This is a genomic window from Kitasatospora sp. NPDC017646, assembly GCF_044329365.1.
Lineage (GTDB): Bacteria > Actinomycetota > Actinomycetes > Streptomycetales > Streptomycetaceae > Kitasatospora.
The window spans coordinates 1-48351 of record NZ_JBIRJC010000041.1; the positions used below are offsets into that span (position 1 = coordinate 1).

47 protein-coding genes, 1 tRNA gene and 5 pseudogenes are annotated in these 48351 nt (G+C 71.2%); 21 read left to right on the forward strand and 32 right to left on the reverse strand.

The window, feature by feature from the left end; translation table 11 throughout:
* A pseudogene (locus tag ACH4J0_RS35550) lies at positions 1-119 on the reverse strand (acyl-CoA dehydrogenase); the annotation flags it as partial.
* A 207-nt stretch (positions 120-326) separates the two neighbouring features.
* Between ACH4J0_RS35550 and ACH4J0_RS35555 the strand changes: the two are divergent.
* Positions 327-1664 carry a UDP-glucose dehydrogenase family protein gene (locus tag ACH4J0_RS35555; protein ID WP_396245280.1) on the forward strand — a complete coding sequence of 446 codons (1338 nt, stop codon included), beginning with the start codon at positions 327-329 and terminating at the stop codon, positions 1662-1664.
* A gap of 311 nt (positions 1665-1975) precedes the next feature.
* Here ACH4J0_RS35555 and ACH4J0_RS35560 read toward each other — a convergent pair whose 3' ends face one another.
* Positions 1976-2401, reverse strand: coding sequence for a CoA-binding protein (locus ACH4J0_RS35560; RefSeq protein WP_396245282.1), 426 nt, complete (start codon positions 2399-2401; stop codon positions 1976-1978).
* Positions 2402-2530: 129 nt separating this feature from the next.
* Here ACH4J0_RS35560 and ACH4J0_RS35565 point away from each other — a divergent pair.
* Positions 2531-2737: pseudogene (locus tag ACH4J0_RS35565) on the forward strand (CoA-binding protein); the annotation flags it as partial.
* A 4-nt stretch (positions 2738-2741) separates the two neighbouring features.
* On the opposite strand, the gene ACH4J0_RS35570 reads toward ACH4J0_RS35565, so the two are convergent.
* Genes ACH4J0_RS35570 through ACH4J0_RS35580 form a run of 3 tightly spaced genes read right to left on the reverse strand, consistent with a single transcriptional unit; the run spans position 2742 to position 5650 of the window.
* The gene (locus tag ACH4J0_RS35570; RefSeq protein ID WP_396245284.1) at positions 2742-3953 is read right to left on the reverse strand and encodes a dipeptidase; all 1212 of its coding nucleotides are present in this window, start codon (positions 3951-3953) and stop codon (positions 2742-2744) included.
* A 33-nt stretch (positions 3954-3986) separates the two neighbouring features.
* On the reverse strand, positions 3987-4514 hold the full coding sequence (gene purE / locus ACH4J0_RS35575; RefSeq protein WP_396245285.1) for a 5-(carboxyamino)imidazole ribonucleotide mutase: 528 nt from the start codon (positions 4512-4514) through the stop codon (positions 3987-3989).
* Positions 4511-5650, reverse strand: a complete 1140-nt coding sequence (locus ACH4J0_RS35580; RefSeq protein ID WP_396245362.1) for a 5-(carboxyamino)imidazole ribonucleotide synthase — start codon at positions 5648-5650, stop codon at positions 4511-4513. The genes purE and ACH4J0_RS35580 overlap by 4 nt, the downstream gene beginning before the upstream one ends.
* 290 nt (positions 5651-5940) lie before the next feature.
* Here ACH4J0_RS35580 and ACH4J0_RS35585 point away from each other — a divergent pair, with 290 nt between their 5' ends.
* Positions 5941-6459 carry a GtrA family protein gene (locus ACH4J0_RS35585; RefSeq protein ID WP_396245288.1) on the forward strand — a complete coding sequence of 173 codons (519 nt, stop codon included), beginning with the start codon at positions 5941-5943 and terminating at the stop codon, positions 6457-6459.
* A gap of 123 nt (positions 6460-6582) precedes the next feature.
* A pseudogene (locus ACH4J0_RS35590) lies at positions 6583-6885 on the forward strand (ester cyclase); the annotation flags it as partial.
* Positions 6886-6933: 48 nt separating this feature from the next.
* On the opposite strand, the gene ACH4J0_RS35595 reads toward ACH4J0_RS35590, so the two are convergent.
* Both ACH4J0_RS35595 and ACH4J0_RS35600 read right to left on the reverse strand, forming a co-directional pair.
* Positions 6934-8181 carry an ATP-binding protein gene (locus ACH4J0_RS35595; RefSeq protein WP_396245363.1) on the reverse strand — a complete coding sequence of 416 codons (1248 nt, stop codon included), beginning with the start codon at positions 8179-8181 and terminating at the stop codon, positions 6934-6936.
* 63 nt (positions 8182-8244) lie between these two features.
* Positions 8245-8919, reverse strand: coding sequence for a response regulator transcription factor (locus tag ACH4J0_RS35600; RefSeq protein ID WP_030290974.1), 675 nt, complete (start codon positions 8917-8919; stop codon positions 8245-8247).
* Positions 8920-9247: 328 nt separating this feature from the next.
* On the opposite strand from ACH4J0_RS35600, the gene ACH4J0_RS35605 reads away from it, so the two are divergent.
* Together ACH4J0_RS35605 and ACH4J0_RS35610 are read left to right on the forward strand one after the other, a co-directional pair.
* A complete protein-coding gene (locus tag ACH4J0_RS35605; protein ID WP_396245289.1) occupies positions 9248-10756 on the forward strand; it encodes a peptide MFS transporter in 1509 nt (502 codons plus the stop codon).
* Between the two features lie 83 nt (positions 10757-10839).
* Positions 10840-12855 carry a prolyl oligopeptidase family serine peptidase gene (locus ACH4J0_RS35610; RefSeq protein ID WP_396245291.1) on the forward strand — a complete coding sequence of 672 codons (2016 nt, stop codon included), beginning with the start codon at positions 10840-10842 and terminating at the stop codon, positions 12853-12855.
* 140 nt (positions 12856-12995) lie between these two features.
* Here ACH4J0_RS35610 and ACH4J0_RS35615 read toward each other — a convergent pair.
* From ACH4J0_RS35615 to ACH4J0_RS35640, 6 genes and pseudogenes are all read right to left on the reverse strand, one after another.
* Positions 12996-13067, reverse strand: a pseudogene (locus tag ACH4J0_RS35615) (hypothetical protein); the annotation flags it as partial.
* Between the two features lie 240 nt (positions 13068-13307).
* A complete protein-coding gene (locus tag ACH4J0_RS35620; RefSeq protein WP_396245292.1) occupies positions 13308-13619 on the reverse strand; it encodes a hypothetical protein in 312 nt (103 codons plus the stop codon).
* The gene (locus ACH4J0_RS35625) at positions 13603-13920 is read right to left on the reverse strand and encodes a hypothetical protein (RefSeq protein WP_396245293.1); all 318 of its coding nucleotides are present in this window, start codon (positions 13918-13920) and stop codon (positions 13603-13605) included. Before ACH4J0_RS35625 ends, ACH4J0_RS35620 begins: the two co-directional genes overlap by 17 nt.
* A gap of 275 nt (positions 13921-14195) precedes the next feature.
* Positions 14196-14318, reverse strand: coding sequence for a hypothetical protein (locus tag ACH4J0_RS35630; RefSeq protein WP_396245295.1), 123 nt, complete (start codon positions 14316-14318; stop codon positions 14196-14198).
* Positions 14315-14566 carry a hypothetical protein gene (locus tag ACH4J0_RS35635; RefSeq protein ID WP_396245297.1) on the reverse strand — a complete coding sequence of 84 codons (252 nt, stop codon included), beginning with the start codon at positions 14564-14566 and terminating at the stop codon, positions 14315-14317. Before ACH4J0_RS35635 ends, ACH4J0_RS35630 begins: the two co-directional genes overlap by 4 nt.
* Positions 14563-14928, reverse strand: a complete 366-nt coding sequence (locus ACH4J0_RS35640) for an ATP-binding protein (protein ID WP_396245298.1) — start codon at positions 14926-14928, stop codon at positions 14563-14565. Before ACH4J0_RS35640 ends, ACH4J0_RS35635 begins: the two co-directional genes overlap by 4 nt.
* A 281-nt stretch (positions 14929-15209) precedes the next feature.
* Between ACH4J0_RS35640 and ACH4J0_RS35645 the strand changes: the two genes are divergently transcribed.
* Complete coding sequence (locus ACH4J0_RS35645; RefSeq protein ID WP_396245300.1) at positions 15210-16073, forward strand: helix-turn-helix domain-containing protein; 864 nt, start codon at positions 15210-15212, stop codon at positions 16071-16073.
* Positions 16066-16266, forward strand: coding sequence for a DUF397 domain-containing protein (locus ACH4J0_RS35650; RefSeq protein WP_396245302.1), 201 nt, complete (start codon positions 16066-16068; stop codon positions 16264-16266). The genes ACH4J0_RS35645 and ACH4J0_RS35650 overlap by 8 nt, the downstream gene beginning before the upstream one ends.
* A gap of 58 nt (positions 16267-16324) precedes the next feature.
* Here the strand turns inward: ACH4J0_RS35650 and hutI are convergent, their stop codons facing one another.
* Genes hutI through hutU form a run of 4 tightly spaced genes read right to left on the reverse strand, consistent with a single transcriptional unit; the run spans position 16325 to position 21752 of the window.
* On the reverse strand, positions 16325-17500 hold the full coding sequence (hutI, locus tag ACH4J0_RS35655; protein WP_396245304.1) for an imidazolonepropionase: 1176 nt from the start codon (positions 17498-17500) through the stop codon (positions 16325-16327).
* Positions 17501-17536: 36 nt separating this feature from the next.
* Entirely contained in the window at positions 17537-18880 is a 1344-nt protein-coding gene (locus ACH4J0_RS35660) for a formimidoylglutamate deiminase (RefSeq protein WP_396245364.1), read from the reverse strand.
* Positions 18881-18888: 8 nt separating this feature from the next.
* A complete protein-coding gene (locus tag ACH4J0_RS35665; RefSeq protein WP_396245365.1) occupies positions 18889-20070 on the reverse strand; it encodes an allantoate amidohydrolase in 1182 nt (393 codons plus the stop codon).
* Between the two features lie 11 nt (positions 20071-20081).
* Positions 20082-21752: a urocanate hydratase gene (hutU, locus tag ACH4J0_RS35670; RefSeq protein ID WP_396245306.1), complete on the reverse strand. Its 1671-nt coding sequence runs from the start codon at positions 21750-21752 to the stop codon at positions 20082-20084.
* A 248-nt stretch (positions 21753-22000) separates the two neighbouring features.
* Here hutU and ACH4J0_RS35675 point away from each other — a divergent pair, with 248 nt between their 5' ends.
* Positions 22001-22498, forward strand: coding sequence for a Uma2 family endonuclease (locus ACH4J0_RS35675; protein WP_396245366.1), 498 nt, complete (start codon positions 22001-22003; stop codon positions 22496-22498).
* A gap of 1 nt (position 22499) precedes the next feature.
* Here ACH4J0_RS35675 and ACH4J0_RS35680 read toward each other — a convergent pair whose 3' ends face one another.
* Both ACH4J0_RS35680 and ACH4J0_RS35685 read right to left on the reverse strand, forming a co-directional pair.
* Positions 22500-22823, reverse strand: coding sequence for a hypothetical protein (locus ACH4J0_RS35680; protein ID WP_033350007.1), 324 nt, complete (start codon positions 22821-22823; stop codon positions 22500-22502).
* A gap of 75 nt (positions 22824-22898) precedes the next feature.
* Complete coding sequence (locus tag ACH4J0_RS35685; RefSeq protein ID WP_396245308.1) at positions 22899-23768, reverse strand: MurR/RpiR family transcriptional regulator; 870 nt, start codon at positions 23766-23768, stop codon at positions 22899-22901.
* A 236-nt stretch (positions 23769-24004) separates the two neighbouring features.
* On the opposite strand from ACH4J0_RS35685, the gene ACH4J0_RS35690 reads away from it, so the two are divergent.
* Complete coding sequence (locus ACH4J0_RS35690; RefSeq protein WP_396245310.1) at positions 24005-24427, forward strand: hypothetical protein; 423 nt, start codon at positions 24005-24007, stop codon at positions 24425-24427.
* A gap of 28 nt (positions 24428-24455) precedes the next feature.
* Here ACH4J0_RS35690 and hutH read toward each other — a convergent pair whose 3' ends face one another.
* Positions 24456-26039: a histidine ammonia-lyase gene (gene hutH, locus ACH4J0_RS35695; RefSeq protein WP_396245311.1), complete on the reverse strand. Its 1584-nt coding sequence runs from the start codon at positions 26037-26039 to the stop codon at positions 24456-24458.
* 129 nt (positions 26040-26168) lie between these two features.
* Positions 26169-27335 carry a macrolide family glycosyltransferase gene (locus ACH4J0_RS35700; protein WP_396245367.1) on the reverse strand — a complete coding sequence of 389 codons (1167 nt, stop codon included), beginning with the start codon at positions 27333-27335 and terminating at the stop codon, positions 26169-26171.
* Positions 27336-27458: 123 nt separating this feature from the next.
* Between ACH4J0_RS35700 and ACH4J0_RS35705 the strand changes: the two genes are divergently transcribed.
* A complete protein-coding gene (locus tag ACH4J0_RS35705; RefSeq protein ID WP_396245313.1) occupies positions 27459-28061 on the forward strand; it encodes a TetR/AcrR family transcriptional regulator in 603 nt (200 codons plus the stop codon).
* Here ACH4J0_RS35705 and ACH4J0_RS35710 read toward each other — a convergent pair.
* From ACH4J0_RS35710 to ACH4J0_RS35730, 5 genes are all read right to left on the reverse strand, one after another.
* Complete coding sequence (locus tag ACH4J0_RS35710) at positions 28042-28395, reverse strand: hypothetical protein (protein ID WP_396245314.1); 354 nt, start codon at positions 28393-28395, stop codon at positions 28042-28044. The genes ACH4J0_RS35705 and ACH4J0_RS35710 overlap by 20 nt on opposite strands.
* Positions 28396-28613: 218 nt before the next feature.
* Positions 28614-30620, reverse strand: coding sequence for a carbamoyltransferase C-terminal domain-containing protein (locus tag ACH4J0_RS35715; protein ID WP_396245317.1), 2007 nt, complete (start codon positions 30618-30620; stop codon positions 28614-28616).
* Between the two features lie 360 nt (positions 30621-30980).
* Positions 30981-31490, reverse strand: a complete 510-nt coding sequence (locus ACH4J0_RS35720; protein WP_396245319.1) for a hypothetical protein — start codon at positions 31488-31490, stop codon at positions 30981-30983.
* A gap of 120 nt (positions 31491-31610) precedes the next feature.
* Positions 31611-31683, reverse strand: a tRNA-Lys gene (locus ACH4J0_RS35725).
* Between the two features lie 49 nt (positions 31684-31732).
* The gene (locus ACH4J0_RS35730) at positions 31733-32488 is read right to left on the reverse strand and encodes a DNA polymerase beta superfamily protein (RefSeq protein WP_396245321.1); all 756 of its coding nucleotides are present in this window, start codon (positions 32486-32488) and stop codon (positions 31733-31735) included.
* Positions 32489-32599: 111 nt separating this feature from the next.
* Here ACH4J0_RS35730 and ACH4J0_RS35735 point away from each other — a divergent pair, with 111 nt between their 5' ends.
* The 3 genes from ACH4J0_RS35735 to ACH4J0_RS35745 all read left to right on the forward strand — a co-directional run bounded on the left by ACH4J0_RS35735 (position 32600) and on the right by ACH4J0_RS35745 (position 35371).
* The gene (locus tag ACH4J0_RS35735; RefSeq protein WP_396245322.1) at positions 32600-33817 is read left to right on the forward strand and encodes a DNA glycosylase AlkZ-like family protein; all 1218 of its coding nucleotides are present in this window, start codon (positions 32600-32602) and stop codon (positions 33815-33817) included.
* A gap of 10 nt (positions 33818-33827) precedes the next feature.
* Entirely contained in the window at positions 33828-34589 is a 762-nt protein-coding gene (locus ACH4J0_RS35740) for an SDR family oxidoreductase (RefSeq protein ID WP_396245324.1), read from the forward strand.
* 86 nt (positions 34590-34675) lie between these two features.
* Positions 34676-35371, forward strand: coding sequence for a tyrosine-protein phosphatase (locus ACH4J0_RS35745; RefSeq protein ID WP_396245326.1), 696 nt, complete (start codon positions 34676-34678; stop codon positions 35369-35371).
* A gap of 460 nt (positions 35372-35831) precedes the next feature.
* Here the strand turns inward: ACH4J0_RS35745 and ACH4J0_RS35750 are convergent, their stop codons facing one another.
* The gene (locus tag ACH4J0_RS35750; protein WP_396245327.1) at positions 35832-36542 is read right to left on the reverse strand and encodes a hypothetical protein; all 711 of its coding nucleotides are present in this window, start codon (positions 36540-36542) and stop codon (positions 35832-35834) included.
* A 391-nt stretch (positions 36543-36933) separates the two neighbouring features.
* Between ACH4J0_RS35750 and ACH4J0_RS35755 the strand changes: the two genes are divergently transcribed.
* The 5 genes from ACH4J0_RS35755 (at position 36934) to ACH4J0_RS35775 (ending at position 43139) form a co-directional block, all read left to right on the forward strand.
* Positions 36934-37620 carry a hypothetical protein gene (locus ACH4J0_RS35755; RefSeq protein WP_396245329.1) on the forward strand — a complete coding sequence of 229 codons (687 nt, stop codon included), beginning with the start codon at positions 36934-36936 and terminating at the stop codon, positions 37618-37620.
* A gap of 81 nt (positions 37621-37701) precedes the next feature.
* The gene (locus tag ACH4J0_RS35760) at positions 37702-39123 is read left to right on the forward strand and encodes a ParB N-terminal domain-containing protein (RefSeq protein ID WP_396245331.1); all 1422 of its coding nucleotides are present in this window, start codon (positions 37702-37704) and stop codon (positions 39121-39123) included.
* Positions 39120-40952: a DEAD/DEAH box helicase gene (locus ACH4J0_RS35765; RefSeq protein WP_396245332.1), complete on the forward strand. Its 1833-nt coding sequence runs from the start codon at positions 39120-39122 to the stop codon at positions 40950-40952. The genes ACH4J0_RS35760 and ACH4J0_RS35765 overlap by 4 nt, the downstream gene beginning before the upstream one ends.
* The gene (locus tag ACH4J0_RS35770; RefSeq protein WP_396245334.1) at positions 40906-41838 is read left to right on the forward strand and encodes a protein NO VEIN domain-containing protein; all 933 of its coding nucleotides are present in this window, start codon (positions 40906-40908) and stop codon (positions 41836-41838) included. Before ACH4J0_RS35765 ends, ACH4J0_RS35770 begins: the two co-directional genes overlap by 47 nt.
* Positions 41839-41981: 143 nt before the next feature.
* Positions 41982-43139 carry a DNA cytosine methyltransferase gene (locus ACH4J0_RS35775; RefSeq protein WP_396245335.1) on the forward strand — a complete coding sequence of 386 codons (1158 nt, stop codon included), beginning with the start codon at positions 41982-41984 and terminating at the stop codon, positions 43137-43139.
* On the opposite strand, the gene ACH4J0_RS35780 is transcribed toward ACH4J0_RS35775, so the two are convergent.
* Genes ACH4J0_RS35780 through ACH4J0_RS35790 form a run of 3 tightly spaced genes read right to left on the reverse strand, consistent with a single transcriptional unit; the run spans position 43077 to position 45181 of the window.
* Positions 43077-43523 (reverse strand): very short patch repair endonuclease, encoded by a 447-nt coding sequence (locus ACH4J0_RS35780; protein ID WP_396245336.1) that lies wholly within the window; start codon positions 43521-43523, stop codon positions 43077-43079. The two genes, ACH4J0_RS35775 and ACH4J0_RS35780, sit on opposite strands and share 63 nt — an antisense overlap.
* Before the next feature lie 55 nt (positions 43524-43578).
* Positions 43579-44028 carry an RICIN domain-containing protein gene (locus ACH4J0_RS35785; protein ID WP_396245338.1) on the reverse strand — a complete coding sequence of 150 codons (450 nt, stop codon included), beginning with the start codon at positions 44026-44028 and terminating at the stop codon, positions 43579-43581.
* On the reverse strand, positions 44021-45181 hold the full coding sequence (locus ACH4J0_RS35790; protein WP_396245340.1) for a low temperature requirement protein A: 1161 nt from the start codon (positions 45179-45181) through the stop codon (positions 44021-44023). Before ACH4J0_RS35790 ends, ACH4J0_RS35785 begins: the two co-directional genes overlap by 8 nt.
* 77 nt (positions 45182-45258) lie before the next feature.
* Between ACH4J0_RS35790 and ACH4J0_RS35795 the strand changes: the two genes are divergently transcribed.
* Positions 45259-46377 carry a hypothetical protein gene (locus tag ACH4J0_RS35795; protein ID WP_396245342.1) on the forward strand — a complete coding sequence of 373 codons (1119 nt, stop codon included), beginning with the start codon at positions 45259-45261 and terminating at the stop codon, positions 46375-46377.
* A 96-nt stretch (positions 46378-46473) separates the two neighbouring features.
* Positions 46474-46809, forward strand: a complete 336-nt coding sequence (locus tag ACH4J0_RS35800) for a hypothetical protein (protein ID WP_350507592.1) — start codon at positions 46474-46476, stop codon at positions 46807-46809.
* Between the two features lie 11 nt (positions 46810-46820).
* Here the strand turns inward: ACH4J0_RS35800 and ACH4J0_RS35805 are convergent, their stop codons facing one another.
* Positions 46821-47654: a TIGR02452 family protein gene (locus tag ACH4J0_RS35805; RefSeq protein WP_396245344.1), complete on the reverse strand. Its 834-nt coding sequence runs from the start codon at positions 47652-47654 to the stop codon at positions 46821-46823.
* Between the two features lie 174 nt (positions 47655-47828).
* Positions 47829-48351 (reverse strand): annotated as a pseudogene (locus ACH4J0_RS35810) (RNA helicase); the annotation flags it as partial.

Consider the following 48351-nt stretch of genomic DNA (forward strand, 5'->3'; position numbering starts at 1 on the left):
TCCGCCGCGAACGGAGCGATCTTCGCCTCGGCCAGCGAACGCACCGCCTCACGGAGCATCTCGTGCTCCTCGGAGATGCGGAAGAGATCGAAGTCAGCCGCCCCTGCGCTGCCCGCCATGATGCCTGCCTCGTCGTCCAGTGACCGACGTCCGAACGACGTCTGATCCGAGTCGAATCGCGGTTAACTACCGTTCAGTAGAGATCCTAGGGCTCCGACCTGCGGCTGCCTAGCGTCCTCGGCGTGCGGGCGAACGGTGCCGACCCGAGCCGGGCGGATAGCATCAGGGGCACCCTCTACTGGTCGAACCTGCACTAAGGGGAACCCGTGACCCTCCGCATCTCCGTGATCGGCACCGGCTACCTCGGCGCCACGCACGCCGCCGCGATGGCCGAGTTCGGCTTCGAGGTGCTGGGCCTGGACATCGACCCCGACAAGATCGCCACGCTCACCGCCGGCCAAGTGCCGATGTACGAGCCGGGCCTGTCCGAACTGCTGCTCAAGCACGTGGCCGGGCACGAGGGATCGACCGGGCGGCTGCGCTTCACCACCTCCGCCAAGGAGGCCGCCGAGTTCGGCGACGTGCACTTCATCTGCGTGAACACCCCGCAGCGCAAGGGCGAGTTCGCCGCCGACATGACGTACGTGGACACCGCGTTCGACGAGCTCGCGCCGCACCTGACCCGCCCGGCGCTGGTGGTCGGCAAGTCCACCGTGCCGGTCGGCTCGGCGGCCCGGCTGGCCGAGCGGCTGGCCGCGCTGGCGCCGGTCGGCGAGGCGGCCGAACTGGCCTGGAACCCGGAGTTCCTGCGCGAGGGCTTCGCCGTCCAGGACACCCTGCGCCCCGACCGGATCGTGGTCGGCGCCCAGAGCGAGCGGGCCGAGCAGCTGCTGCGCGAGGTGTACGCGGACCCGATCGCCGCCGGGGTGCCGTTCCTGGTCACCGACTACGCGACCGCCGAACTGGTGAAGGCCGCCGCCAACTCCTTCCTGGCCACCAAGATCTCCTTCATCAACGCGATGGCCGAGGTCTGCGAGGCGGCCGGCGCGGACGTCACGCTGCTCTCCACCGCGCTCGGGTACGACGAGCGGATCGGCCGCAAGTTCCTCAACTCAGGCCTCGGCTTCGGCGGCGGCTGCCTGCCCAAGGACATCCGGGCGTTCATGGCGCGGGCCGGCGAACTCGGCGCCGACCAGGCGCTGACCTTCCTGCGCGAAGTCGACTCGATCAACATGCGGCGCCGCTCGCGGATGGTCGAGCTGGCCCGCGAGCAGTGCGGCGGCGGTTTCCTGGGCCGCCGGGTCGCCGTCCTCGGCGCCGCCTTCAAGCCCAACTCGGACGACATCCGGGACTCCCCGGCCCTCAACGTGGCGGCGCAGATCCAGCTCCAGGGCGCCCAGGTCACCGTCTACGACCCGAAGGCCGTGGACAACGCGCGCAAGATGTTCCCCTCCCTGGCGTACGCCGACTCCGCCATGGAGGCCGCCGAGGGCGCCCACGTCGTCCTCCACCTCACCGAGTGGGCCGAGTTCCGCGAGCTCGACCCGGCCGAGCTCGGCGCCGTCGTCGCCGAGCGCCGCCTGCTCGACGGCCGCAACGTCCTCGACGCCGAAGCCTGGCGCGCCGCCGGCTGGACCTACCGCGCCCTCGGCCGCCCCAGCTGATCCCACCCCCCGGCCCGCCCGGACGCCGACTCCGTCGAACGTGTTCGAACCGCATGCGAAGATCCGCTCGTCGACGGTACGGGAGACCGGGGGGTTCTTCATGCGCAGGCGGTTCACAACGGTGTGCGCGGGGGGGAGAGACTTCCCGCTCGACGGACGTCATCTTCCGCAGGTGGACGGCCACCTCTTCTGCTTCCCCTCCCACGGCAGCCTGGGGCGGGGCCAGATTTCGGCCCCACCCCCGCCCGTCCCTCGGAATTCCAGGTTGCCTCAGGTGCGCGGGCGCTCCCAAATAACGGTGTCGATAGCGCCTATCGGACCCGATTTGCCAGGCCGAGGCGGGGAATCTCGATGGCGGGGCACTTGTCCATCACCATGGACAACCCTGCAGCCTGTGTCCGCTCGTACGCGGCTTCATCGATCACGTCGAGCTGGAACCAGACGGCCTTGGCACCGATCGCGGCCGCCTCGTCCGCGACATCCCCGGCGAGGTCGGAGCGGACGAAGACATCCACAACGTCGACCTCGAAGGGGATGTCCGCGAGGGACGCGTACCCCTTCTCGCCGTGCACGGTCTCGGCCTTCGGGTGCACCGGCACGATGCGCTTGCCGAAGCGCTGCAGGACCTCGGCCACGCCATGGGCCGCCCTCCGCTGGTTGGACGAGAGGCCCACGACGGCCCAGGTGTCGCCCAGTTCGGTGAGGATCTTCCGGACCGTCTCCGGGTCGCCATACATGTCCTGCCTCCTCGCAGCCGAGTACCGAGAACTCACCAGACCCCAGCACTGCCGCCCCGCCGACCATTCCCTGCCGAGATCTGCGCTGGTCAGCGCGCCAGGTCGACATGAAATCGGATGGCACCTGGCGTAACCGTCCCGGTCGACGTGGTGGACGTGTTCGCGAACAGTTCGCCCGCCGGGGAGGTGGCGGGCCAGGCGGTGGCGGCCGGGGCGAAGGCGGTCTGGTTCCAGCTCGGCGTCATCGACGAGGCCGCGTACGGGCGGACCCGGGCCGCGGGGGTCCCGATGGTGATGGACGGGTGCCCGGCCATCGAGATCCCGCGGCTGGGCTGAGGACTCAGGCCCCGCCGTCGAGCTGGGCGATGGTGGCGATGGAGGGCCGTCGGCTCGCCCGCAGCGTGGCGGCGACGGACTCGGCGTCGCGCAGCACGCGGACGGCGTTGTGCCAGGTGAGCTTGGCCAGGTCGGCCTCCGACCAGTGGCGGCCGAGGAGTTCGGCGACCAGGTTGGGGTAGCCCGCCACCGAGTCGAGGCCGTCCGGCAGGAAGGCGGTGCCGTCGAAGTCGCCACCGATGCCGATGTGGTCGATGCCCGCGACCTCGCGCATGTGGTCGAGGTGGTCGGCCACGGTCGACGGGGTGGCGATCGGGCGCGGGTTGGCGGCCTCGAAGGCGCGCTGGCGCTCCATGGCCGGCGGGGTGGTGTCCAGCGGGTGGAAGCCGTGGGCGCGCATGTTCTCGTCGGCGGCCAGGGTCCACTCGATCGCGGCGGGCAGGATGAACTTCGGGACGAAGGTCGCCATCGCCACCCCGCCGTTGGCGGGCAGCTGGGCGAGCACGTCGTCCGGGATGTTGCGCGGGTGGTCGCAGACCGTGCGGGACGAGGAGTGCGAGAAGACGACCGGCGCCTCGGTGACCCGCAGGGCGTCCCGCATGGTGTCGGCGGAGACGTGCGAGAGGTCGACCAGCATGCCGAGCCGGTTCATCTCCCGGACGACCTCCTCGCCGAACCGGGTCAGCCCGCCGGCCACCGGCTCGTCGGTCGCGGAGTCGGCCCACGGCACGTTGTCGTTGTGGGTGAGCGTCAGGTAGCGCACGCCGAGCTCGTACAGGGCACGCAGGGTGGCCAGTGAGCAGTCGATCGAGTGGCCGCCCTCGGCACCCATCAGCGAGGCGATCCGGCCCTCGGCGCGGGCGGCCTCCATGTCGGCGGCGGTACGGGCCAGGCGCAGCCGGTCCGGGTAGCGTTCGACCAGGGCGTGGACGAAGTCGACCTGCTCCAGGGTGGCGCTCACCGCGTGGTCGCCGGCCAGCGAGGCGGGCACGTAGACGGACCAGAACTGCGCGCCGACCCCGCCCTCCGCGAGGCGGGCGAGGTCGGTGTGCAGGCGGTCGCTCTGGTCGGCGGCGAGGTCGAGCGCGCCGAGGTCGTACCCGGCCTGCTCGCGCATCGCCCAGGGGAGGTCGTTGTGACCGTCCACCACGGGGGCGGTGCGCAGCAGGGCGCGGGCGGCGGCCAGCGGGGTGGCGGAGTCCGTCTGAGGAGTCATACGGGCTGTTCTACCCCACCGGGTCGTCAGGCCTTACTTGCTGCCGAAGCCGAACGGCGGGGCCCCGGCCACCTTGGCCCGGAGCTTCTTGCCCTTCTCGGTGGCCTGGTTGTTCAGCTCGGCCTGGAAGTCGGTCATCTTCTCGGCGAGCTCCGGGTCGAAGGCGGCGAGCATCCGCACCGCGAGCAGACCCGCGTTGCGCGCGCCGGCCACCGACACGGTCGCGACCGGGACGCCGGCCGGCATCTGGACGATGGACAGCAGGCTGTCCATCCCGTCCAGGTAGCGCAGCGGCACCGGCACGCCGATGACCGGCAGCGGGGTGACGGAGGCCAGCATGCCGGGCAGGTGGGCCGCGCCGCCGGCGCCCGCGATGATCGCCTTCAGACCGCGCTGGTGGGCGTTCTCGCCGTACGCGACCATCTCGCGGGGCATCCGGTGGGCGGAGACGACGTCCACCTCGTAGGGGACCTCGAACTCGTCCAGGGCCTGGGCGGCGGCCTCCATGACCGGCCAGTCGGAGTCCGAGCCCATCACGATGCCAACGACAGGAGAGGTCATTCGGTGATCGTTCCTCGCAGGTAGGCGGCCGCATGGCGGGCGCGCTCGCGGACGTCGTCGAGGTCGTCCCCGAAGACGTTGACGTGGCCGACCTTGCGGCCGGGCTTCACGTCCTTGCCGTACATGTGGATCCGCAGCCCCGGGTCGCGGGCCATGCAGTGCAGGTAGGCGTGGTACATGTCCGGGTAGTCGCCGCCGAGGACGTTGACCATGACGGTCCACCTGGCGCGCGGCCGGGGGTCGCCGAGCGGGAGGTCGAGGACGGCCCGCAGGTGGTTCTCGAACTGCGAGGTGACGGCGCCGTCCTGGGTCCAGTGCCCGGAGTTGTGCGGGCGCATGGCGAGCTCGTTGACCAGGATCCGGCCGTCCCGGGTCTGGAACAGCTCGACGGCCAGGTGGCCGACGATGCCGAGGTCGCCGGCGATCCGAAGGGCGAGCTGCTGGGCCTCGTCGGAGAGGGCGGGGTCGAGGTCCGGCGCGGGGGCGGTGACCTCGGCGCAGACGCCGTTCTCCTGGACGCTCTCCACGACCGGGTAGGCGACGGCCTGGCCACTGGGCGAGCGGACCACGCTGGCGGCCAGCTCGCGGACGAAGTCGACCTTCTCCTCGGCCAGCACCGGGACGCCTGCCAGGAACGGGGCCTGCGCCTGCTGCTCGTCGTCGACGACCCAGACGCCCTTGCCGTCGTAGCCGCCGCGGACGGTCTTCAGCACGACCGGGTAGCCGGTGCCCTCCTGCGCGAAGGCGGTGACATCGGCCGGGTCGGCGACGATCCGGTGCCGGGGGCAGGGCACCCCGATGGAGTCGAGCCTGGCCCGCATCACGCCCTTGTCCTGGGCGTTGACCAGCGCATCCGGGCCGGGACGGACGGCGATGCCGTCGGCCTCCAGGGCCCGCAGGTGCTCGGTGGGGACGTGCTCGTGGTCGAAGGTGATGACGTCGCAGCCGGCGGCGAAGCGGCGCAGGGTGTCGAGGTCGCGGTAGTCACCGAGGACGACGTCGGAAACCACCTGTGCGGCGGAGTCCTGGGGAGTGTCGGCGAGGAGCTTGAACCGGACCCCGAGCGGGATTCCCGCCTGGTGTGCCATGCGGGCCAGCTGCCCGCCACCGATCATGCCCACCACTGGAAAATTCACATTGCCCGGGGAAGTCACCCCGCCAGGATATCCGGGCCGGTGGGGGGCCTTGGAGCCGCGGTGGGGCCGTGAGTAGTGGACGCGCGTAGATGTCAACCCCCGTCCCGGACGGCTGAGCCGTTCGGTGGAAGCGGGTAGCCTGGACGGCCAGGTCCTCGTCCGCGCGGTCGGATCATGTGCGTGCACGCAGGGCTCAAGGGATGGTTGCGTCCCAGCGATCCGTCCTTTCGACCCGCGTACACATGGAGGCCAACGGTATGGCGACGACCGCAGCTTCGGAGCCCTCGCTCATGCAGAAACTGCGTGGGCTCAGGGGTGAGGCGGTGAAGTTCGGCATCGTCGGCCTGACCGGCGTGATCGTCAACGCGGGCGTCTTCTGGGTCTGCCTGAAGGCGACCGGGCCGGTCAACTCCTTCTCGGGCTACATCGCCACCGGCGTCGCGATCGGCACCAACTACCTCGGCTACCGCTACTGGCTCTACCGCGACCGGGACGCGGCCTCGCGCAAGCGCGAGATCACCCTGTTCCTGATCTTCAGCGCCATCGGCATGCTGATCGAGAACGGCATCAACGCCTTCTCGGTGCACGTGCTCGGGTACCACTCGGCCACCAGCCAGCTGATCGCCAAGAACGTGATCGGTCTGATCGCCGGCACGGCCTTCCGGTTCTTCTCCTACCGGACGTGGGTCTTCAAGGCGCTGCCGGAGACCGAGCCGGGCGTCGACGCCGCCGCCGGCGGCCAGGAGCTGGCCGCCCAGGCCGAGCTGATGCTCGTCACCGAGCAGATCCGCTTCGCCAAGGCCGAGTAGGTCCCTCCCGCCTTGCCCGGGCTCCGCCCCTTGCCCGGTCCGCCTCCGCGAGAGGACAGTGGTGACCGAGGGCGAGCACGGCCCGCGGACGATCGAGGCCGAGGGGGTCCCAGGAGGCGCGCCATGACGTTCGTCCAGATCATCGACTGCAAGACCGACAGGCTCGACGACCTCAACCAGCTGATGGACACCTGGGTCGAGGCCACCGACGGCACCCGGACCGCCTCGCACGCGGTGGTCGGCACCGACCGCTCCGACACCCGGCACGTGGTGGAGATCGTGGAGTTCCCCTCCTACGAGGAGGCGATGCGCAACTCCAAGCTCCCCCAGACCGACCGGATCTTCCGCGAGATGGTGGCGCTCTGTGACGCGCCGCCCACCTTCACCAACCTCGACGTGGTCCGCGACATGCGGCTCGACAGCGCCTCGTGACCGGTCCCGGCGACTGGCCCCGGTGACTGGTGGCCCCGGTGACTAATCCTGGTGGCTGCGGCCGAGGAAGAGCGCGAACACCGCGGGCTTCAGCGAGAGCAGCTCCAGCCGACCGCCGTCCGCCTCCGCCAGGTCGCGGGCGACGGCCAGGCCGATCCCGGTGGAGTTGCGGCCGCTGACCGCTCGCTCGAACACCCGGTTGCCGAGGTCGGCCGGCACCCCGGCGCCCTGGTCCTGTACCTCGACCACCACCGAGGTGCCCGAGGGCCGCACCCGCAGGGTGATCGTCCCGGCGCCGTGCATCAGCGAGTTCTCGATCAGGGTGGCCAGCACCTGGGCCACCGTCCCCGGGGTGCCGACCGCGGTGACCCCGTGCAGGCCCTCCAGCGACAGCACCCGGCCCTGCTCGCGCAGCGTCGGGCCCCACTCCTCCACCTGCTGTTTGATCACCTCGTCCAGGTCGAAGGCGACGGCGGTGGGGCTGCGCGGGTCGCGCTGGGTGGTGAGCAGTCGCTGGACGACGTCGGTGAGCCGCTCGACCTGCTGGAGGGCGATGGTCGCCTCCTCCTTGACGGTCTCCGGATCCTCGGCCAGGGAGGTGATCTCCTCCAGCCGCATCGACAGCGCGGTGAGCGGGGTACGCAGCTGGTGCGAGGCGTCGGCGGCGAGCCGGCGTTCGGCGGTGAGCATCCGGGCGATCCGCTCGGCGCTGGTGTCCAGCACCTCGGCGATCCGGTCCAGTTCGGGCACCCCGTAGCGGCGGTCGCGCGGGCGCGGGTCTCCGGAGCCGAGCCGTTCGGCGGTCTCGGCGAGGTCGGTGAGCGGCCGGGCGAGCCGCTTGGCCTGCCAGACGGCGAGCGCCACGGCGGCCTGGACGGCCAGCAGGGCGACCACGCCGAGCAGCAGCAGGTTGTTGGTGATCTCGTGGTCGACGTCCTCGCGGGACTGCTCGACGGTGACGATCTCACCGCTGTTGCCGCGCTCGGCGGCCCTCAGCAGGTGGTTCCCGGACGGGCGGTCACCGGCCGAGACCACCGGCTGGCCGGGGATCTGCACCTCGACGTAGCTGCCCTCGGTGACCTGGCTCTCGAAGACCCGCCCTTCCTTGACCGACTCGCCCGCGGCGAGCCGGCTGTCCACCAGGGCGAGCACCCGGACGGCGGCCGCGTCCACCCGGTCCTGGGCCGAGCTGACGATCGTCCGCTTCTCGACCAGGGCGAGCGGCACGCAGAACACCACGACGACCACCAGGACGACGACCAGCAGCGAGTTGATCATCCGGCGTTTCACGCTGCTGCTCCCCGAGGTGTTGCGCTTCATCGGCCGCCGCCCGGCCACGATCTCCGTGCGGGGTTAATTCTTCTCGAACCGGAACCCCACCCCGCGCACGGTGGCGATGTAGCGCGGGTTCGCCGCGTCGTCGCCGAGCTTCTTGCGGAGCCAGGAGATGTGCATGTCCAGGGTCTTGGTCGAGGTCCACCAGGTGGTGTCCCAGACCTGCCGCATGATCTCCTCGCGGGTGACCACCCGGCCGGCATCGCGGACCAGGACGCGCAGCAGCTCGAACTCCTTGGCGGAGAGGGTCAGCTCCTCCTCGCCGAGCCAGGCGCGGTGGGACTCGATGTCGATCTTCACCCCGTGCGCACCGGTGGTGAGCTGGTCGACGTTGCCGCGCCGGAGCAGGGCCCGGACGCGGGCGAGCAGTTCGGCCAGCCGGAAGGGCTTGGTGACGTAGTCGTCGGCGCCGGCGTCCAGGCCGACCACGGTGTCGACCTCGTCCGCACGGGCGGTGAGCACCAGGACGGGGCAGCTCTTGCCGTCGGCGCGCAGGCGGCGGCAGACCTCAAGGCCGTCCATCTCGGGCAGGCCGAGGTCGAGGACGACGAGGTCGACCTCCTCGGTGAGGCCGGCGGCGAGGGCGGTCGGACCGTCCTCGCGGACGAGCACCTCGTAGCCCTCCCGTCGCAGGGCCCGGGCGAGCGGTTCGGAGATCGCCGGGTCGTCCTCGGCGAGCAGCACACAGGTCATGTGGTGATGGTAGTCCGCTCGGGTAAGCCCGTACGCCCTGTGAGGTAGTTCACAGAGCGTGATCGTTATACAAGGGGTTGATGGGGGCCAACAGGGGGACACCAACCGGTCGTTCGGCGAAGAATTTCGTCTTGGATCTTGAAACTGAAGGAAGAGCCGCCGGTCTACCATCGAACAATCGGGCAGATCTGAGGCGAACTTTGCCATTCCCATACCTGATACGTGGCTTTTGTCATCTGATAACGCCAAATATCGCCACGTACAGTGGTTGAAGTTCGTCCGCCGCCACCCCCCTAGGCGGACGCGATCAGGCAAGGAACCACTACTCATGGCGTCTACGACCCTGGACACCGGCGTCACGTCGGCCAACCCCAGCGGCAAGACCTTCCTCGGCCACCCCCGGGGACTCGCCACTCTCTTCATGAGCGAGATGTGGGAGCGCTTCAGCTACTACGGCATGCGCGCCCTGCTGGTGCTCTACATGACCGCCTCCGTCGCGGACGGCGGCCTGGCCATGAAGACGGCCGTCGCCGCCGCCGTGTACAGCGTTTACACGGCCATGGTCTACCTGCTCGCCCTCCCGGGCGGCTGGATCGCGGACCGCTTCCTCGGCGCTCGCAAGACCGTCGCGGTCGGCGGCACGATCATCATGATCGGCCACTTCCTGCTGGCGGTCCCCTTCAGCGCGTCGTTCTTCGTCGGCCTCGCCTTCATCGCGGTCGGCTCCGGCCTGCTCAAGGCCAACATCTCGACGATGGTCGGCCACCTCTACGACGGCCCGAACGACCCGCGCCGCGACGGTGGCTTCACCGTCTTCTACATGGGCATCAACCTCGGTGCCTTCGCGGCCCCGCTGGTCATCGGCACCGTCGGCCAGAGCGTCAGCTGGCACCTGGGCTTCGCCCTCGCCGGTGTCGGCATGGCCCTCGGCCTGGGCCAGTTCCTGCTGGGCACCCGCCACCTGAGCCCGAAGAGCAACGTCGTCACCTCGCCGATCACCCCGGACGAGAAGCGGAAGATCTTCACCAAGGCGGGCATCTGGCTGGCCATCGCCGCCGTCTTCTACGGGGTCGTCGCCGCTACCGGCCACTTCACCATCAACTGGGCGATCTGGCCGCTGTCCATCGCGGGCCTGGCGATCCCGGTCCTGGTCTTCACCAAGGTGAAGCGCGACAAGGACCTCGACGCCAACGAGCAGTCCAAGATGAGCGGCTACATCTGGTTCTTCGTCGCCGCCGCCGTGTTCTGGATGATCTACGACCAGTCCGGCTCGACGCTGAACATCTTCGCCGACGAGCACACCGCGTCCACGCTGTTCGGGTTCAACTTCCCGTCCAGCTGGTTCCAGTCGCTCAACCCGCTGTACATCATGGCGCTGGCCCCGGTCTTCGCCTGGATCTGGGTCGCGCTGGCCCGCCGGTCGAAGAACCCCAGCACCACCATGAAGTTCGCCTTCGGTCTGCTGATGATCGGCGCCTCCTTCATCGTCATGATGCTGGCGATGGCCTCCGCCTCCGGCGACACCAAGGTCACCCCGCTGTGGCTGGCCATGGTCTACCTGGTCCAGACCGTCGGTGAGCTCACCCTCTCCCCGGTCGGCCTGTCCGTCACCACCAAGCTGGCGCCGACCAAGTACGCCAGCCAGATGATGGGCGTCTGGTTCCTCGCCGTCACCGCGGGTGACTGCGTCGCCGCCATCTTCCAGCTGGTGCTGGGCGACAAGGTGGTCGGCGGAACCGCGTACTTCGCGGTGCAGGGCGTCATGGCGATCGTCGCGGGTGTCGCGCTGGCGATGTACCGCAAGAAGGTCGTCAAGCTCATGGGCGACGTGCACTGACGTCCGCCCGGTGAAGCTCCGGGGCCGCCGTGGATTCCTGAGATCCGCGGCGGCCCCGGTCGTTTTCTGTCTACGGTGCCCGCATGGCCACCGACTCGTTCCCTCAGCAACTCGCCCGCACCAGACGGTTCACCCTGGGCGTCCCCGTCCAGCCGGAACCCTCCGCCGACGGTTCGACCGTGCTGTTCCTGCGCAGCCGGGGCGGTAGCGACCCACTCACCTGCCTCTGGGCGCTGGACGCCGACAGCGGCGAGGAACGGCTGATCGCCGACCCGGGCACGCTGGGCTCCGCCGGCGGGATCACCTCGTACAGCGCCGACGCCGGCGGATCCCTCGCCGCGTTCGTGCTGGACGGCGCGCTGTGGCTGGCCGACGCCGTCTCGGGCGGCGTGCGGGCGGTCCCCTCCGCGGCCGAACCGCAGGATCCCCGCCTCGACCCCACCGGCCGCACGATCGCCTACGTCAGCGGCGGCGCCCTGCGGGTGGTCGGCGCGGACGGCACGGGCGACCGCGCGCTGGCCGAACCCGAGGACTGCGACATCACGTACGGCCTCGCCGAGCACGTCGCCGCCGAGGAGATGTACCGCACCCGAGGTCACTGGTGGTCCCCCGACGGCACCGCGCTGCTGGTCGCCCGGATCGACGAGCGCGCCGTGACCCGGCTCTTCCTCGCCGACCCGGCCGACCCGCAGCAGCAGCCGCGCGCCATCCGCTACCCGCTGGCCGGCACCGCCAACGCCGACGTCTCGCTCTGGCTGCTCGGCCTCGACGGCCGCCGCGCCGAGGTCCGCTGGGACCGCGCCGCCTTCGAGTACGTCACGGCCGCCGGCTGGGACGGCCACGGCCCGTACGCCGCCGTGCAGAGCCGTGACCAGCGCACCGTACGCACCCTGGCGATCGGCGCGGACGGCGGCACCACGGTGCTCGCCGAACGTTCCGATCCCCACTGGGTCGAGCTGCTCCCCGGCCTGCCGGTCCGCACGGCGGGCGGCGCGCTGGTCGACACCACCGACGAGGGCGACACCCGGCAGCTGACCGTCGACGGCAAGCCCGTCACGCCGGCCGGGCTGCAGCTGCGGGCCGTGGTCGGGACGGAGGACGAGGAGGTACTGTTCACCGCCTCGGAGGAGCCCACCGAGACACACCTGTGGGCCTACCTGCCCGATCTCGGCATACGGAAGCTGAGCAGCGGCCCCGGCCTGCACACCGGAGTGCGGCGCGGCGGCACCCTGGTGCTCACCACCCGCTCCCCCGACGGCCGGACCGAGGTGCTGCGAGACGGCGCGCCGTCATGGCCGCTCACCTCGTACGCCGAACCTCCCGTCGTCACCGCCCGACCCGAACTGCTCCGCCTCGGCCCGCGCGAACTGCGCGCCGCGCTCTACCTGCCCACCGGCCACCGCCCCGGCGACGGCCCGCTGCCGGTGCTGCTCGACCCGTACGCCGGGCCGGCCATGCAGAAGGTCACCACCGGAGGCGCCTGGTACGAGCAGGTGTCGCAGTGGTTCGCCGACCAGGGCTTCGCGGTGCTGGTGGTGGACGGCCGGGGCACCCCGGGGCGCGGGCCGCAGTGGGACAAGACGGTCTGGGGCGACAAGGCCGGTCCCCCGCTGGAGGACCAGATCGACGGCCTGCGGGAGGCGGCCCGACTGCGGCCCGGACTGCTGGACCTCGACCGGGTCGCCATCCGCGGCTGGTCCTTCGGCGGCTACCTGGCCGCCCTGGCGGTGCTGAGGCGCCCGGACGTCTTCCACGCCGCCTCCGCCGGGGCCGCCCCCACCGACTGGCGGCTCTACGACACCCACTGGCAGGAACGCTTCCTCGGCCACCCCGACCAGTACCCCGAGCACTACGACGACGGCTCCCTCATCGCCGAGGCCCCGAACCTGAGCCGCCCGCTCCTGCTGATCCAGGGCCTGGCGGACGACAACGTCTACCCCGCCCACGCCCTGCGGCTCTCCCACGCCCTGCTCGCCGCCGGTCGCCCCCACGAAGTCCTGCCCCTGCGGGCAACCGGCCACCGGCCGACGGACGAGGCCGTGGTGGAGAACCTGCTGCACCACGAACTGAACTTCCTGCGAAAGCAATTGGCCACGTAGAGGGCACCTGAACGCGCAGGAAGTCGGCCCGGCCGACTTCCTGCGCCAGACAACCGGGTCCATTGCCGGCCGTGTTCGTCCACGTAGTCCATGGAGGGCACCGACTCGGCCACGGCGATCCGCTGCCATTCCCGGTACTTCTCAGCGTCGCCCTCGACGGGCACGCGGTTGGTCCGTGTTCGGCCGGGCTCGAAGTTCATCAGGACGACGGTTGAGTCATCGAAGGTCCAGAAGTCCTGGTCGGGAAGCCCGGGTTCGGCCTGCCGGTCAGGTCGAGAATGCGAATGTCCTCGTCGGCCTTGGCATGCGGCGTGGGGCCGGTCGGTCGGTGCGCGGAGGGATCTCCAGCAGGGAGCAGGTGGCGATCACTCGCGGGGCCATCACCCCCCGGGGGGCCCGCGATGTTCGAGTTCACCGCTTTCCCCGGCGCGGGGCAGGTGCCCCAGCGTGAGCTACCGGCCCGTCTCGCGCTCGGTCGTCCTGCGCTGCATGTCCATCAGCATGGCCAGGGTCTCGGGGTGGACCGCGCTCCCGCCCTCGTCCAGGTCGTCGTCCAGGTCGTCATCGTCGTCGGCGGCCTGGGGGTTCTGACGTGCCTGCGGGAGCAGTTCGTCGTAACGGGGGTCGCCGGGCCGGTACTTGTGCCAGCCGTCGTAGTGGTACCCCTCCGCGGTCCTGCCGCCGTACTTCTGCCAGATGGTGACGCCGTCGGCGTCGAGCATCGGGTGCGCGGTGACTTCGTAGGGTTCAGAATGCTCGCTCAAAGTACTCCTTCAGGAGCTTCGCGGCCTCGCGGTCGCCGAACGTGAACGCCTTCAGCTTGTTCGCGGTCCAGTGGTTGAACGCCTCGGCGAAGAACTCGTGCGGCTGGCGGGTGTAGGCGTCCAGCTTCGGATTGCCGCCGATCCGGTCGAGGACCTGCTGCTGCACATGCTGCCAGTCCGGCTGACGACTCTTGAAGCCGTAGGCCTCGTCGACCGCGTGCCCGAACTCGTGGACGGCGACGCTGCTGGGCGTCTCGGCGCTGGAGTTGATCAGGAGCCTGCGCTCCAGGGGCAGGTACATGCCGTGTACGTTTTCCGTCCCACGCGTCGGCCACGGTACGCAGCTTGTCCGGGTCGGCGTCCGGCCACCACATGCCGGTGACCTTCTGGACGGCCTTCGCGGCCGCGGACTCACCCATGCGTCACCCCCGTACATGCTCACGAACCCACCGCTACGGTGACGAGATCGACGAACCGGCTGACGAGGTTTCAGGCTGAGCGCGTGATCCCGCTCACTCGGGAACGCCGTGCCCGCGAGGCCCTCGGCCTGGGTGGGCGAGGGCCATCGCGTGGGGTTCAGGGCTGGTCGTCGCGGTTCTCGGGGTGGGGCATCTTGAGGGTCGCGAGGACGCCGAGGGCGACGGTGGCGATCGCGAGGACGAGGAGGGCGACCAGGATCGCACCGACGAAGAACCTCACCGGTGCCACGCCTCGTCGCGCTCCAGGTCGCGGAGGAGATGGAGGAGATTGAGGAGGGTGCTGACCGGGGCGTTGCCGAAGTCGATCAGGATGCGGCCGTCGAGGGTCTTCTCGCCGGGCGCGGCGGAGCCCCAGAGGAGTCCGTACGGGAGGCCTCGCCGGTGCAACTCGCCGAGGAGGGCGGTGATCTGGGGCTCGGTGTAGTCGCGCATCCGGGGGTCGTCGGGCGCGACGGGGTCGCGGGTCACGCGAGGGAGTCCAGCTCGTACCAGGTGGTCTTGCCGCGCTTCTGCGGGTCGACGCCCCAGCGGTCGGTGAGGCCCTCGATCAGCTGGAGACCCCGGCCGGTCTCGGCGAGGCCGGAGGGGGTGCGGGGCTGCGGGAGGGCGTCGCTCTCGTCGGAGACGGTGACCCGGAGGGTGCGGTCGAGGATGGAGAACCAGACGACGGGCACGGGGGTGTCGCCGTGCCGCCAGGCGTTGGAGATCAGCTCGCAGAGGGCGAGTTCGGCGTTGAAGATGGCGTCGGCGCCCCAGCGACCGTTGCGGGTCATGGCGTCCCGCAGGGCCTGACGGGAGAGGGCGAGCGAGGGGGTGTTACGGATGCACACGGGAACCTCCGTGAGGCTGTGGCGCGGGAGAGGTCATGACGGTCGTCACCGTGAGCCAGGCCGGCGTGCGGCTGCTCTTCGGCGCACGGGCAGTAGGCGCCTACTGCCTTGAAAACAGGCATTACTGACGATCCGTCGCATCGAGCTGAGAATGACGATAGCGCATCGGAGCTTAACGTTAAGCTCGATGCGCGAAGGTTCCCCCGATGGAGTCATCCTCCGGATGGCCACCCCTGTGCGCGGCACGGCAGACTGGCGCCTGTACCGGCAGAAAGGACGCCATGGCCAACCGCCAGAATCCGACCCTTCGCCAGCGTCGACTCGGCGCTGAACTGCGGAGGATGCGAGAGCAGGCCGGCTTCGCAGGCAGCCACCTTGCCCGCTTGCTCGGTGTGACTCCTGCTCTGGTGACGCAGATGGAGAACGGGAAGTCCGCAGTCAGCGTGGAGCGCCTGCACGAGATCGCGGAGGCTTGCATGTGCGCCAACGCGCCCTTGGTCGACGCGCTCGCCGGGATGGCCAGGGAGCGAGATCGGGCCTGGTGGGATGAGTATCGCAACGCCCTCACAGCCGCCCCCATTGACGTGGCGGAAATGGAGGGACATGCGAAGAGGCTCAAGAGCTTCAACATCGGCTTCGTGCCGGGGCTGCTTCAGACGGTCCCCTATGCCGCCGCCGTGTTCGCGAGAGGTTTCACTCCTCTTCCCGGTCGCGAGGTCGATCGCAGGGTGGGGTTCCGCCTGCGCAGGCAGCAGACTATTCGATCAGGTGAAACGCCGTACGTGGCACTGGTCCACGAGGCAGCACTGCGAATTCAGTACGGCGGTCCCGCAGTACTCAGGGAACAGCTTGGTTCCCTCGTCGAAGACTCCGAGCTTCCGGGAGTCTCGCTGCGAGTCGTACCGTTCGATACGGCCGACTTCCCTGGCCCCAGTGAGAACCTGATCTACGCGGAGGGGCCGGTGCCGGAGCTGGACACGGTCCAGGCTGACTCGTCCCACGGCTCCCACATCTTCGACTCGCCCGCCCAGCTGACGGGCTACCGCGCAATCTTTGAGCGCATCGAAGCCGTCGCGCTCCCGGAGAGCGAGTCGCGAGATTACATTCGCTCGATCATGAAGGAACTGAACGACAGGTATGAATAGCTCCGAGTGGCAGAAATCCAGCTTCAGCGAAGCAGCCAGCAACTGCGTCGAGGTGCGCGCACGTGAAGGGGTGGTCGAACTCCGTGAGTCCGACGACGGCGAGGTAGTAATCCGCGCCACGCCCACCACGTTCGCCAAGTTGCTCCAGGCCGCCAAGGCAGGCGAGTTCGACCACCTGACCACTACCCCCTGAACGCGAAGCCCCCGCGCCCGCCACCCCGGGGGCGCGGGGGCCGTTCACAGTCCGGGCCTCAGACCTCCCGGATGCCCGCCCGCCAGACCGCCGCCGTCAGCGGCACGCCCGGCCGGTAGGCCAGGTGCACATGCGACGGGGCGTCCAGCAGCAGCAGGTCCGCCCGCGCCCCCACCGCCACCGTCCCGACATCACTGCGCCGCAGCGCGTGCGCGCCGCCCGCAGTCGCGGCCCAGACCGCCTCGTCCGGCGTCATCCCCATCTCCCGCACCGCCACCGCGATGCAGAACGCCATCGAACTCGTGAAGCTGGAACCCGGGTTGCAGTCCGTCGACAGCGCCACGACCGCCCCCGCGTCCAGCAGCCGCCGCCCGCTCGGGTACTCGGCCCGCGTCGAGAACTCCGCCCCCGGCAGCAGCGTCGCCACTGTCGCCGAACCCGCCAGCGCCGCCACGTCCTCATCGGTCAGATGCGTGCAGTGGTCCGCCGAGGCGGCCCCCAGCTCCACCGCGAGCTGCACGCCCGGCCCGTACGTCAACTGGTTGGCGTGCACCCTCGGCGTGAGGCCGCGCTCGATCCCCGCCGTCAGGACCGCCCGCGCCTGGTCGCCGTCGAACGCGCCCTTCTCGCAGAACACGTCCACCCAACGGGCGTGCGGCGCACAGGCGTCCAGCATCTCGCCGGTCACCAGGTCCACGTAACCCGCCGGGTCCTCGGCGTACTCGGGAGCCACGATGTGCGCCCCCAGGTACGTGGTCTCCGGGGTGTGCTTCGCCGCGATCCGCAGCGCCCGGGCCTCGTCCCCGACCGTCAGCCCGTAGCCGGACTTGCACTCGATCGTGGTGGTGCCCTGCCGCAGCGCCTCCCGGACGAACCCGGCGACGTTCGCGTCCAGTTCGGCGTCACTCGCCGCCCTGGTCGCCGCCACCGTCGTACGGATACCGCCCGCCGAGTACGACTGCCCGGACATCCGGGCGTTGAACTCGGCGGTGCGGTCGCCCGCGAACACCAGGTGGGCGTGCGAGTCGACGAAGCCGGGCAGCAGCGCCCGGCCCCCGGCGTCGAAGTGCTCGTCCGCCGCCGGGGCCTGCGCCGCCGGGCCGACCCAGGCGACGGTTTCGCCGTCGATCACCACGGCCGCGTCGGTGAGCAGGCCGAGCGGCCCGGTCCCGTGCCCGGGGTCGTTGGTGACCAGGCTGCCGATGCCCGTGATCACAGTGGTCCTGGTGCTCAAGTCAACGCCTTCCGAAGGGAGTCGGACAAGGAAAGTTCAGCAGTCCAGCGCGCCGATCGCGGAGCGCAGCGCCCCCGGCACGTCGGCCACCAGCTGGTGCACGCCGTCCCGCACGACGTGCCGCCCGCCGACCACCAGGTGCCGCACGTCCGCCGCCGAGGCCGCGAAGACGGCGATCTCGGCGCCGAGCCGGGGCGGCGGCCCCGCCGTACGGACGGAGTCCAGCGAGATCGCCGTGAAGTCGGCGAGCGCCCCGGCCTCGATCCGCCCGGCCTCGGGCCAGCCGAGCGAGGCGTGCCCGTCCTCGCCGCCGGCCCGCAGCAGCGCGTTGGCCGTCCAATGGCCGCGGGTCCTGGTCCGCAGCCGCTCGTCCAGCTCCAGCGCCCGGGCCTCCTCCCACGGATCGATGATCGCGTGGCTGTCGCTGCCCAGGCTGATCGGGCTGCCCGCCGAGGCGAGCCGGCGCGCTGGGCCGATGCCGTCGGCGAGGTCCCGCTCGGTCGTGGGGCACATGCAGACGGTGGTGGAGGAGTCGGCGAGGAGCTTGACGTCCTCGTCGGTGAGGTGGGTGGCGTGCACGGCCGAGGTGCGCGGGCCGAGCGCGCCGTGGTCGGCGAGCAGCCGGGTCGGGGTGACGCCGTGCGCGGCCAGGCAGGCGTCGTTCTCGGCGGTCTGCTCGGACAGGTGGACGTGCAGCGGCGCCCCGCGCATCGCCGCCCAGTGCGCGACGGTGCCCAGCTGCTCGGCCGGGACGGCCCGGACCGAGTGGATGGCGGCGCCGATCCGGGCGTGCTCGCGCGGCTTGAGCGCGTCCGCCCGCGCGGCCCAGGCCGCGGCGTCGCCGTCGCTGAACCGCAGCTGCGGGTGGGTCGGCTCGGCGCCGAAGCCGGAGGACAGGTAGCAGGTGTCCAGCAGGGTGATCCGGATGCCGGCCCGGGCGGCGGCCTCGACGAGCGCCTCGCCCATCGCGTTCGGGTCGGCGTAGCGGGCGCCGCCGCGCGCGTGGTGCAGGTAGTGGAACTCGCCGACGGCACTGATCCCGGCGAGCGCCATCTCGGCGTAGACGGCGGTGGCTAGCTCCAGGTAGCTGTCCGGGTCGAGCGCGTCGGCGAACCGGTACATGGTGTCGCGCCAGGTCCAGAACGTCCCCGAGCCGACCTGGACGTGCCCGCGCAGCGCCCGGTGGAAGGCGTGCGAGTGGGCGTTCGCCTGGCCTGGCAGCAGCAGCCCGTCCAGCCGGACGGCGTCCGGCGGGCACGGCCCGCTGTCCGGCTGGACCCGGTCGATCCGGCAGTCGGGGCCGAGGGTGATCAGCACGTCCGGCTCGACCGCCGGCCCGTTGGCGCCCGGCAGCCAGGCGTGCTGCGCCCAGTACCGCATCGGAACCGTCAGTGACACGCCAGGTCCTCCAGTACGTCGGCGAGGGCGGCGACCCCGGCCAGGCAGTCGGCCTCCTCGGCGTGCTCGGTCGGGGAGTGCGAGACGCCGGTGGGGTTGCGCACGAACAGCATGGCGGTCGGGATCGCGGACGCCAGGATCCCGGCGTCGTGTCCCGCACCGGTGGGCAGCACCGGGGCGTCGAGCAGCTTGGCGAGCCGGTCGCGCAGCGGGCCGTCGAAGTCCACCACCGGGGTGTAGGACTCGCGGGTCAGCTCGACCCGGACGCCGTCGCGCTCGCCGCGCTCGGCGGCGGCCCGCTCGATCTCGGCGACCAGCTCGGTGAGGGTGCGCTCGTCGGCGGCCCGGGAGTCCAGCCAGCCGCGCACCAGCGAGGCGATCGCGTTGGTGCCGTTGGGCTCGACCGCGACCTTGCCGAAGGTGGCCAGCGCGCCCGCCAGCTTCGCCTTCTTGCGGGCGGCGAGCACCGTGTTGGCGTACGTCAGCATCGGGTCGCGGCGGTCCTCGATCCGGGTGGTGCCGGCGTGGTTGGCCTCGCCGTGGAAGTCGAACCGCCAGCGGCCGTGCGGCCAGATCGCGCCGGCCACGCCGACCGGCTGCCCCTCGGCGAGGTGGCGGCCCTGCTCGACGTGGAGTTCGACGAAGGCGCCGATCCGGGCCAGCCGCTCGTCGTCCGCGCCGATCGCGGTGGGGTCGTAGCCGGCCTTCTCCATCGCGTCGGGCAGCCGCAGGCCGCCCGCGTCGCGCAACTCGTACGCGGCCTCGCGGGAGAGCACGCCTGCGGTCAGCCGGGAGCCGATGCAGGCCACGCCGAACCGGGCGCCCTCCTCGTCACCGAAGTTGACGATCGCCAGCGGCTTGTCGAACTCGACCCCGCGGGCGCGCAGTTCGTCCAGCGCGGCGAAGGAGGACACCACCCCGAGCGGGCCGTCGAAGGCGCCGCCGTCCGGGACGGAGTCCAGGTGCGAGCCGGTGACGACCGCTCCCTGACCATGAGGATCGCCCAGCCAGGCCCACTGGTTGCCGTTGCGGTCCAGCTCGTACGTCAGGCCGCGGCCGCGGGCCTGCTGCTCGAACCAGGCTCGGCACTCGGCGTCGGCGGAGTTCCAGGCGAAGCGGCGGTAGCCGCCGGAGGCGGCGGAGCGGCCCACGGGGAGCAGCTCCGCCCACATCTCTTCGAAGCTCACAGCTCACCCATGGGGACGCGGACCCCGCGCTCGGCGGCGACCTCGGTGGCGCGGTCGTACCCGGCGTCCACGTGCCGGATGACGCCCATGCCCGGGTCGTTGGTGAGCACCCGGCGGATCTTCTCGCCCGCCAGCGCCGTACCGTCGGCGACGGTGACCTGGCCGGCGTGGATCGAGCGGCCGATGCCGACGCCGCCGCCGTGGTGGATGGACACCCAGGAGGCGCCGGAGGCCACGTTGACCATGGCGTTGAGCAGCGGCCAGTCGGCGATCGCGTCCGAGCCGTCCAACATCGCCTCGGTCTCGCGGTACGGGGAGGCCACCGAGCCGCAGTCCAGGTGGTCGCGTCCGATCACGATCGGCGCGGACAGCTCGCCGGAGGCGACCATGTCGTTGAAGCGCTCGCCGGCCTTGTCGCGCTCGCCGTAGCCGAGCCAGCAGATGCGCGCGGGCAGGCCCTGGAAGTGGACCTTCTCCTGGGCCATCTTGATCCAGCGGGCCAGCGACTCGTTCTCCGGGAAGAGGTCGAGGACGGCCTTGTCGGTCTTGTGGATGTCCTGCGGGTCACCGGACAGCGCGGCCCAGCGGAACGGGCCCTTGCCCTCGCAGAACAGCGGGCGGATGTACGCCGGGACGAAGCCGGGGAAGGCGAAGGCGCGGTCGTAGCCGGCCAGCTGGGCCTCGCCGCGGATCGAGTTGCCGTAGTCGAAGACCTCGGCGCCGCGGTCCAGGAAGCCCACCATCGCCTCGACGTGCCGGGCCATCGACTCGCGCGAGCGCTGGGTGAACTCGGCGGGCTTGGCGGCCGCGTAGTCCGCCATGTCCTCGAAGGCGACGCCGACGGGCAGGTAGCTGAGCGGGTCGTGGGCGCTGGTCTGGTCGGTGACGATGTCGATCGGCGCGTCCATCGCGAGCAGCTGCGGGACGAGCTCGGCGGCGTTGCCCAGCACGCCGATGGAGAGCGGCTGCCGCTTGTCGCGGGCGGCGGTGGCCAGCTCCAGCGCGTGGCTGAGGTCCTTGGCCTCGACGTCCAGGTAGCGGTGCTCGATCCGGCGGGAGATCCGGGACGGGTCGCAGTCGATGCAGATCGCCACGCCGCCGTTCATGGTGACGGCCAGCGGCTGGGCGCCGCCCATCCCGCCGAGGCCGGCGGTGAGGGTGATGGTGCCCTCCAGCGTGCCGTTGAAGCGCTTGTTGGCGACGGCTGCGAAGGTCTCGTAGGTGCCCTGGAGGATGCCCTGGGTGCCGATGTAGATCCAGGAGCCGGCGGTCATCTGGCCGTACATGGTGAGCCCGAGGCTCTCCAGCCGGCGGAACTCCTCCCAGTTGGCCCAGTCGCCGACCAGGTTGGAGTTGGCGATCAGCACGCGCGGCGCCCACTCGTGGGTCTGCATGACGCCGACCGGCCGCCCGGACTGGACCAGCATGGTCTCGTCCTGCTTCAGCCCCTGCAGCGTCTTCACCATGGCGTCGAAGGAGCGCCAGTCCCGCGCGGCCTTGCCGGTGCCGCCGTACACGACCAGCTTCGACGGGTGCTCGGCCACCTCGGGGTCGAGGTTGTTCATCAGCATCCGCAGGGCCGCCTCCTGCTGCCACCCCTGCGTCGTGAGTCCCGTCCCCCGCGCCGCACGCACCTCGCGCGGCCCGCTCGCCTGCTGCTGCACCATGTCCCGGCCTCTCTGCGGATGGATTCATTCAAGCTCGGTTCGGCTGAATATATCTAAACAAGCAACTTTCGACCAGACCCCGGAGCAATCCGATCAATGCCCACGTCCGGACGCCTCGCCAGCCGTACGCTCAGGCCGAGAACACCAGCCACTCGGCCCAGCAGAGGACTGCCGTGGCGACCGTCCCGGTACGACCCGGCAGGCTGCGTCGCGCCGCGGAAGAGATCGGGTGGCACACGGGACTCCGGATCCAGGTCATCGGTGGTGCTCTGCTGATGTCGCCGCCCCGCCGGGGCAAGCACGCAGGAACGGTGCGACGCCTGCGTGAACGGATCGGATCACGGCTGCCGGCCCACCTCGACGATTACGAGCCGTCGTCCATCGCCCTGCCGGACGACCAGGACGACTACGCGACCCCGGACCTGCTTGTCCTACCCACCGAGTGGGCGGGCGAAGACGACTGGCCGGCTGACGCCCACGGCGTCGTTCTAGCCGTTGAAGTGACCCCCAGCCCCTCGCGCGTCAGCCTCATCGCCGCCAAGACCGGCTGGTACGCGATCGCAGGGGTGCCGGTCCTCCTCGCGGTCGACCCCCGCAAGGGTGAATGGACACTCCACACCCACCCCCGCGACGGCGAGTACCAGGGCGTCCTGCACGGCGAGTACGGCGAGCCCGTCCCGCTTCCCTCGCCGCTTCCCTCCGAGCTGAACACCCACGACCTTCCGCTCTACGCCCCCCGCGGCTGAGTCACGCCGCGGCGTCACCGCCGTCCCAGTCGATGCCGATCTCGGCGAGCCAGCGGCGGTCGGCGGCGTCGGGGGCGGGCGGGGAGGGTGGACGGGGGATGTTCTGGACGGGGCCGAGGCCGTACTTCTCGGCGGCCGCGGTGGCGCGGGCGTCGGGTTCGATGACGCCGACGTGGACGGCGGACTCGTCGCCCGGGTCGAGGACGGTCAGTTCGGGTTCGGGCAGGCGCCGCAGGGTGACGCGGCGTCCGCAGGCGGGGCAGGACCATTCGTCGGCACCCGAGGCCAGGCGGGCGACGAACTTCATCTCGTGGATCACGCGCATGGGCGGCACCCCCTGCACTAGGGGATGCCCGGGGTTCCTGTCGAGTACTCCCCCGGCCGTATTCCGAGGTCGTGCCTATTCCAGGAAGAGCCCCCGCGCCGCCGCCGCGTGCTCGATCGCCTCCAACCTGGCCTCCGCCCCCGGGAGTTCGTCGCACATGGTCTGCAACAGCACCCGGCCGAGCATCATCGGCGCACAGGCGGTGTCGAAGACCAGCCCGGTGCCGACGGCGGCCGGCAGCATCAGGTCGGAGAGCTTGGCGACCGGCGAGAAGGCGCTGTCGGCCACGGTGAGCACGGTCAGCCCGCACTCCCGGGCGACGGCCAGGGCGTCCATCAGCTCCCGCGGGTAGCGCGGCAGGGCGAAGCAGAGCAGCGCGGTGGCCCCCGCCGCGGTGGCCTGTTCCAGCCGGTCGGCGAGCATGCTGCCGCCCTCGTCCAGCAGCCGGACGTCCGGGTGCACCTTGGCCGCGAAGTACGCGAAGCCGCGCGCCTGCGCGGAGGCCGCCCGCAGGCCGAGCACCGGCAGCGGGCGGGAGGCCGCGAGCAGCCGGGCGGCCCGGATGATGGGTTCGGGGTCGGCGAGGAGTTCGGCGAGGTGGCGCAGGTGCTCGATCTCGGCCAGCACGGCCTGCTGGTGCTCGTTGCGCACCGCGTCGTCCGGGGTCTCCGGTGCGGCCTGTTCGCCCGCCCCGAGGTCGCGCAGCTGCTTGCGCAGCGCCGGGTAGCCGTCGTACCCGAGGGCGACCGCGAAGCGGGTGACGGAGGGCTGGCTGACCCCGGCGAGTTCGGCGACCTCGACGCTGGACAGGAACGGCGCCTCGTTGGCGTGCCGGACCAGCGAGTGGGCGATCCGCCGCTGGGTGGGCGTCAGCCGGTGCCCTTCGAACAGCTGGAGCAGCCGGGCGGAGGGACCGACGGTGCCGGCCTCGTCGGTGGCGGTCATCAGCTCTACCTCCGGATGCGAGCGTTCGGAACGACGACTGTGCAGCAGCGCGCCGCGCCTGGCAAAGACGTCTCGTACGGCGGGACGCCGGATGAGACGTCCCGATGATCGGACACCGCGGCGGCGGCCCACCCGGGACCACCGGCCTCGGGGTAACCCTGATTTCCCCCTGACCCCGCCCGGATTCCTCCCGCGAACGGATGGACCGGGCCGCACGGCGGCCCCACGCTACTGGCATGGACACTCGCCAGGACGAACTTCGGCGCGACCTCGACGCCACCCTCCAGGCCCGCAAGGAGCTCGGCAAGGAGTACGAGGAGGAGCTCGTCGACTCCTTCATGAAGCGCCTCGACGCCCGCCTGGACGCCCGGGTGGAGCGCTCGGTGGCCTCGCGGCTGGACGACTACGAGCCCGACCACCGCGACCGGGACCGGCGCCGCTCCCACCGCCCCTGGGCCCCCGGCCGGGCCGGCAACCGACTGGCGGTGATCTCGCTGGCCCTGGGCATCCCGCTGACCGCGATCGCGAGCAGCCCCGAGAGCGGCGGCTTCGTGGGCCTGCTGGCCTGCTGGGCGGGCATCATCGGGGTCAACTTCGCCGCGGCCCTGGGCAACCGCCGCGACCGGGAGGAGCGCCGGCCGCGGGGCGACTGGGACTGAGCCCCGGCCGCCCCGCGCCCGGGACACCTCAGGCCAGCGGACCGGTGACCCGCTCGACCGCCCGCACCAGGTCCCCGGAGGCGACCAGCGCGGCGGCGGCCTCCAGGTCCGGCGAGAGGAAGCGGTCGCGGCCGGCGCCGCCGACCCCCGCCTCGCGGGCGGCGGCCATCGCGGCCGCGGTGGCCGGGGCCAGCCCGCCCGACGCGTCGGCCTGCTGACGGATCTCCAGCGCACGGGCCGCGGCGGTGAGTTCGACGGCGAGGATGCGGCCGAGGTTCTCGACGGCCTGGCGCAGCTTGCGGGCGGCCGACCAGCCCATCGACACGTGGTCCTCCTGCATCGCGGAGGACGGGATCGAGTCGACCGAGGCCGGGACGGCGAGCCGCTTGTTCTCACTGACCAGCGCCGCCTGGGTGTACTGGGCGATCATCAGGCCGGAGTCCACGCCCGGGTCGTCGGCCAGGAAGGCCGGCAGGCCGTGCGAGCGGGCCTTGTCGAGCAGCCGGTCGGTGCGGCGCTCGGAGATCGAGCCGAGGTCGGCGGCGGCGATGGCGAGGAAGTCCAGCACGTACGCGACCGGCGCACCGTGGAAGTTGCCGTTGGACTCCACCCGGCCGTCCGGCAGCACCACCGGGTTGTCCACCGAGGCGGCGAGTTCGCGCGAGGCGACCAGCTGGGCGTGCGCCAGGGTGTCCCGGCCGGCTCCGGCGACCTGGGGGGCGCAGCGGATCGAGTAGGCGTCCTGGACCCGCGGCGCGTCGTCCTGGTGGTGGCCGGTGAGGCCGGAGCCCTGGAGCACGGCGAGCATGTTGGCGGCGCTGAGCGCCTGGCCCGGGTGCGGGCGGATCGGGGCGTGCAGCTCGGGGGCGAGCACCTTGTCGGTGCCGAGCAGCGCCTCCAGGGTCATCGCGGCGGTGATGTCGGCGGTGGTGAACAGCCGCTGGAGGTCGGCGATGGCCATCACCAGCATGCCGAGCATGCCGTCGGTGCCGTTGATGAGGGCCAGGCCCTCCTTCTCCAGCAGCTCGACCGGCTCGATCCCGGCGGCGGCCAGCAGCTCCGCGACGGGCTTCTCCACGCCGTCCGGGCCGGTGGCGGTGCCCTCACCCATCAGCACCAGCGCGCAGTGCGACAGCGGCGCGAGGTCGCCGGAACAGCCGAGCGAGCCGAACTCGCGCACCACCGGGGTGATGCCCGCGTTGAGCAGCGCGGCCATGGTCTGGGCGACCAGCGGGCGGACGCCGGTACGGCCGGAGGCCAGGGTCTTCATCCGCAGGAACATCAGCGCGCGGACCACCTCGCGCTCGACCGCCGGACCCATGCCCGCCGCGTGCGAGCGGACCAGCGAGCGCTGGAGCTGGGCGCGCAGCTCGGGGCTGATATGCCGGACGGCGAGCGCGCCGAAGCCGGTCGACACGCCGTAGACGGGGCGCGGCTCGGCCGCGAGGGCATCGATCCGCGCCCGGGCGGCCGCCATCTCGGCGAGCGCGTCGGGACCGATCTCGACCCGGGCGTTGCCCCGGGCGACGGCCAGCACGTCCTCCGCACTGACGTCGGCCTTGCCGACCTGGACCAGCGGAGCGTCGGGGGCCACAGCACTGTGCATATCCATATACATAATCACATCAGGTGAATGGAGATATGACAACAGCTGCTCACCATCCGGATTCTCCGACGCCCGGATCCGGGCCGCACCCCGGGGCCGCCACAGCCCGGCCCGGGTGCGCGGCGCAGGCGGCCGTCAGCCCTTCAACTCGGCCTCGATGAGGTCGGCGGCCCGCGCGGTGCCGCCCTCGGCCCGACCGGCGGCGGCCAGCGCCTTGAGCCGCTCGGCCACCGCGGCATCCCCGACCAGCTCCAGCAGCGCTCCCCGCAGCGCCTCCGGGGTGGCCGCGTCGGTGTCCAGCCGGCGGGCGACGCCGAGGCCGACCAGGGCGTCCGCGTTGGCGAACTGGTCGGCGGCCTGCGGCACCGCGATCATCGGCACCGCGTGGAACAGGCCCTCGCTGGAGCCGCCCATGCCGGCGTGGGTGACGAAGGCGTCCGCCTGGGCGAGCACCGACAGCTGCGGCACCCACCGGTGCACCTCGACGGTTTCCGGCAGCTCACCGAGCTCGGCCGGGTCGGTGTGCTTGCCGATCTGCAGCACGACGTGCCAGCCCGGCAGGCCGCCGAAGGCCTCGACGCAGGCCCGGTAGAACGCGGGCCGGTGGGTGAAGGCCGAGCCCAGCGAGACCAGCAGCACCTTCTCGACGCCCGCCGGGCGCTCCCACCGCCCCTGGTGGGCACGGTCACCGAAGCAGGGCCCGACGAAGCTGACCCGCCGCTCGTCCACCCGGTCCGCGTTGGGCTGGAGCGCCCGCGGGACGAGCGCGATGCACCGCTCGGGGCGGTTCTTGAAGGCCTCGACGTCCCGCTGCACCGCGCCGGCCCCGGCCAGCCAGTCGGCGAACCGCCGGTAATGCTCGGGACCGCCGGGGCCGTTGCGGATCGCCTCGAAGACCTCGGCCAGGTCCTCCTCGACGCCGTCCCAGCCGACGAAGCTGGAGGACAGCTGCACCACCGGCACGCCGAGCCGTTCGCCGAGCGCCCGCCCGGCGAAGCCCGCGATGTCGTAGAGGACCAGGTCGGGGCGGTCGTCCTCGAAGGCCTCCAGCAGGGCGGACCACATCGACAACGCGTCGTCCAGGAACACGTCCTGGATCGCCACCGGGTCCTCCGGCCAGCCGGCCGGGTCGTCGGCGAGCGGCAGCGCGGTCGCGTACGGGACGAAGGACGCGCCGGTGGACTCGACGGTCTCACGGAAGGACGGGTCGTTGACGTAACTGACCCGGTGGCCCCGGGCGGCCAGCTCGGTGATCACGGCGAGGCTGGGGTTGACGTGCCCGTGCGCCGGGACGGAGGCCATCAGGATGTGTGCGGGGCGGTTCACGGGCACCTCCGGGGACGACGATGAAGACGAGACGTTCCGTCTCGCAGCACTTGAGAAGACAATACGTCTCGTCTCGCCGTCTCGCATAGAATTTTTCCCATGGCCTCCAGAACCGCCCCCGACCCCGCCCGCCGCAGCGAACGCGCCCGCGCCGCCGTCCTCGCCGCCGCCACCGAACTCGTCGCCGAAGTCGGCTACGGCAAGCTGACCGTCGAGGCGATCGCCGCCCGCGCCGGGGTCGGCAAGCAGACCATCTACCGGTGGTGGCCCTCCAAGGGCGCCGTGGTCTTCGACGCCTTCCTCGCCGTCAGCCGGCACGACGGCGGCCTCGCGCTCCCCGACACCGGCGACCTCGCCGCCGACCTGAGGGCCGTCCTGCGCCCCACCTGCGAGGAACTCACCGACCCGGGCGCCGACCGCACCTACCGCGCCATCATCGCCGAGCTACTCAACGACCCGGCGCTGCACGCCGAGTACCGCACCCGCCTGCTGGACCCGCTGCTGGAAGTCACCCGCGACCGCCTCCGCGTCGCCCGCGAGGCCGGCCAACTCGCCCCCGACGCCGACCTCGACCTCGCCGTCGAACTTGTCTACGGCCCGCTCTACTACCGCTGGCAGTACCGGCTCGGCCCGCTCACCCACGAGCACGCGGACCGCCTGGTCGACGCCGCCCTACGGGCCCTCAACCACTCCGCCGCCTGACCGCGAGCACCACGACCAGCACGACCAGCACGACCGCCAGCACGGCGAGGGCGAGCCAGCCGAACACCGCGTCGAGCGCCCGGCCGACCACGCTGCGCCTGGCCTTGCGCTTGTGCCGCGACACGGCGGTGTGGTCGGTGATCTGATGCGCCCGCAGCCCGGTCCGCACCGGGTGCGCCCGCCCCGGCACCGTCCGCACGGCCGCCGGGCCGCTCACCCCCGCCGATGCCGTCGGCCGCACCACCGGCACGGCCGCCGCCGGCCCGGCCGCCGCCACCCCGCCGCCCAGCACCAGGACGCCGACCACCGCCGCACCCACCAGCCGACCACCCATGGCCACCCCCGATCCCCGATCCAGCCCCGCCACGATCCCACCCCGGCCCCCACCACGGCACCCCGCCCCCTGCACCGCGACCCACCCGGGACACTCCGGTCACCGAACCGGCACATCCCCCCCGGGGGCCCCCCCCCCCCCCCCCCCCCCCCCCCCCGGGGGGGGGGGGGGGGCCCCCCCCCCCCCCCCCCCCCCCCCCCCCGTTCCGGGTTCCGGCGCTACTTGCCGCGCCGCAGCGGGTTGATCACCCCGAACGCCCCGGTCAGCGTGGACGGGTCGACGAAGGAGCCTCCCGGCCCGTGGGTGCGGCGGAAGTTGTTCACCAGCCCGGAGAACGACGGGTCCACCTTCGCCCGGTACGCGGCCAGCAGGTTGACCCGCTCCGGCGTGGACAGCTCCTGCTCGGCCCGCAGCTGGTGGCTGCGCGAGAGGTGGTACATGCCCTCGACGGTGTAGCCGGCGTCCAGCCAGCCCTGCCACAGCGCGTCGCGGTCCGCCTCCTGCCCGGCGAAGTACTCCAGGGCGCGCGGGCGCGGCTCGGTCGGGGCCTCGGCGGCCGGCACCGGCTCGGCCCGCAGCTCGACCCGCCGACCGCACAGGTACAGCACCGGAACGCCCTTGCGCACACAGAAGTTGAGCGCCTGCGCGGCCTGGTCGACGACCGCCTCGGCCTTGTCGTTGAGCGAGGTGTTGCACAGGATCGGCACCCCGGTGGCGGCCCGGAAGGCGTCCAACGCCCGGTGCAGCGCCGGGTTGGACTCCGCCGTGACGGTCTGGTGCCGGGCCGAGCCGTCCAGGTGGACGATCGCGGGCACCAGCTCCCGTGCCTCCGGCCGGACCTGGACCGCCTCCAGCATGTACGGCGACTCACGGTCGGAGGCGAACCACTCGCCCGCGTGCTCGGCCATCACCATCGGGGCGACCGGCCGCCACCACTGGCGCCGCTTGTACTCGTTCAGCAGGTCCTTGACCTTCTGCGAGCGCGGGTCGCCGAGCAGGCTGCGGTGGCCCAGCGCGCGCGGGCCGAGCTCGGCCCGGCCGTCCACCCAGGCGATCACGCCGTCCGAGACGTCGGCGACGAAGCGCTCGTCCTCGAAGTCCGTGACCGAGACGATCCACGGTGCGAACTCGGCCAGCGCCTCCTCGGTGTCCAGCACGTCCCGGCCGTAGTACGGGGAGACGATCCGCAGGTCCGAGGCGTCGAGGGCGCCGGACCCGTACAGACCGAGCAGGCCGAGGCCGATGCCCTGGCCGGAGTCGTTGGCGCACGGCGGGGTGACCAGGCCGCGGAAGCCGAAACGGTCCATCAGCAGGGTGTTGGTGGGGCAGTTGAGCGCGTAGCCGCCGGTGGTGGCGAGGTGGGTGTCCTCGGCGCGGATGCCGCCGACCTCCAGCAGCCGTTCCACGTTGCGGATCGCGACGCCCTCGCAGCAGCGCTGGATCACCTTCATCACCGCGCTGCGCAGGTGGTCCTCACGGCTGAGCGAGTCGTCCAGCTCGGCGCCGGCGAGCTGCTGTTCGGCGGCGTCCACCACCGAGCGCACCAGGTCGTGGGCGGCCTTCCAGGGCTGGGTCGCCGAGCCGCCGAAGAAGGTGACGTCGGCGATCGCGGCCTCGGCGTCGAACTCGATCGCGGCGGTGGAGGCGGAGGCGAGCGCCATCAGCGAGCCGGGCTCCAGCCCGAACACCGTCTCGGCCGCGGTGTACAGCGGCCCGGGGGACTCCACCGGCTCGAAGGTGATCCGGCCCTGCTTGACCACGCAGCCGGCGTACCAGTACGGGTTGGGGCGGCTCTCCTGCGCGTAGTCGGGCAGGGCGTCGATGGCCAGGCCGACGATCTGCCCCTCGCGGAACAGCGGGACGTCCCGCAGCACGCCGCTGAACAGGTGCGCCAGGCTGTGCAGCGGGAAGTCCTCCGCGCCGGCCGGCTTCGGCACCGGCTGTGCCTTCGGCAGGCCGGGGGTGCCCCAGGTGGCGGTGACGTCGTCGAGGGTCAGCCCCTCCTCCGCCAGCAGTGCGGACAGGAAGGCCTCGGACCGGCCCTCGGTGTACAGCGGCCAGAAATGGTGCTTCTGCCCGCTGACCCGTTCCAGTTCCCAGACCCGGACCAGTTCGACGTCGGCCCCCTCCCGGCGCCACAGCGCGACGTTCTGGTCGTGCCGGACCGAGAAGACCGCACCCGGCCCCGGCGGTGTGAGATAGGCGGAAAGGAAATGCTCGGCCACGGTTACCTCTTTTTCCTCGGTCTGCCAGGTTCTGTCAGGACGAGGTATTTCCGGCCCGTTCGCGAGGGGATTTCCCGCACCCCGCAAGGGCCGGCCGCCTGCCCCCGGCGCCAGCGACTACCCGGTCATTCGACCACGGGCGCGGACGGGCGGTACATACTGAAATCCCCGTTTACGCACGTCCCGGAACCGGGGCGTACGCATGCGCAGCGGGGCCCGGCTCCGAAACGTCATGGTCCGCACCGGGCGCCCACCTGCGCGTTTCCCTCCGTCCACGGAGAACGGCCCGGGCTGCAGGCAGTGGCTGGACCACTGCCCGGGGCCCGGGCCGTAGGTGGGGAAGTACGGAGGTGGGGGACGTCAGGCGTCGGCGCCGGCCTTGGCGTCGTGCGCGGCGAAGAACTCGTCGGCGATCGCCCGGGTGCGCGGCAGCTCGGCGACCGGCTCGCCGATCACCCGCCCCGCGAGCTCACCGGCCAGCCGGATCACGTCCTCCCGCAGCTCGGCCTCGGCGAGCACCCGGTCCGCCGCCAGCTGCACCTGCGCCTCGGCCAGCATGGTGTCCCGCAGCGCCTGCCCCTCGGCCCGCAGCTGCGCGATCAGCGCCGCCCCCTCCTCGGTGGCCGTCTGCCGGATCGCCGCCGCCTCGTGCCGTGCCGCGACGAGCTCCGCCTGGAACTCCTCGTACACCCGCCGGGCCTCCGCCCGCGCCTCCTCGGCCCGCTCCACACCGCCCTCGGTCGCGTCCCGGCGCTCCCCCAGCAACTTCTCGATCCGCGGCAGCAGCACCGCCCCGAGAACGCCGAAGATCAGGAAGAAGCAGACGAGTCCGACGACGAGTTGAGCAAGATCCGGCTTCAAAGGTCCCATGGCATCAAGATAGTTGAGCCTCCGTCGCCCAACTCCGGCGGGTCCCGCACCGGCCCCGGAGACGACGAAGGGCGCCCTCCCCGAAGGAAGGACGCCCAGGTCGGAAGCACTGCGGCCGGGTGGGGCATCAGGGGCTCGAACCCTGAACCTACGGATTAAAAGTCCGCAGCTCTGCCAATTGAGCTAATGCCCCGCGGCTCTCCGTAGCGGGCTGGTCCCGGGTGGGGAGGGCCACCGCGATCCTACCCGGTGGGCCCCAGGGCTCCGCCAGTGGATTGGGTGGGCGCGCCGGGGGCGGCGGGAGGAGCTTGGGGCGGGCCGTAGTGGGCGGCGCGGACGCGGCGGAGCCAGGCCTCGGCGGGGCGGGGGTCGGGGGCCTCGGGCAGGACGCCGGGGCGGGCGAGCCGGCCGGCGGCGTCGGCGAGCAGGGGTTCGGCGGTGGCGGGGCGGTCGGCGATGCGTTCGCCCAGGTCGCGGACGCGTTCCGGGTCGGGCAGCCGGATCAGGTTGTGTCCGGTGCGGTGCAGGCGCACGGCCTGCTCGACCAGCCGGACGAGGTGCCGGGCGTGCTTGGCGGCCCGGCGCCGGGTGGCCGGGTCGGTGGTGTCGCGGGTCAGCAGCTTGCGGAACTGCTGGTCCGCGTACCCGAGGTAGGCCCTGCGGACGGCCGGTGCGCTGAGGAAGCTCGACCGGATCCCGATCAGTTCGCGACCGAGCGGGGTGACGGTCTCGTACAGGTCCTCGGGCAGCCAGACGAGTTCGGAGGCGGTGGGGTTGCAGGACAGCGCCAGCCGGCACCACTTGGCGGCCTCGTGCAGGGTGACGTCGGGCTCGGTGGTGACGTGCGACTCGGCGGGGCGGTGCAGGCCGTGCAACTCCTCGGTGGGGGTGGCGAACAGGCCCAGCCGGTCGAGGTCGGAGCCGGCGTGGGCGAAGCCGTACGCGGTGGAGCCGACGATGCCGGACAGCAGCACGGCGCCGGGGGCGGCGGTGGGCATGAGCGGGGCTCCTCTCGAACGGGCTGCCGGGGAGCGCATCCTCTCCCGAGTGGGCCGCGCCGGGCGAGCGATTTCCGGACCGGGGCCCGCCCGGCCGTCGATACTGGCCCCATGCAGCACGATCCCCGCCCGGAAGCCGTCGGCGTCGAGAAACTGCGGGCCTGGTGGTCCCACCGGCAGTGGCTGGACCGCCCGCACACCGGGGCGTCGGCCGCCGAGGTGCTGGCCGCCACCGGCTGGTCCCGCTCGGTCGGCGGCGCGGCCCCGTACCTGGGCCTGTTCGCCCGGGCCGGGCTCGGGCGGGCGGCGGTGGACGCGGCGGTGGCGGGGTTGCAGGTGCACGAGCTGCCGGCCGCGCGCGGCTGCACCTACGTGCTGCCGGCCGCCGACTTCGCGCTCGGCCTGGCGGTCGGCGCTGCCGCCCCGGCGGGTGAACTGGCCGCCGCGGCGAAGCACCTGGGGGTCGGCCGGGACGAGGTGGAGCAGCTCTGCCTGGCCATCGAGCGGGTGCTGTCCGACGGCGGGCCGCTGGACCCGACCACGATCCGGGAGGCGGTCGGCGACGCCGTCCGGCCGCTCGGCGAGGCGGGCCGCAAGCGAGGGCTGTCGACCACCCTGCCGCTCGCCCTCGGCCTGATGCAGTCGCGCGGCCGAATCCGCCGGGTACCGGTCAACGGCCGCCTGGACCAGCAGCGTTACGGCTACGTCGGCTGGGACCAGCCGGTCGCGGGGGACGCCGTCGACCTCGCCCGCCGCTACTTCTCCTGGGCCGGTCCGGCCACCCTCGGCCACTTCCGCTGGTTCTCCGGCTTCACCGCGGCCACCGCACGCCGGGCCGTCGCCGAGGCCGGGGCGGTCCCGCTCGCGCCCGGCTCCGAACTGCTGGTGCTGCCCGAACTCGCCGAGGAGTTCGCCGGGTTCGAGGTGCCCGCCGAGCCGCACTACACCCTGCTGGCCGGCATCGACGGCATCCACCTGCTGCACCGCGACCTGCCCCGGCTGCTCGACCCCACCGACGCCGCCCGCCCGCTGCCGGCCGGCCGAACCGGGCGCACCTTCGGCAGCGAGGCCGACCCGCAGACCCACCTGGTGCTGGACCGCGGCCGGATCGTCGGCCTGTGGGAGTACGACACGGAGCGGGCAGAGATCGTCCACCAGTCCTTCGTCCCCCTGGACGACGCGCTGCGCGGGGCGGTGGCCCGCACCGAGGCGTTCGTCCGGGACGAGCTCGGCGACGCCCGCGGCTTCAGCCTCGACTCGCCGAAGAGCCGCGCCCCGAAGATCGCCGCACTGCGGGCAGCCGCCCGCACGGAGCAGCAGGCCGGGTAGCGTACGGCCCATGTCGACCACCACCAACGACGAGGTCCTCATCGTCACCGGCGCCGGCCGCGGCATCGGCGCCGCCACCGCCCTGCTGGCCGCCCGCCGCGGCTACCGGGTGTGCGTCAACTACCGTGCGGACGAGGACTCGGCCACCGCCGTCGTGGACGCCGTCCAGGCCGCCGGAGGCACCGCGATCGCCGTCCGGGCCGACGTCAGCCGCAGCGCCGAAGTGGAGCGGCTGTTCACCACCGTGGACGCCGAACTCGGGCCGCTCACCGGGCTGGTGAACAACGCGGGAACGCTGGAGCGGCAGTGCCGGCTGGAGGAGATCGACGAGGACCGGCTGAACCGGATCTGGGCCGCCAACATCACCGGCCCGTTCCTGTGCGCGGCCCAGGCCGTCCGCCGGATGTCCACCCGGCACGGCGGGCGCGGCGGCGCGATCGTCAACGTCGGCTCGGCCGCCTCCCGGATCGGCTCGCCGAACGAGTACGTCGACTACGCGGCCGCCAAGGGCGCGGTGGACTCGATGACCCGCGGGCTGGCGCTGGAGGTCGCCGACGAGGGCATCCGGGTCAACTGCGTCCGCCCGGGCCTGATCCACACCGGCATCCATGCGCTCGGCGGCGAGCCCGGCCGGGTCGACCGGGTCGCGCCGGGCCTGCCGATGCGGCGCGGCGGGGAGCCGGAGGAGGTCGCCGAGGCGATCCTCTTCCTGCTGTCCCCGGCCGCCTCGTACACCACGGGAGCGTTCCTGGAGGTCTCCGGCGGGCGGTGAGCACCCTGTTCGGCGTCCGCCGGACGCCGAACAGTCCTCTCCGGTTTCCTTCCCCCCGCTCCGTCCGCACCCGTACGGTGGGGGCCATGACCGCTGCCTTCATCGACATCCCCGGCGTGCGCAACTTCCGTGACGCGGGCGGGATCGGCGCCCTGCGCCGGGGTGTGCTGTACCGCTCCGGTTCCTTCCACACGCTCACCGAGGAGGGCGCCCGGAAGCTCAAGGACCTCGGCCTGCGGACGGTGGTCGACCTGCGCAGCCCGTTCGAGCTGGAGACCTGGCCGGACCAGCGGTACGGCCTCGACCACGAATCCCTCAACCTGCCGACGCTGCCAGCGAACCGCGGCGACCTCGACCGCCCCTGGCCCGAGGACCAGGCCGGCCTCTACACCTTCATGCCGGAGACCGCCGGCCCCTCGCTCAGCGCGGTCATCCGCCGGCTGGCCGCCCCGGAGGCCGTCCCGGTGGTCGTGCACTGCGCGGTCGGCAAGGACCGCACCGGCCTCACCATCGCCGTCCTGCAGTCCCTGCTGGGCGCCTCGGACGCCGACATCACCGCCGACTTCCTGCTCTCCAACCTCGGCCTCGGCCTCGACGGGGGCCCGATCCCGTACATCGACGAGACCGGCAGCGAGCGCCTCTCCCGCCCGGTCGCCGCCGAACACATCGCCGCCTCCCTCGACTGGATCCGCACCCAGCACGGCACCGTCCCCGCCTACCTCCACAGCCACGGCCTCACCGACGCCGACCTGGACGCCCTCCGGGCCAACCTGTCGGCCTGAGGGCCGGCTTCATCTGCTCGCTCAGGGGATCGGTCGTAAGCCGTTCGGGCCCAGGCTGACTTCGTGGGTCACGATCGGAAACCTGGTCCTCTTGAATCACCGCGCGCAGACCCCATCCGCACTACCTTGCCGATAGCCTGACCATCCGGCCCACGAAAACCAGTCGTACGCAATCCGTGAACGGGCAAATGGGAATCGACGTGACCGGCTGGAGTTCGATGTCCCCACTATCGGCAGTAAGCTCCTGTCATGGCGCGGTCCGATAACCAAATCTCGCCGTCGCCGACGCCGAGCACCTCGCCCGCACCCTCCGCCGAGGTCTGCGACACATGCACCTCCAGTCAACCCTCATCGAGGGATGCCTGACCGGCACCGGACTGTCACCCGCACACCGACTCCACCCTGACCTCAGGTAACCCAGCACTACCGGTGGTTACGTGCCAGCAGGGCTGAACCCTGGTCATTGTGAGGTCGCCACCTTCAAGACCAGGTCAGCCTCCTGGTAGCGCTGAGCTGAGTTGAACAGACGCACGATGTGCAGGACCTCCGTCGACGGGCGCCGCGCCGCGCTGTGCAGCATGGCATCCGCGGCAACGACGAACCCTCGGTCCTGGCAGGCCATCACCACGTCGGGGATCCGGTGAGCCGGTAGCTTGTCGCCGGCTTCGGCGAGAACCAGGTGCGCGTCCCGGTCTCTGCCCGCCCTGAGGTAGTTGATGGCTTCCTCGAGACCCGGCTCGAGTGCGGTCGGCGCCGTGGTGTTCTGCCGGTCCCCCTGGTGGAGGGAGACCGGCAGAACCGACGCACCACTGTCGTCCGTGCCAACGGGCCGGCTTTCAGCGCCGTGGTCGGCCGAGACCGCGTGCGAGCCGGGGTTCTCAGCCCCGGCCGCCGTGCCGATGGTGGGGCCGTCCGCACAGGTCTCGCTGCGGTGACCGCAGATGGTGCAAGTCCGGTGCTGTTCCCCCGTGCACCGGTCGCACGGCCGCTGTGACGCCCGCTCACGCAGCTCCTTGAGATCAGCCGAGGACCACACCAGCTCACGCCCTACATGTCGGCGCACCATCTTGTAGAACCGCTCCAGCGTCTTCCAGGGCGGAACGACCCGGGCGTGCAGGTAGCTGCTGAGGGTGCTCTCGGCGATGTTCAGGCGCTTCGCATTGGCTGCCATCGTTCCCGGCTTGTGTCCCGTGGGTGCCCCGTCCGTTCCTCGCTGACAAGAGCTGAGCTGGCGGTACAGAGCACACATGACCGTCGCCAGCTCCCGCTGTTCCGGAGTGCTTCCCTCCGCGAAACTTCCGCCGACCTGTCCAAGCGGTGGCACGACCCCTCCTCAGTGTCCGCACAGTGGTGGCCATCCGAGTGTGTCCGATCAAACCGGGGGTGAGAAGGCGACCATCTTCAGAGTGTCCGCGAAAGATCGTTTGGGGCTGGCGCCAGCCCGGCTTCCCGCCCTTAACTGGATCCCGTCCACGTGGGTGGTCTGCTGCATTGGACCGCTCCGCGTTTCCGTGCGCTGCAGCCCGCGTGGACTCCATCGCGCTCAACTAGGAGGAACAGCCATGGCACTGCCCTCATGGGAAGACACCACTCTGGGTTCGATGAAGCGAGTGGGGCTGTGGCTGGCCACTGCAGCCGGCGAAGGTGGGATCTTCACGTACGCACAATTGCGCGATGTGTTCCCCGGCGTGGCCCAGATCGACCGCAGGGTGCGCGATCTGCGGAGCCGTGGCTGGCGCATCGACACCGCCCGCGAGGACACCCGACTCGGCGCCAACGAACTGCGTCTGGTGTCCATCGGCGAACCGGTCTGGGAGGAGCGCAAGGGCCCGGGGAAGGAAACGTCCGGCATCACCGGCACCAGGCGCCGCGAAGTGCTGACCAAGGACGGCCACATCTGTCGCAGCTGCGGCATCTCCCCGGGTGAGGAATACGCCGAGTCATACGAGCGTTCCCAGCTGGACATCGCCCGCCGCGAGGTGCGGCTAGAGGACGGCACCACGGCCACGGAGCTGATTACCGAATGCCGACGCTGCCGCGTCGGAGCCACTCACCTGCAGACCGACGCCGCCCGGACGATCGCTGAGATCGCGCATCTCGGCGCCATGGAGCTCCGCATGCTCGCCTCCTGGGTGAAGGAGGACAAGCGGGAGTTCGGCAAGGTCGAGCTGCTGTGGGCGGCCTACCGCACCATGCCGGCTGAGGCCCGGGCGCGCTTCCGGAACGTCCTCCAGTCCAGCCTGGGGTAGCGGTCCGGTCTCCGTCCCGTCCGCGCGATCTCACCACCATCCGCAACAACGCGTCCCTACGTTCAGAGGAGAACTGGATTCATGAGCCCGGACCTTGGCCGCCCCCCAATGGCTGCGTACAACCAGGATCTGGTCGAGCAGCGGCTGAACGAGGCTGCCCTGGCTGGCGGGGTGCGCGAGTCCGTCAAGATCGAATGGCGCGGTCGCGACTTGAACGTCGAAGTCATCGACATGCCGACGGACAGCCTCTACTACAACGCCGGAACGCACCGGATCCGGGCTCAGCGCAGCCACGACCCGAAGCTCGACGCCTCGCTCGATGCCAGTCCTTGGAGCCCCGAGAGCCAGGACTACCTGCACCACCTGCTCCAGGCCAAGCCGTCGAATCCCCATGAGACCGACCCGGATTTCACGGAGCTGAAGAAGAGCATCGCCGACTTCGGCCAGAATGATCCGGGCCTGATCACCCGGGACGGGATCCTCGTCAACGGCAACACTCGACGAGCAGCGTTGAAGGAACTCGGCCACCAGACCATCCGCGTCGGAGTGCTCCCTGGTGACGCCACCTGGGCAGACATCAGCGCGGTGGAGCTCTCCCTGCAGCTCCGCAAGGATCACCGGCGCGATTACTCCTACATCAACCGGCTCCTCGCGATCGAGGAGCAGGTCGCACTCGGCCGGCCGATCGGAAGTGTGGCGCACGACTTCCGCTCCAACGCAGCAGCGTGCGAGCAGGACCTGTGGATCCTGTCCTGTATCCGGGAAATGATCGAACGCAGCTCCGACGGTGAAGTCGCACTTCGGCTGGTTGACTTCGAAGAGCATCAGGAGAAGCTCAAGGAACTTCGTCGTCGATACGCGAAGGAAGTCAGGGAGAACAGGCGGGAGAACGCAGAGCTGATCAAGGAAGCCCGTCTGGCCGCAATGATCCTCGGCTTCTCCAAGACCGATGTCCGAGTCATCGAAGAGGACTTCCACGACCGCTACCTCAGCAGGCAGTTGCCGGAGGTCTTCCGCCAGTCGACCGCGAAGGCTCCTTCGGCAGTGTCCATTCCCGGGCTGAACCGGTCGGTCCAGCCGGCCGAGACGTCCAAGGTCGCGGCAGCGAAGGCCTTCACGGACTCGGTCCTGCGGGTCAAGGCAGCTGAAGCCGCAGCCGACAAGCTCCCTCCTGAGCAGATCAGGGCCGCCGCCCAGAGCGTGAAAGCCGCGAAGGACGCCGTGGAGGTGGCGCTTGACCCGGCTGGCCGCGATGCCCGCTTGCGGAAGCGGAAGAGGGCGGCCCCGGATCGCCTGAACGACGCGAGCCAGGACATCGATCAGTGCATCACGGACCTGGTACTGTCCCGCGGTTCCCGCAGCCTCGATGAGGAGGCGTTCGACGAAGCCGTACTGCTACTGCGTGAAAGCCTCGCCAAGCTGGCCAAAGAGGCTCAGCGCAGCATCGTCGAGGCTGGGGACGGAGTCACCTGGCTGCTGAACGCTGTACGGGAGAATGAGTGAGTCTGACCGCAGAACCGTCTCTGCAGATTGGCTTCGACGTCACGCGGACCGCTGCTGTCCTACGGGCAGCAGCGGGGTTCCACCATGACCTCGCACGACTCTCCATGCGATTCGGCAACGGAGGCATGCGTGGTGTCTCGTCGGCCGAAGTCCCGCTGGACGATTTCCTCGCCAGCCTCGATGAACTCGCCAGCTGGCCAGCACCGGAGAGCGTGCAGTGGGAGGACGCTCTTGCCGAACTAGCTGGCAGTGTTCTCGACGACGCCGACACCGCCAGCAGGCAACTGTCAGGCTCCTCCTCTGACGAGATCATCATCCCGGCGGATTCCGTACCGGGCCTGCTCGGCGACAACTGGGTGGCCGACCTCACGTCCTTCCAGCGGAGGGACGTGGCCCGACTGCTCTCGCTGCGGCACGGAGCCAACTTCAGCGTGCCCGGCGCCGGAAAGACCCGTGCCACTCTGGCTGTCTTCGCGGCCCTGCGTGAGCAGCAGGAAGTCAGCCGTCTTCTCGTGGTCAGTCCGAAGTCCGCCTATGAGGCGTGGCAGGCCGAAGCCGAGCTGTGCTTCCAGCAGCCACCCCGAACGGCTGTCCTTTCAGGCGCACCCGATCCTGGCGCTGAAGTCCTGATCGTCAACTACGAGCGTCTGAACCGCCAGCTGGCTGCCCTCGCCGGGTGGCTGAAGGCTGCACCGAGCATGCTCGTGCTCGACGAAGCACACCGGATGAAGCTCGGATCGCAGGGGACCTACGGCGCCGCGTGCATGTCGCTCGGTCCCCTCAGCAAGCGTCGGCTCATCCTCACCGGGACGCCCGCGCCCAATGGAGCCAAGGACCTTGAGAACCTGCTTTCCTTCGTGTGGCCCGGCCACGGACGGCGGGTCGTCAGCCAGGCCGTCGGAGGGGGCGACCTCGCGCATGCCAGCACTGTCCTGCGTCCGCTGTACACCCGGACCACGAAGCGGGAACTCAAGCTTCCGCCGGCCGTGACGACCATTCGGTACGTCGAGATGCCAGCCCTCCATCGCGAGATCTACGACGCGCTGGCGGGCCAGTACTCAGCACGCGCGGAAGGCGCTCGAACGGATTTCGAGGCGCTGGGGCGGTCAATGCTCCGAATGCTCATGGCCGCCACCAGTCCTGCGCTGCTCATTGAGGGCAGCAGCGCCTATGAGCCGCTTGAATACCGTCTTGATCCGCTGGACGTTCCAGCCAGTTCCTCGCTTCGAACCCTCATGGCGGAGTTGCCGTCGTATGAGCTTTCACCGAAGTACCAGGAAGCCCGGCAACTGGTTGCCGCCAACGCCGCCCGGGGACGGAAGACACTGGTCTGGGCGAGCTTCGTACGAAGCCTGACCACCCTCGAAGCGATGTTCACGGACTTCGGACCAGCCCTCGTCCACGGCGGCACCGTGGACCGGGAAGCCCAGATCCGGCGCTTCCGGGAGGACCCTGACTGTATGGTCCTGATCTCCAACCCCGCCACACTGGGCGAGGGCATCAGCCTGCACCAGGTGTGCCATGACGCGGTCTACGTGGACCGGGACTTCCAAGCCGGCCGGTTCCTGCAGAGTCTGGACCGGATCCACCGCCTGGGGCTGGCACCCGACGCCGAGACCCGAATCACGGTCCTGGCTTCCCGTGGTTCGGTCGATGAGATCGTAGCGAAACGGCTGGAGCTGAAACTGCAGTTCATGGGCAAAATTCTCGATGATCCGGCTGTCCAGCAGCTCGCGGACCTACAGGAAGAGCCATCCGTCGCGGCAGGAATGGACATCGCGGATGTCCAAGCCTTCTTGGAGCACCTTGATGACGCCGCTGCCCGCTGATGGAGCGATGAAGGCCGCACTGCGCTGGCTTCACATGCTGCGGACGGAGGACGCCCACCGCGCACGGGCGCTCTTCACCAGCCATACCCGGTACGCCGATTTGACGCCAAGCCAGTACGACGATGGCCTGACCTGGCTACGGCGGATCGGGCTGGTGCCGTTGCCTGGCCACGCAGCAGGCCGGTATAGGACGGCGGATCGGCTTCTCCGCCTTGAGCTGCTGGAGCGAACCCTGGCGACAGCACGCCCCGACTGGCTGACCGAAGACCGCAACGCCACTTCTGGAGTCGACACACTGCCCCCTGCCGCCCAGCGGCTGGCAGCTGTGCTCGATCTCAGCCATGACGACACCGCCGCCTCCATATCCAGTGCCTGGCTCGCCGAACGCACCCGGCTCGGTGCAGCCGGGGAGAATGCTCTGCTGACCCTGCTCCGGCGCGCAATGACCGCAGACGTCATTCACGTATCCGCCATTTCGGACGGCTTCGGTTACGACATAGCGGTGGAATCAGGCGGCTCCAGCGTTCATCTGGAGGTCAAGAGCACATCTAATGCCGCCGGTCAGGTGCTGTTCCTGTCACGGCACGAATACGAGACCATGCGTACCGATCCGGCGTGGCTCCTGGTGTTCCTCACCCTCGACCGGCGGGACCAGCCAACAGCGATCAGCACCGTCGACCGGCACTGGATAGCCGAGGCCGTTCCGGCCGATCGGCAGGGCCATGGGTCACAGTGGGCTTCAGCCCGGCTACGGGTCCCGTCGACGGCGCGCATCCGTGGTATCCCCGCAGTTACGAAGTGGCTCCTGAGCGCCGCCGCCGCAGGTGTCCGGGAGCCGGATCCGTCCGCCGTCCTGCTTGCCAGCGGTGCAGCGCCCACTGGCTGACTGCGCCGCGGTCTCACGTTGTCTGACCCGCCTGGCACAATCAGCCAGAACCATGCCAGGTGCCAGGGGACCCAGTTGGACCCAGCACGTCTCCACCTCTGCGACACTTGGCTTTTGCGTGTCGCAGCAAGGGAGGACGACCTATGACTACCAGCGCCGACCGGCTGACCTCGGTCGAGATCTGTGCGGGCGCTGGCGGCCAAGCGATCGGCCTCCACCAAGCAGGCTTCAGGCACCACGCACTCGTCGAGATCGACAAGCACGCGGCGGCTGCCCTCCAGAAGAATGTGGATCAACGCCGCGACTGGAAGTGGGAGCGCGAGAACAAAGCAGTCCTCCACATGGATGTGAAGGACTTCGCCAAGAACCCCCCCAAATTTGAACCGTTCGAAATCGACCTGCTGGCCGGTGGGGTCCCGTGCCCGCCGTTCTCCCTGGCCGGCCGCCAGCTGGGCCAGGACGACGAACGAGACCTGTTCCCCACAATGCTTGATCTCGTCAAAAAAATCCGCCCGAAGGCGGTCATGATCGAGAATGTCCGGGGACTCCTCCAGCCTGCACACAAGTTTGCCGGATACCGAAAAGATATCACCAGGAAGCTTGAGACTCTGGGGTATTCCGTCTGCAGGTGGGATATGGTTGAATCTGCCGATTACGGAGTTCCTCAGCTCAGGCCGCGCGCAATCCTGGTCGCCATTCACGGAAACTATTATGCGGAGAAATTTCAGTGGCCTACTGGAGAATCGAAGCAGAAGACAGTTTTTGAGGCGCTCAAGAAGAGCATGGCGGAACGTTACCAGCATGCGCAAAACCTTTACCCCGATCGGGCTGTACAGCTGGCGGCCATACATGAGCGCTGGAAGGAGCATGCCCGACGGGGGGGTGTCGCTCCCACTCTGGTTGGAGGATCGAAGAAGCACGGCGGTGCCGACCTGGGCCCCAGCCGGGCCAAGGCCGCCTGGAAGCTGCTCGGCGTCGACGCCATGGGCGTGGCGAATGACATGGGCGATGACATCGCCGTGGACCGTGATCTGCTGAACGAGGTCGGCCCGAAGCTGACCGTCAAGCAGGCTGCCATCATCCAGGGGTTCCCCGAGGATTGGCACTTCGAAGGCGGAAAGACGGCCCGCTACCGTCAGATCGGAAACGCCTTCCCCCCACCCGTGGCCAAGGCGTTCGGGGAAAGCATCGCCGAAGTGCTGCGGCTCGGTCCGCGACCGGAAGGCGAGACCGCGCCTTCAGCTATTTCGGCGTCTGGATCTCACGGTACTGACGATGGACAGGGCGCATTCGACTGGTGACTCGTGTTCCCAGAACCTGAGAACGGTCCAGCCGGCTGCTTCCAGCTGGGAATCCGTATCACGGTCACGCAAGACGTTCCGGGTTACTTTCTCTGACCAGTAACCCGGATTTGTACGGGGTGAGACGTAGTGCTCGGGACACCCGTGCCAGTAACAGCCGTCCACGAAGACTGCAACCTTCGCGGGCCGGAAGACCATGTCAGCCGTGCGGCGTAGACCAGGCAGGGGGCGGGCGGCCACGCGATAACGCAAGCCGTCGGCGTACACCAACTGCCTGATCCGCATTTCGGGCTTGGTGTCCCGGCTTCGGATGGCTTGCATGTTCCGTCGCCGGGCTTCGGACGACGCCCAGGAACCCTCGGGCGGAACCCAGTTGTCAGTCATGCCTTCCCCGTCTCGATGCACGCCCTGTCTCCAGGCTAAGTCCCGGCCGTTCTCCCTAACCCTGCCGCTCGAAGCGCCACCACTGGGTGGGCGAGTCGACGTCCTCCCACTGCTGGACGACTCCGTCCGGGGCCTCCGGCGCGGTCAGCGGCTTGCCGCTGACGAAGCTGGTGACGGTGTACGTCCCCGGGGCGTCGACGTGGGCCTCCAGCAGCCATTCCTGGGCGCCGAAGGCGTTGGCGGACCACTGCTGGATCGGGACGCCGTCCTCCGGGGAGGCGCCGGTGACGTCGAGGCGCTTGCCGCTGCCGGCGTTCTCGATGTGGAACAGCGCGCCGCCCGGGTGGACGGCGGCGAGCTGCCAGAGCTGGGCGTCGGAGCCGTCGTCCGTGCCCAGCCGGATCCGGGCGCCGCTGCGCCGGGAGGCCTCGGCGACCTCCAGCAGCAAGCCGCTGCCGACGTTGCGGATCCGGTAGCGGCCGTCGGTGATCGCACTGTCAGTCATGCCCGGAGTCTCCCACCGGGCGCCGACAGACGGCCTCGTAGCCGAAGACCGCGGCCAGCACCGCGACCACGGCGGCGACCTGGGCCAGCGCCGACACCCCGGTGCCCAGCGGGACGGTCTCCACGACCACGGCCGCGCCGAGCAGCCGGGGCAGGTGGGGCCCGAGTCCGAAGAAGCGCCGGATGGCGGTGTTCACCACCAGGTACAGCGTGACGCCGCCGGCCAGCGCGACGGCCTGCGGCTGGGTGATCGCGGCGGCGGGGTGCGCGGTCGCCGACTTCACCCCGGCCGCGAACAGCAGCACGCCGAGCAGCAGTCCGAGGTGGCCGAGGTAGTAGACGGTGACCGCGGCCCGGTTGCGTTCGGCGGAGGACAGCGCGGCCATGTGGTGCTCGGCGCGGGCGTCGTCGTCGTGCCCGAAGTACGCCCACCAGAGCCCGACGCAGACGGTCAGGCTGAGCAGCGCGACGGCGATCAGCGCGGGCCCGAGCCCGGTCGCTTCCGCGCCGACCCCGATGGCGATCACCGACTCGCCGAACGCGATGATCACGATCAGCCCGTGCCGCTCCACGAAGTGGTCGGCGCGCAGCCGGAACTCCGGCAGCCGGGCCGCCCTCGGGGTGACGTACTGCATCGCGAAGGCGGCTGCCCAGAAGCCGAGCTGGACCGTCCCCGCGAGGTAGCCTCCGGCCAGCACCAGGGCGCCGACGGCCAGGTTGGAGGCGCCCATCCCCAGCACCGCGGCGGGTGTCACCCCGGCGGCGATGAACATCCCGGTGTGCAGGGCGACCACCACCAGGTACGCCCAGCCGAAGGCGGCGCCGCTGCCCTCGAAGGCGTGCGGCACGGACAGCGAGATCACCAGGAAGCCGCCCATCGCCAGCATCAGCAGCCCGCGCCGCCCGTGGGTGCGCGGCGGCATCGCGTTGGTGAGCCAGATGAAGGCGTCGTACATCCACCAGATCACCCCCAGCATCACCAGCACCTGGGTGAAGCCGCCCGGGGTCAGGTGGTGGACCAGGCTGCTGGTGAGCTGGGTGACGGTGAAGACGAACACGAGGTCCAGGAAGAGTTCGAGCGGTGCCACCTTCAGGGCCGGCTCGGACGCCTCATCGGCACCGGGGGTGGTGGGGGGAACGGGGAACCTGGTCACCGCGTGAGTATCCGTCACCCGGACGGACGACGGTGGGCGTTTCCGGTGGACGGACCACGCCGCCTATGCTGCGGCGAATGTCCACCGAGCAGAACCCCGAACAGCCCCCCGGCTCCATTCCGTCGCAGCGTCAGCAGCCGGCCCTCCTGGAGGCGGTGGCCGAACTGGAGGCGGTGGTCGCGGCCGACGACGACGAGCGCTTCGGCCCGGCCCTCGGCCTGGTCGGCGGGCTGTTCGGTCCGGCCGGCCCGGCCGAGCGGCGGGCCGCCGGGCCCCGGCTGGCCGCCCTGCTGCCGGACGCCCCGCCGTTCCCCCGGGCGCACCTGGCGATGGTGGTGGGCGCCTGTGTGGAGTCCGGTGCCGACCCGGTGGCCTGCGCCGGCCCGGTGCTGGCCGGCCTGCGCGGGGCGCTGACCGGCGCCCAGCGGCTGGTCGAGGGCTGGGCGCGCACCGGCGGCGGCCCGCTGCCGGACCAGGAGGCCGACGATCCGGCCGAGGCGCACGCCCGGATCGAGAGCCCCGGGCACCTCGACGCGTGGAACGCCCACCTGGCCGTGGTCGGCTGGTGGACGCTGCACCTGTGGCAGCAGGCCGCCTGGGCGGTGTACACGCACGCGCCGGTCCGCGCCGAGGCCCGCACCTCGGGCGTCACCGAGGTGCTGCTGGAGCTGTTCGACCGCTACGAGGGCGAGCGGCACGACTTCAAGGGCCTGACGCACCTGGCGCTGGTGCTCGACGACGAACCGCTGCTGGTACTCGACCGCCCCACAGGCACCGGCTACCTGCTGCGGATGAGCGGCCTGAGCGACACCTTCCAGCTGCACACCCTGCTCGCCGACGTGCTGATCGGCGGCGGCCACCTGCCCGGCACCCCGCAGGACCCGGAGGTGGTGGCACTGGCCCGCACGGAGTTCCTGGACGGCCGCCGGCTGATCGCCACCGGCGCCTTCAACCTGGTGGCGCCGAACGGCTCCTGGCTCTGGAACGAGGGCACGCCCAGCGACATCCCGGTGGTGGACGGGGTCCGCACCCTGGTGCTGGAGCAACTGCCCTACGAGCGCAGCTGGTCGGCCGGGCGCTTCATCCAGGAGGTCCCGGGCGACCTGCGGCTGGAGCGGGTGCTCGACCCGGCGGAGGCGGCCCAGCGGCTGGCCCGGACGGTGCCGGGAACGTCCACGGCGTCGGCCTTCGGGTAGTCCAACCGCAGGCCCCCGAAGGGCCGTCCCCGTTCGCCGGGTTATGGTCGGAAACCGACGCACGGTTCCCCACGAGCCCCACGAACGGAGTCGACGATGGCGAAGGTCCCGAACGCGCTCGCGGCCGCCGCGCCCGCCGCGCTGACCGCGGCGAGCGGTCTGGTCGGCGGTTACGGCGTGGCCCGCTGGAGCGGTCGGCGCGAGCTGGGCGGCGCGGTGCTGGCGGTGGCCGGGGCCGGGGCGGCCGCCCAGTGGCGCCGCAGCTCGGGCACGGCCGCCGCGGCGGCGCTGACCGGTCTGTACGTGGCGGCCTTCGGCGGCTCGCACCCGCTGGCGAAGCGGATCGGCGCCTGGCCGTCCGTGTTCGCCGTCACCGGGGTGGTCGCGGCGGCCTCCACGGCCGCGACCGTGCTGTCCGCCCGCAAGCGCTGATCAGCCGGCGTTCACCGGACCGCCGCGCCGAACCGCGCCTCGAAGGCGGCGCGGTTCGCCGAGACCGGCGAGCGGTCCCAGACCGCGAACACCACCTGCTCGAACGCGCCCCCGTACCGGGCCAGCGCTCCCTCGAAGGCCTCGGCCACCTGCTCCGGGTCGTTGCGGAACACCCCGCAGCCCCAGGCGCCGAGCACCAGGGCTCGGACCTCGTGCCGGGCCGCCGCGGCGAGCACCCGGACGGCCCGCTCGGCGAGCACCCGCCGGACGTCCGTACCGGCCGAACGCCGTTCCAGCTGACCGGCGTTCGGCGCGGGCGACGTGAGGAAGGTGACCGGGTACGGCCGGGCCTGCAAGTCCCCCCGGCCGCTCCGGATCACCGGCACCGCGGGCGAGACGATCACCCGGTGGCTGTACCGGAGGTCCGTCGAGGCCCGGTGCGCCTCGTAGTAGTCCGGTGCCTCCACCAGACAGCTGTACAGCAGCGCGCTGCGGCACAGGTCCTCCTCCTGGGCGCGAGCACCGCGCAGGTAGCCGCCGCCGGGGTTGCGCGCGGAGGCGAAGTTCAGCACTCCGACCGGCCCGGCCCCGGCCGTGACCAGCCGCCGGGCGGCTTCCATGCTCCCCTCGGCCGTCACCTCGATCCGCCCGCCCGCCGGCCCGGGCCCGCGTTCCCCCGCCGCCAGCAGCGCGTCCAGGTCCTCCGGCGCGTACGACACCGTGCCGGCCCTGGCCGCCGCCAACTGCTCCCCCACCTGCACGAGTTCGCCCCCGGCCGTCCGGTAGCTCCCCCGCTCGGCGATCTCCTCGTTCACCCGTGCCACGTCATGCAGTCTGCTGCTCATGTCCGGGACGCTACGGGACTACCGGCATCGCGCGCCACAGGTTATTCTCACCTACAGAACAACACCTCGGGGGGCGAGCAGCAGCGAGGTGTTCCGGGGGATCGGGGGGAACCGGGGGAACACGAAGGGCCCGCTCCGGGGGACGGAGCGGGCCCTTCGTGTGTGCTTCAGGCGTCAGTTCTTCCAGCGCGGCTTGCGGTCGTCGCGGTTGAAGCCGCCGCCGTTGAAGCCGCCGCGGTCGCGGTCGAAGCCACCGCGGTCCCGGTTGAAGCCACCGCGGTCGGCCTGCGGACGGCCGCCGGAGCGGTGGTCGTCACGGCGCGAGAACGGACGGCTGCTGCTGCCGCCGCGCTCGTCGCGGTCCCGGCCGAAGGACGGGCGGTCGCCGAAGGAGCGGGCCGGACGGTCCCCGAAGGAGCGGCCGCCGCGGTCGTCGCGGTCGCGGTTGAAGCCACCGCGGTCACCGCGGTCGTCACGGTTGAAGCCACCCGAGCGACGGTCGTCACGGTCACGACCGGCACCGAAGCCACCACGGTCGCGGTTGAAGCCACCGCGGTCGCCACGGTCGTCACGGTTGAAGCCACCCGAGCGACGGTCATCGCGGTCACGACCGGCACCGAAGCCACCACGGTCGCGGTTGAAGCCACCGCGGTCGCCACGGTCGTCACGGTTGAAGCCACCCGAGCGACGGTCATCG

What these genes read in the sequence shown, in the direction of transcription:
- ACH4J0_RS35560 (WP_396245282.1), bottom strand. Translation starts at nt 2,401, where the DNA reads ATGTATGGCGACCCGGAGACGGTCCGGAAGATCCTCACCGAACTGGGC.
- ACH4J0_RS35570 (WP_396245284.1), bottom strand. Translation starts at nt 3,953, where the DNA reads ATGACTCCTCAGACGGACTCCGCCACCCCGCTGGCCGCCGCCCGCGCC.
- purE (WP_396245285.1), bottom strand. Translation starts at nt 4,514, where the DNA reads ATGACCTCTCCTGTCGTTGGCATCGTGATGGGCTCGGACTCCGACTGG.
- ACH4J0_RS35585 (WP_396245288.1), top strand. Translation starts at nt 5,941, where the DNA reads ATGCAGAAACTGCGTGGGCTCAGGGGTGAGGCGGTGAAGTTCGGCATC.
- ACH4J0_RS35600 (WP_030290974.1), bottom strand. Translation starts at nt 8,919, where the DNA reads ATGACCTGTGTGCTGCTCGCCGAGGACGACCCGGCGATCTCCGAACCG.
- ACH4J0_RS35605 (WP_396245289.1), top strand. Translation starts at nt 9,248, where the DNA reads ATGGCGTCTACGACCCTGGACACCGGCGTCACGTCGGCCAACCCCAGC.
- ACH4J0_RS35610 (WP_396245291.1), top strand. Translation starts at nt 10,840, where the DNA reads ATGGCCACCGACTCGTTCCCTCAGCAACTCGCCCGCACCAGACGGTTC.
- ACH4J0_RS35625 (WP_396245293.1), bottom strand. Translation starts at nt 13,920, where the DNA reads ATGTACCTGCCCCTGGAGCGCAGGCTCCTGATCAACTCCAGCGCCGAG.
- ACH4J0_RS35645 (WP_396245300.1), top strand. Translation starts at nt 15,210, where the DNA reads ATGGCCAACCGCCAGAATCCGACCCTTCGCCAGCGTCGACTCGGCGCT.
- ACH4J0_RS35650 (WP_396245302.1), top strand. Translation starts at nt 16,066, where the DNA reads ATGAATAGCTCCGAGTGGCAGAAATCCAGCTTCAGCGAAGCAGCCAGC.
- ACH4J0_RS35660 (WP_396245364.1), bottom strand. Translation starts at nt 18,880, where the DNA reads ATGCGGTACTGGGCGCAGCACGCCTGGCTGCCGGGCGCCAACGGGCCG.
- ACH4J0_RS35665 (WP_396245365.1), bottom strand. Translation starts at nt 20,070, where the DNA reads ATGTGGGCGGAGCTGCTCCCCGTGGGCCGCTCCGCCGCCTCCGGCGGC.
- hutU (WP_396245306.1), bottom strand. Translation starts at nt 21,752, where the DNA reads ATGGTGCAGCAGCAGGCGAGCGGGCCGCGCGAGGTGCGTGCGGCGCGG.
- ACH4J0_RS35680 (WP_033350007.1), bottom strand. Translation starts at nt 22,823, where the DNA reads ATGCGCGTGATCCACGAGATGAAGTTCGTCGCCCGCCTGGCCTCGGGT.
- ACH4J0_RS35685 (WP_396245308.1), bottom strand. Translation starts at nt 23,768, where the DNA reads ATGACCGCCACCGACGAGGCCGGCACCGTCGGTCCCTCCGCCCGGCTG.
- ACH4J0_RS35690 (WP_396245310.1), top strand. Translation starts at nt 24,005, where the DNA reads ATGGACACTCGCCAGGACGAACTTCGGCGCGACCTCGACGCCACCCTC.
- hutH (WP_396245311.1), bottom strand. Translation starts at nt 26,039, where the DNA reads ATGGATATGCACAGTGCTGTGGCCCCCGACGCTCCGCTGGTCCAGGTC.
- ACH4J0_RS35700 (WP_396245367.1), bottom strand. Translation starts at nt 27,335, where the DNA reads ATGGCCTCCGTCCCGGCGCACGGGCACGTCAACCCCAGCCTCGCCGTG.
- ACH4J0_RS35705 (WP_396245313.1), top strand. Translation starts at nt 27,459, where the DNA reads ATGGCCTCCAGAACCGCCCCCGACCCCGCCCGCCGCAGCGAACGCGCC.
- ACH4J0_RS35710 (WP_396245314.1), bottom strand. Translation starts at nt 28,395, where the DNA reads ATGGGTGGTCGGCTGGTGGGTGCGGCGGTGGTCGGCGTCCTGGTGCTG.
- ACH4J0_RS35720 (WP_396245319.1), bottom strand. Translation starts at nt 31,490, where the DNA reads ATGGGACCTTTGAAGCCGGATCTTGCTCAACTCGTCGTCGGACTCGTC.
- ACH4J0_RS35730 (WP_396245321.1), bottom strand. Translation starts at nt 32,488, where the DNA reads ATGCCCACCGCCGCCCCCGGCGCCGTGCTGCTGTCCGGCATCGTCGGC.
- ACH4J0_RS35735 (WP_396245322.1), top strand. Translation starts at nt 32,600, where the DNA reads ATGCAGCACGATCCCCGCCCGGAAGCCGTCGGCGTCGAGAAACTGCGG.
- ACH4J0_RS35740 (WP_396245324.1), top strand. Translation starts at nt 33,828, where the DNA reads ATGTCGACCACCACCAACGACGAGGTCCTCATCGTCACCGGCGCCGGC.
- ACH4J0_RS35745 (WP_396245326.1), top strand. Translation starts at nt 34,676, where the DNA reads ATGACCGCTGCCTTCATCGACATCCCCGGCGTGCGCAACTTCCGTGAC.
- ACH4J0_RS35750 (WP_396245327.1), bottom strand. Translation starts at nt 36,542, where the DNA reads ATGGCAGCCAATGCGAAGCGCCTGAACATCGCCGAGAGCACCCTCAGC.
- ACH4J0_RS35755 (WP_396245329.1), top strand. Translation starts at nt 36,934, where the DNA reads ATGGCACTGCCCTCATGGGAAGACACCACTCTGGGTTCGATGAAGCGA.
- ACH4J0_RS35760 (WP_396245331.1), top strand. Translation starts at nt 37,702, where the DNA reads ATGAGCCCGGACCTTGGCCGCCCCCCAATGGCTGCGTACAACCAGGAT.
- ACH4J0_RS35770 (WP_396245334.1), top strand. Translation starts at nt 40,906, where the DNA reads ATGTCCAAGCCTTCTTGGAGCACCTTGATGACGCCGCTGCCCGCTGAT.
- ACH4J0_RS35775 (WP_396245335.1), top strand. Translation starts at nt 41,982, where the DNA reads ATGACTACCAGCGCCGACCGGCTGACCTCGGTCGAGATCTGTGCGGGC.
- ACH4J0_RS35780 (WP_396245336.1), bottom strand. Translation starts at nt 43,523, where the DNA reads ATGACTGACAACTGGGTTCCGCCCGAGGGTTCCTGGGCGTCGTCCGAA.
- ACH4J0_RS35785 (WP_396245338.1), bottom strand. Translation starts at nt 44,028, where the DNA reads ATGACTGACAGTGCGATCACCGACGGCCGCTACCGGATCCGCAACGTC.
- ACH4J0_RS35795 (WP_396245342.1), top strand. Translation starts at nt 45,259, where the DNA reads ATGTCCACCGAGCAGAACCCCGAACAGCCCCCCGGCTCCATTCCGTCG.
- ACH4J0_RS35800 (WP_350507592.1), top strand. Translation starts at nt 46,474, where the DNA reads ATGGCGAAGGTCCCGAACGCGCTCGCGGCCGCCGCGCCCGCCGCGCTG.
- ACH4J0_RS35805 (WP_396245344.1), bottom strand. Translation starts at nt 47,654, where the DNA reads ATGAGCAGCAGACTGCATGACGTGGCACGGGTGAACGAGGAGATCGCC.